The 52,328-nt window shown below is 43.5% G+C and carries 40 protein-coding genes; 27 read left to right on the forward strand and 13 right to left on the reverse strand.

What is annotated here, in order from left to right; all coding sequences use genetic code 11:
- Positions 1–188: 188 nt before the first annotated feature.
- The 13 genes from SWH54_16205 (at position 189) to SWH54_16265 (ending at position 14,426) form a co-directional block, all read left to right on the forward strand.
- Positions 189–983, forward strand: coding sequence for an ABC transporter permease (locus SWH54_16205; GenBank protein ID MDY6792807.1), 795 nt, complete (start codon positions 189–191; stop codon positions 981–983).
- Complete coding sequence (locus SWH54_16210) at positions 980–2,017, forward strand: ABC transporter ATP-binding protein (protein ID MDY6792808.1); 1,038 nt, start codon at positions 980–982, stop codon at positions 2,015–2,017. Before SWH54_16205 ends, SWH54_16210 begins: the two co-directional genes overlap by 4 nt.
- Before the next feature lie 586 nt (positions 2,018–2,603).
- Positions 2,604–2,966 (forward strand): RNA polymerase-binding protein DksA, encoded by a 363-nt coding sequence (gene dksA, locus SWH54_16215; protein ID MDY6792809.1) that lies wholly within the window; start codon positions 2,604–2,606, stop codon positions 2,964–2,966.
- Positions 2,967–2,971: 5 nt separating this feature from the next.
- Positions 2,972–3,823 (forward strand): PHP domain-containing protein, encoded by an 852-nt coding sequence (locus SWH54_16220; GenBank protein ID MDY6792810.1) that lies wholly within the window; start codon positions 2,972–2,974, stop codon positions 3,821–3,823.
- Between the two features lie 356 nt (positions 3,824–4,179).
- The gene (gene rnc / locus SWH54_16225; GenBank protein ID MDY6792811.1) at positions 4,180–4,878 is read left to right on the forward strand and encodes a ribonuclease III; all 699 of its coding nucleotides are present in this window, start codon (positions 4,180–4,182) and stop codon (positions 4,876–4,878) included.
- A gap of 54 nt (positions 4,879–4,932) precedes the next feature.
- Complete coding sequence (locus SWH54_16230) at positions 4,933–6,024, forward strand: radical SAM protein (protein MDY6792812.1); 1,092 nt, start codon at positions 4,933–4,935, stop codon at positions 6,022–6,024.
- A 105-nt stretch (positions 6,025–6,129) separates the two neighbouring features.
- Complete coding sequence (locus SWH54_16235) at positions 6,130–8,583, forward strand: PAS domain S-box protein (protein ID MDY6792813.1); 2,454 nt, start codon at positions 6,130–6,132, stop codon at positions 8,581–8,583.
- A gap of 110 nt (positions 8,584–8,693) precedes the next feature.
- Positions 8,694–9,332, forward strand: coding sequence for a response regulator transcription factor (locus SWH54_16240; protein MDY6792814.1), 639 nt, complete (start codon positions 8,694–8,696; stop codon positions 9,330–9,332).
- Between the two features lie 504 nt (positions 9,333–9,836).
- Positions 9,837–11,039 carry an ABC transporter substrate-binding protein gene (locus SWH54_16245; protein ID MDY6792815.1) on the forward strand — a complete coding sequence of 401 codons (1,203 nt, stop codon included), beginning with the start codon at positions 9,837–9,839 and terminating at the stop codon, positions 11,037–11,039.
- Positions 11,040–11,107: 68 nt separating this feature from the next.
- Positions 11,108–11,983: a branched-chain amino acid ABC transporter permease gene (locus SWH54_16250; GenBank protein ID MDY6792816.1), complete on the forward strand. Its 876-nt coding sequence runs from the start codon at positions 11,108–11,110 to the stop codon at positions 11,981–11,983.
- 19 nt (positions 11,984–12,002) lie between these two features.
- Positions 12,003–13,013, forward strand: a complete 1,011-nt coding sequence (locus tag SWH54_16255) for a branched-chain amino acid ABC transporter permease (protein ID MDY6792817.1) — start codon at positions 12,003–12,005, stop codon at positions 13,011–13,013.
- Positions 13,010–13,735, forward strand: coding sequence for an ABC transporter ATP-binding protein (locus tag SWH54_16260; protein ID MDY6792818.1), 726 nt, complete (start codon positions 13,010–13,012; stop codon positions 13,733–13,735). The genes SWH54_16255 and SWH54_16260 overlap by 4 nt, the downstream gene beginning before the upstream one ends.
- Complete coding sequence (locus SWH54_16265; protein ID MDY6792819.1) at positions 13,722–14,426, forward strand: ABC transporter ATP-binding protein; 705 nt, start codon at positions 13,722–13,724, stop codon at positions 14,424–14,426. The genes SWH54_16260 and SWH54_16265 overlap by 14 nt, the downstream gene beginning before the upstream one ends.
- Before the next feature lie 200 nt (positions 14,427–14,626).
- Here the strand turns inward: SWH54_16265 and SWH54_16270 are convergent, their stop codons facing one another.
- The gene (locus tag SWH54_16270; GenBank protein ID MDY6792820.1) at positions 14,627–17,032 is read right to left on the reverse strand and encodes a PBP1A family penicillin-binding protein; all 2,406 of its coding nucleotides are present in this window, start codon (positions 17,030–17,032) and stop codon (positions 14,627–14,629) included.
- A gap of 256 nt (positions 17,033–17,288) precedes the next feature.
- Here SWH54_16270 and hisI point away from each other — a divergent pair, with 256 nt between their 5' ends.
- The 9 genes from hisI to SWH54_16315 all read left to right on the forward strand — a co-directional run bounded on the left by hisI (position 17,289) and on the right by SWH54_16315 (position 29,467).
- Entirely contained in the window at positions 17,289–17,666 is a 378-nt protein-coding gene (gene hisI, locus SWH54_16275) for a phosphoribosyl-AMP cyclohydrolase (GenBank protein MDY6792821.1), read from the forward strand.
- Positions 17,663–18,538: an ATP phosphoribosyltransferase gene (gene hisG, locus SWH54_16280; protein ID MDY6792822.1), complete on the forward strand. Its 876-nt coding sequence runs from the start codon at positions 17,663–17,665 to the stop codon at positions 18,536–18,538. Before hisI ends, hisG begins: the two co-directional genes overlap by 4 nt.
- 20 nt (positions 18,539–18,558) lie before the next feature.
- Positions 18,559–19,704 carry a pyridoxal phosphate-dependent aminotransferase gene (locus tag SWH54_16285; GenBank protein ID MDY6792823.1) on the forward strand — a complete coding sequence of 382 codons (1,146 nt, stop codon included), beginning with the start codon at positions 18,559–18,561 and terminating at the stop codon, positions 19,702–19,704.
- On the forward strand, positions 19,685–20,266 hold the full coding sequence (gene yihA / locus SWH54_16290; protein ID MDY6792824.1) for a ribosome biogenesis GTP-binding protein YihA/YsxC: 582 nt from the start codon (positions 19,685–19,687) through the stop codon (positions 20,264–20,266). The genes SWH54_16285 and yihA overlap by 20 nt, the downstream gene beginning before the upstream one ends.
- A gap of 257 nt (positions 20,267–20,523) precedes the next feature.
- A complete protein-coding gene (locus SWH54_16295) occupies positions 20,524–20,946 on the forward strand; it encodes a DUF3617 family protein (protein ID MDY6792825.1) in 423 nt (140 codons plus the stop codon).
- A gap of 880 nt (positions 20,947–21,826) precedes the next feature.
- Entirely contained in the window at positions 21,827–23,887 is a 2,061-nt protein-coding gene (locus tag SWH54_16300; GenBank protein MDY6792826.1) for a serine protein kinase PrkA, read from the forward strand.
- Positions 23,888–24,073: 186 nt separating this feature from the next.
- A complete protein-coding gene (locus tag SWH54_16305) occupies positions 24,074–25,462 on the forward strand; it encodes a DUF444 family protein (GenBank protein ID MDY6792827.1) in 1,389 nt (462 codons plus the stop codon).
- A gap of 45 nt (positions 25,463–25,507) precedes the next feature.
- Positions 25,508–27,160, forward strand: coding sequence for a SpoVR family protein (locus tag SWH54_16310; GenBank protein ID MDY6792828.1), 1,653 nt, complete (start codon positions 25,508–25,510; stop codon positions 27,158–27,160).
- Positions 27,161–27,166: 6 nt separating this feature from the next.
- Positions 27,167–29,467, forward strand: a complete 2,301-nt coding sequence (locus SWH54_16315; GenBank protein ID MDY6792829.1) for a serine protein kinase PrkA — start codon at positions 27,167–27,169, stop codon at positions 29,465–29,467.
- Between the two features lie 728 nt (positions 29,468–30,195).
- On the opposite strand, the gene SWH54_16320 is transcribed toward SWH54_16315, so the two are convergent.
- On the reverse strand, positions 30,196–30,921 hold the full coding sequence (locus SWH54_16320; protein MDY6792830.1) for an SHOCT domain-containing protein: 726 nt from the start codon (positions 30,919–30,921) through the stop codon (positions 30,196–30,198).
- A gap of 403 nt (positions 30,922–31,324) precedes the next feature.
- On the opposite strand from SWH54_16320, the gene SWH54_16325 reads away from it, so the two are divergent.
- Positions 31,325–33,307, forward strand: coding sequence for a FlgO family outer membrane protein (locus tag SWH54_16325; GenBank protein MDY6792831.1), 1,983 nt, complete (start codon positions 31,325–31,327; stop codon positions 33,305–33,307).
- Positions 33,308–34,342: 1,035 nt separating this feature from the next.
- On the opposite strand, the gene rarD is transcribed toward SWH54_16325, so the two are convergent.
- The 8 genes from rarD to nadE all read right to left on the reverse strand — a co-directional run bounded on the left by rarD (position 34,343) and on the right by nadE (position 43,721).
- Positions 34,343–35,260: an EamA family transporter RarD gene (gene rarD, locus SWH54_16330; protein ID MDY6792832.1), complete on the reverse strand. Its 918-nt coding sequence runs from the start codon at positions 35,258–35,260 to the stop codon at positions 34,343–34,345.
- A 31-nt stretch (positions 35,261–35,291) separates the two neighbouring features.
- Positions 35,292–35,636 (reverse strand): cupin domain-containing protein, encoded by a 345-nt coding sequence (locus SWH54_16335; protein ID MDY6792833.1) that lies wholly within the window; start codon positions 35,634–35,636, stop codon positions 35,292–35,294.
- A gap of 155 nt (positions 35,637–35,791) precedes the next feature.
- Positions 35,792–36,679 carry an amidohydrolase family protein gene (locus tag SWH54_16340; protein ID MDY6792834.1) on the reverse strand — a complete coding sequence of 296 codons (888 nt, stop codon included), beginning with the start codon at positions 36,677–36,679 and terminating at the stop codon, positions 35,792–35,794.
- Between the two features lie 89 nt (positions 36,680–36,768).
- On the reverse strand, positions 36,769–37,947 hold the full coding sequence (gene serB, locus SWH54_16345; GenBank protein MDY6792835.1) for a phosphoserine phosphatase SerB: 1,179 nt from the start codon (positions 37,945–37,947) through the stop codon (positions 36,769–36,771).
- 570 nt (positions 37,948–38,517) lie between these two features.
- Positions 38,518–38,949, reverse strand: a complete 432-nt coding sequence (locus tag SWH54_16350) for a DUF3783 domain-containing protein (protein MDY6792836.1) — start codon at positions 38,947–38,949, stop codon at positions 38,518–38,520.
- A 67-nt stretch (positions 38,950–39,016) separates the two neighbouring features.
- Positions 39,017–39,730 (reverse strand): ribonuclease H-like domain-containing protein, encoded by a 714-nt coding sequence (locus tag SWH54_16355; GenBank protein MDY6792837.1) that lies wholly within the window; start codon positions 39,728–39,730, stop codon positions 39,017–39,019.
- Positions 39,731–39,819: 89 nt separating this feature from the next.
- The gene (locus SWH54_16360; protein MDY6792838.1) at positions 39,820–42,210 is read right to left on the reverse strand and encodes an AAA family ATPase; all 2,391 of its coding nucleotides are present in this window, start codon (positions 42,208–42,210) and stop codon (positions 39,820–39,822) included.
- A gap of 548 nt (positions 42,211–42,758) precedes the next feature.
- Positions 42,759–43,721: an NAD(+) synthase gene (gene nadE, locus SWH54_16365; protein ID MDY6792839.1), complete on the reverse strand. Its 963-nt coding sequence runs from the start codon at positions 43,719–43,721 to the stop codon at positions 42,759–42,761.
- A gap of 590 nt (positions 43,722–44,311) precedes the next feature.
- Here nadE and SWH54_16370 point away from each other — a divergent pair.
- The 3 genes from SWH54_16370 to SWH54_16380 all read left to right on the forward strand — a co-directional run bounded on the left by SWH54_16370 (position 44,312) and on the right by SWH54_16380 (position 47,728).
- Entirely contained in the window at positions 44,312–45,088 is a 777-nt protein-coding gene (locus SWH54_16370) for a helix-turn-helix domain-containing protein (GenBank protein ID MDY6792840.1), read from the forward strand.
- 136 nt (positions 45,089–45,224) lie between these two features.
- Positions 45,225–46,121 (forward strand): phosphate/phosphite/phosphonate ABC transporter substrate-binding protein, encoded by an 897-nt coding sequence (locus SWH54_16375; GenBank protein MDY6792841.1) that lies wholly within the window; start codon positions 45,225–45,227, stop codon positions 46,119–46,121.
- Between the two features lie 2 nt (positions 46,122–46,123).
- A complete protein-coding gene (locus tag SWH54_16380; GenBank protein MDY6792842.1) occupies positions 46,124–47,728 on the forward strand; it encodes a methyl-accepting chemotaxis protein in 1,605 nt (534 codons plus the stop codon).
- A 150-nt stretch (positions 47,729–47,878) separates the two neighbouring features.
- Here the strand turns inward: SWH54_16380 and SWH54_16385 are convergent, their stop codons facing one another.
- Positions 47,879–48,769, reverse strand: coding sequence for an MBL fold metallo-hydrolase (locus SWH54_16385; protein ID MDY6792843.1), 891 nt, complete (start codon positions 48,767–48,769; stop codon positions 47,879–47,881).
- Between the two features lie 156 nt (positions 48,770–48,925).
- The gene (locus SWH54_16390) at positions 48,926–50,080 is read right to left on the reverse strand and encodes an iron-containing alcohol dehydrogenase (protein ID MDY6792844.1); all 1,155 of its coding nucleotides are present in this window, start codon (positions 50,078–50,080) and stop codon (positions 48,926–48,928) included.
- 413 nt (positions 50,081–50,493) lie between these two features.
- Here SWH54_16390 and SWH54_16395 point away from each other — a divergent pair, with 413 nt between their 5' ends.
- Complete coding sequence (locus tag SWH54_16395) at positions 50,494–51,630, forward strand: iron-containing alcohol dehydrogenase (protein ID MDY6792845.1); 1,137 nt, start codon at positions 50,494–50,496, stop codon at positions 51,628–51,630.
- Positions 51,631–51,705: 75 nt separating this feature from the next.
- Here SWH54_16395 and SWH54_16400 read toward each other — a convergent pair whose 3' ends face one another.
- Positions 51,706–52,002 carry a hypothetical protein gene (locus SWH54_16400; protein MDY6792846.1) on the reverse strand — a complete coding sequence of 99 codons (297 nt, stop codon included), beginning with the start codon at positions 52,000–52,002 and terminating at the stop codon, positions 51,706–51,708.
- Positions 52,003–52,328: the final 326 nt, after the last annotated feature.

Raw genomic sequence — 52,328 nt, forward strand, 5'->3', positions numbered from 1 at the left:
TTGTAGTTATATCAAATTGTTGTCGCTTTTTCATATACTGCAAAAAGAATAAAAAGTCCACTACAAAATGCGCTTTTTTTATGTATTACGGATAGTTATATCCGTGGATGGACACTAACTAGTTGTCTCTGTGATCTCCGTGGCCTCGGTGGTAATTATGCTTTTTTATAAATTCATCACATTTTGTTATGATCATAAAAAAGAAAATTGATCCATTCTTCTGGATAGCTGTTTTTACTACTTCCACGGTGGTGGCGTTTATCCTTTTTCCCTTAATTGAAATGGTTATTCAACCGTCTTTTCACCATCTTAAGGAGGCGGCCCAAGATCCGGATGTACTTCGTTCAATCTGGTTGAGCATTTACACTGCAGGTACGGCAGCATTCATATCCTTTATTATCGGTACTCCCTTTGCCTACCTTCTCGCCAGAAAGGAATTTCCCGGGAAAAAACTGGTGGAAAGTATTGTGGATCTCCCCATAATGATCCCCCACCCGGTGGTTGGCATCGCCATTTTAGGGATCGCAGGGCAAAATCACTGGCTTGGACAAATTATCCAGCGAGTTGGAATACATATTATGGGAACGGTCACAGGAATTGTGACCGTACTTACTTTTGTGGGTCTGCCCTTTTATATCAACACGGTAAAGGCAGGATTTGAAGCAATCCCGGTACGATTGGAGAATGTGTCCAGAAGTCTCGGCGCCTCTCTCAGCGGAACATTTTTCCGTGTCACCTTTCCACTGGCGTGGCGCTCTATGCTGGTGGGAATTATTATGTGCTGCGCCAGGGCCATCAGCGAATTCGGGGCTGTGGTTATTGTGGCCTATCATCCGATGATTGCTCCGGTAATGATTTATGAACGCTTTACCGCATACGGCCTGAAATATTCCCAACCGGTGGCGGTATGGCTCATTGTGGTTTGCCTGGCGCTGTTTCTGCTGTTAAGAATTGTTTCTCTGCCAAAAGAGAGTAACGCATGATTAATATTGAGTCCCTGCGCATAGAACTGCCGGGTTTTACCTTGCAGGACATCAATCTTTCCATTGAAGATGGAGAGTTTTTTACCTTTCTGGGCCCCACCGGAGCTGGGAAGACCCTTGTTTTGGAAGCCATCGCCGGTATAGTGCCCATTACCGGTGGTCATATTTTGGTGAAAGGCAGGGACGTCACCCATCTTCCACCGGATCAGCGAGGCATCGGTATCGTATACCAGGATTATGCCCTGTTTCCCCATTTGTCGGTTTTGGAAAACATCACCTATGGCCTGCGTTATTATAAAGACAAACAACCCACATCCGGAAACAGAATTAAAACACTGATGGCGCAACTGGGGCTCAAACCCCTTGTTCAGCGCTCCATAAAGCATCTTAGCGGAGGCGAAAAACAGAGGGTGTCTCTGGCACGTGCCCTTGCAGTAAATCCTACCATTCTGTTATTAGATGAACCCCTTTCCGCGCTTGATCCTAATTTTCGGGAAGAAATTCGTGAGATATTAAAAGAGCTCCATGAAAGACTGGAAACCACTTTTTTAATGGTCACCCACGATTTTGCTGAAGCCATGTTTCTGGGTCAGCGGACAGCCATCATTAACCGGGGGAAAATAGAACAAATCGGACCTGTGGCTGAGGTTTTCAAAAGACCCGCAACTCCATTTGTCGCTGAATTTGTGGGCATGAAGAATGTTTTTCCCGCCAGTTTTAACGGTTCAAAGGCAATGGTGGATGGTCTTGAGCTTCAAATCGAAACCCTCCCGCCAGGCCCTAAAGGCTATGTGGCTATCAGGCCTGAAGATGTTTTAATAAAAAATGATATCCCTTTAAAAAAAGATCTGAACGTGTTCACCGGAAAGGTGTTGGATGTGACCAATCGCGGCCCGTATCACGAAATTTCCGCCCGCACAGGAAAGGTAGTCTTCAAGTCAATGCTCAGCAAAAGCGATCTTTTTGAAATGAATCTTCAGCAAACCAAACACATAAATATAGCAATCCGAGCATCTGATATACATCTTTTTTAAAGCAGTCATGGTAAAATGTTTGGTTCTTCTCCAATTTAGTTGGAGAAGAGGGCCAGGATTCCAGGGGTCAAGGGTTCAAGGGTCTGTTTTCTAATGTAATCCATGGTTGTTTTTCTTTAATACCTTTTAGCTATATTTGAGAGGATAGAAACAACCGATCTTCTTACCTGTTAAGTTAGCCCGTATCTTGCTTTTTTTAAAGAGCCGTTATCTAATATATCTATAGACGGCATTTGTATAATTTTCGTTTGACTTTCAACTCTCTGTAATTATTATGTATTTTAATCCGCCTGTTCTGCGGAGGATCACTCGAACCCTGGAATCCTGGAATCCTTGAACCCTCTGAAAAAACACTGACTCACTTGAAGATTATTCACTTGACTTGCCTTAATTAACTGCAACTAATCGGGAGATAATTCAAACGTATTTATAGGGTCTTGGCCGTTTGGTAAAAATCCCATCTTAAATTGCCATTTGATACACGAGGTCTTAAAAATTGATAAAAATACTATTTTTATGCTTTACATAGAATATGTGCTATGATAAATTTTTAAATTTTTTAAAACACACATCAAAAGGTATAATTATGAAAAAAAAAGATATCGAATATTTTAAAGAGTTTTTGACCGGCAGACTGGAAGAGCTTTTAAGCCATGCAGATGATACGGTTTCAGGAATGACCAGGCCAAAAGAAAACTTTCCCGATCCGACGGACCGCGCCGCCCTTGAATCCGACCGGAATTTCATGCTTCGGATAAGGGACCGGGAAAGCAAACTGATCAAAAAAATCAAGAAAGCCCTTGCCCGTATTGAAGACGGAACCTTTGGAATATGTGAGACTTGCGGTGAAGAGATTTCCCTTGAAAGGATGAAAGCCAGGCCGGTGACTTCTCAATGCATAGAATGCAAATCCAAAGAAGAGGCTCTTGAGAAAGCTCTCGGATTATAGCAGGCATGGAAGGAATAGACCTCCACGTTCATTCAACAGCATCTGATGGGACCTTTTCTCCGACCGAAATTCTCAAGCTGGCTCAAAAACTTAAGCTCAGGGCCATTGCGATAACCGATCATGATACCATTGATGGCTCAAAAGAAGCTTTACAGGTAGGCATACCGTCTTCAGTTAAGTTTCTGTCCGGTGTTGAAATAAGCGCTTCTTCCCCACCTTCCATCTCTTACGCCGGAAGTTTTCATATATTAGGATATTCCATTAGGCTTGATGACCCACAGTTAAACAAAACACTTGCTGTATTGCAGCAGGCCCGGAAAAATCGAAACCCACAGATTGTGGAACGGCTGAATCGCATGGGCTTTGAATTTTCCCTAGAGGACGTCGAAAGCGAAATTGGTGATGGTCAGCTAGGCAGACCCCATATTGCCAGATACATGTTAAAAAGAGGGTTTGTCAAAACGATTGATGAGGCATTTAATAAATATATCGCTCAAGGCAAGCCCGCATATGTAGATAAGTATCGTGTGGACTGCGAAAAGGCGATAGAAATGATTCTTAATGCCGGTGGAATTCCTGTTTTGGCCCACCCGATCCTCCTTGGCCTTGACAAAAATGAAACCCAAAATCTGTTTGTCCTGTTAAAGGACATGGGCCTTAAAGGAGTTGAAACCTATTATCCGGAAAATCCCCCTGAAATGAGCGCTTTTTACATCGAACTTGCTCAACGCTACGGCTTTCTTCAAACAGGCGGCACAGATTTTCACGGTTCCTTAAAACCCAACATCCAGATGGGATCCGGAAGGGGAGATTTTTTTGTACCGTACGACATTTATGAGAAACTGGTGAGTTCATAATATCTTAATGTTAAATGATGAGGGATCGGGGAGTCTCTTATCAACGGCCTTTTTGGTAAACCGATTGCGCTTTTATGGTTGTTAGAGCTTCGTCCGAAGAAGCGCCCATTTGCCCGTATCAGCCTTAACAAATAAGTACAGTACTCTGTACACGCCTCCGGTCTTTTGCGTTAAACCGATACATGCAGAGACGATCATTGCCGACGAGGGAACCTGTTTGCGGGGGCTGGTTCAGATCGAATCTCAGCGAGATTGCTACCGTGCGTCAGTTTCTTGAAATTATTGTTAAGACTGAGTAAAGATTGAAAAACTCCCCGACTCCTCTATTGGATAAACCAGGATCTCAAAAGGAAAAAATGGAAGAAATCGACCTTTCGGAAGTTGAACAAAAACTGCAGTATAAATTCAGTAATCCAAAGTTGCTTGAGGAAGCTTTACGGCACAGTTCATATGTTAATGAACAGCAGAACGCCGGTATGCGGGACAATGAATGTCTGGAATTTCTTGGCGATGCGGTTTTGAGCCTTGTTGCCGGACATACTCTGATGCTGCGCTACCCCGAACTAAAGGAAGGGGATCTCTCCAGAATGCGCGCAAATATTGTTAATGATTCCCAGTTGGCTGTTATTGCCCGCAATTTGAACCTTGGAAAGTATATGCAGCTCGGTAAAGGCGAAATTCATACAAAAGGCCGGGAGAAAAGCTCCATCCTGGCGAATGCCTTAGAGGCGGTTATCGCTGCGGTTTACCTTGATGGCGGTTTTGATGCGGCATTTCATACCATTGAAAATAATTTTTCGACATTGTTAAACTCAATTGACGCTTCAAACGCAAACCATGACTATAAAAGCAAGCTGCAGGAGATTGTTCAGGTAAGCAAAAAGATGGTGCCCTATTATGCCGTGATCAACGCAAGCGGTCCGGATCATGATAAAACTTTTACCGTACAACTTTCCGTTAAAGAACTGCAGACGGAAGGCGTCGGTAAAAGCATAAAGCTTGCCGAACAGGATGCTGCTAAAAAAGCCCTTAAGATCCTAAATCCCGATGCTTAATAGCATATATTGCATTCAGATTTGCATCGGTTTAAAGACGCTGAATTTAGATTTATGGAGAAAACTTTAACTGGCCGGGAACGATCATCCAGTACCCAGTATGCGGTATCCAGCAAAAACCCCTTCATCATTCCTGTTTTCCTTCCCAACATCGGGTGTCCCCATCAGTGTGCATTCTGTAACCAGAGCGCAATTACCAGCATAAAGCATAAAATTCCTTCTGCTGAAAAACTTCACCAAATCATCAATCGCTTTCTTAAATATAAGAGGAAAGACAGAGACTTGGTTCAAATTGCCTTTTTCGGTGGAAATTTTTTGGGGTTAACCACCTCACATATTGAAGCTTTGCTCCATGAGGCCGGTAAATTTGTCACTGCCGGCAGTGCAGACAGCCTTCGTTTTTCTACGCGCCCGGACACGATTAATAATAAATCCCTTGATATCTTAGCTTCGTTTCCTGTGTCCACCATTGAGCTCGGGGTCCAGTCTATGAATGATCATGTGCTTGCCATGTCAAAACGGGGGCACACATCTGCCGACACTAGAAAGGCGGTACAACTTCTTAAAGAACGAAATTATGAAATTGGGCTTCAGATGATGGTCGGGTTGCCCGGTGATGATGACAGCAACGCCCAACTTACCGCATGTCAGCTTGTGGACCTGTCTCCTGATTTTGTCAGGATTTATCCCACCGTGGTTCTGGCCGGCAGCCTCCTGGCCAAATGGTATCAAAATAAAAAATATACTCCCATTTCGCTTGACCCATGCATTACTCTGGTTAAAAAGCTGTATCTGCTGTTTCGTAAAAATAATATTAAGGTCATTCGCATGGGACTTCAGGCTTCAAAAGATCTGGAAAAAGGTTCGGAAATTCTAGCCGGTCCATATCATTCCGCCTTTGGCCACCTGGTTTATTCCCGTATTTTTCTTGATATGGCGATGTCCATCTTAAACCCAATCAAGAACATTGAAAACGAAATCAGTATAAAAGTTCATCCTCGATCCATCTCTAATATGAGAGGTTTAAAAAACAAAAATATCGAAACGCTTAAAGCAAAATATGACATCAAATCGATAAAAATAATTCCTGAACCGTCTCTGACAACAAACAGTCTGATGGTCAATGATTGTCTTAGACATTTTTAGCAGTACCGGCAAAATATCTTAATGATGAATGTAACGATATGAAACTGTTGCTCTTTTTATTAAGTAAAGTTGACAATAAGTTGACGATTTTATTTTTCTGAATCCATGAAACTACGTATCATTCTACTGGTGTTATCCTTACTTGCTTTTTTGTCTGCATCGACCGGAGGATATTTTTATTATTCTTCCATAAAAGAATCTGCGTTTAACGAGGCCAAACGACAGGCAAAATCCCGCCTTGAGATGATAAAAAAGAACCTGTCTTCGTTTCTTTCGGAAAACGTTAAACCGGTGAAAACCCTGGCAGGAATGCCCCATCTTCATCATGTGCTAAACTACATCAATACGGATTCCCTATCAAAAGCAAATACTGTTCTAGACCATTTTAAGAAAACATTGGATGTGGATGTCTGTTACCTGATGAACAGCAATGGACTGACTATTGCTTCCAGCAACCGTCATGACCCGGACAGCTTCGTTGGAAAAAATTTTGCTTTCCGGCCATACTTTAAACAGGCGATACAGGGAAAACCTGCGATCTATCTTGCCCTTGGCGTTACATCCGGAAAGCGGGGAGCATATTACAGCCATCCGATCTACGAAAACACACAAAGCGAACCTTTGGGAATCGTGGTCATCAAGGCCTCTATTGAACTGATCGAAAAAGAGATAGAGACCCCTTATAACGAAATAGTATTGGTCACCGACCCGCATGGGGTTATTTTTATATCGAATCGCAAAAAATGGCTGTACCAGTTAATATGGAAATTTTCTTCCGAAGAAATTCCTCAAATTGCCCAATCACGACAGTTTGGTAAAGGCCCCTGGAATTGGACCGGTCTGGAATCAAGGGGAGACTATATTGTCGATCGCAAAGGAAACAAGTATCTCATTCATCTATCGGGAATTAAAAATTATACCGGCTGGAATATTATTCATCTTAGCAGCCTTACAGCTATTTCAAAAGCAGTTGCAGATCCTTTCCTCAAGATAATAGGACCGATTGTCCTGACATTATGCATTTTAATCGGGATTTCGGTTTTCTTTCTCTTCAGGAAGGCAAGCATTGAAATCACTCAGCGTAAATCGGCCGAAAAAGCGTTGCGTGAAAGTGAAAAACGATATCGCTCTATCTATCACAACACACCTGCCATGCTCCATTCTATTGACATAACAGGGAGGTTGGTCAGTGTCAGTGACCATTGGATCGAAGCGCTTGGCTATAAGCGTAAAGAAGTCATCGGACAAAAACTTACCCGGTTTTTCACTGAAGCCTCACGCTTTCATGCGGAAAAAAATGTCTTTCCCCAATTTATCAAAACCGGATTTTGCAAAGATGTCCCCTATCAATTTGTCAGAAAAAACGGAAGCACCATAGACGTTCTTCTTTCCGCTATCGGAGATCGGGATGAAGATGGTAACATCATTCGATCCCTTGCTGTCTCGATTGATGTGACCGAACGAAAAAGAGCCGAGGAGGCTTTGAAGCGGGCAAAGGAAAAACTCGGCCAATACTCAAAAGACCTGGAACGGCAGGTCAGAAACAGGACCAGAGAGATTTCAAACATCCTTAAATACACCCCCGCCGTCGTGTATATAAAAGATCAACAAGGCAGATACGTTTTGGTAAATTCCCGGTATGAAGAATTATTTGAAGTGCAAAACGATGGGGTGAGAGGAAAAACGGATTATGAAATTCTGCCCGAAGAGGTGGCAGACCAGTTCCGAACCAACGATCTGAAAGCTCTGGAGGAAAAGCGTTCATTTCAGGTGGAGGAACACATTTCGCAAAATGAAGTGGTTCACACCTATCTATCCGTCAAATTTCCCGTTTATGATGAATCGGGGAGTGTTAGCGGCGTGTGCTCCATTTCAACAGACATGAGTGCGGTAAAAAAGGCCCAGGACCAGCTCAGACGACTTTCCGGCAGCATAATGACCAACCAGGAAAAGGAAAGATCTTTAATTGCACGTGAACTACATGATGAACTTGGTCAGGTGTTGACCGCTCTCCGTATGGATTCGGTGTGGATTCAAACACGCTTTAAAAAGACTGATCTTATAGCTGCTGAACGTGCCTTGACCATGTGCCACCTCATCGACAAAACCATTAATGACGTCAGAAGCATGGCCTTCCGCCTTCGTCCAGGCGTGCTTGACGATCTGGGACTGGTCGATGCGCTGGAGTGGTACACCACCGATTTTGAAAAGCGCACAGGGATTACTTGTGTTTTTGAACATATGAAGATTCCGGTTACCAATGATACCGTTGCCACCGCATCTTATCGAATTGCACAGGAAGCCTTAACCAACGTCGCGCGTCATTCTTTTGCCGAACGGGTGGATGTTGCTTTAAAGATTGAAAGAGGTATACTCACGCTGGCAGTGGTGGACAATGGTCACGGATTCAATGCCCTTGAATTGTCGGAGTCCGAATGTCTGGGAGTGGCCGGAATGCAGGAACGGGCCAGCCTGGCTGGAGGAATTTTGGAAGTTCACTCCCGCCAGGAAAAAGGCACCCGAGTCTATTTCAAAGTACCTCTCAATGACCGGAATTAAAAATAGGACATGCGTCCACAGGCACCGCATCGGTGAATGCATACAAGTCATTGATTTTGCAGCAATTTTATCGACATGAACCGTAAACGTTTACAACCTAGGAATATGCAATGATTAAAGTTTTACTGGCTGATGACCACAGCATTGTGAGGGCCGGACTTCGCCGAATTGTCGAAGAGAGCGGAGACATGGAGGTTATTGCTGAAGCGGCTGACGGCAGGGAAGCCATTGAGCAGGTCCATCACACATCCCCTGATGTGGCCATTATCGATATTTCCATGCCCGGTCTCGATGGTCTGGAAGTGATCAGCCAGCTTAAAATAAACTATCCTGATCTGCCTGTTCTTATATTAACCATGCACGAAGAAGGACAGTATGTGGTTCGGGCCATAGAAGCAGGCGCCATGGGGTATATTACCAAGCAGTCTGCTCCGGAACAGCTGGTAAAAGCCATACGAAAAGTTTTTTCCGGTTACCGTTACTTGACGGATGAAGGTACGGAAGCTCTGGCTCTCAGTGTGGCCAGGGGGGCCCATGGCCAGTCTCCCCTCGATTCGCTTTCCATGCGAGAGCTCCAGGTATTAAGACGTCTGGCCATGGGACATACCAACCGTGAAATAGCCAAAGCATACGGCATCAGCATTAAAACTGTGGACACTTACAGGTTCCGCTTATTGAAAAAGCTCAACCTGAGAAATAATGCCGAGCTTTCGCGTTTTGCCATACAGAACAACCTGATAGATACATGAGGGGTCGGGGAGTTTTTCAATCCCTACTCAGCTCGTCCGGAGAAGCGGCCATTTGCCCGTATCAGCCTTAACAAATAAGACCAGCACTCTGTACACGCCCCCTATCTTCTCAGTTAAATCCATACAGGCAGAGACGATCAATGCTGCCGTGGGGTTCTGTTCCTTGGGGCTGGTTCAAATCGAATCTCAGTCCGCCTAGGCGGACCGTACGCCAGTTTCTCGAAATGATTGTTAAGGCTGATACGGGCAAATGGGCGCTTCTCCGGACAAACCACTATCAATCATTAAAACTCAAACAGTTCACCAAAAAGGCCATTGATGAAAAACCCCCTAACCCCTCAGATACATAAGTCATAAGCCTAACCGTCTCTGTAAGGAAATTTCTTACAAAAAAATCAGAAATAGTCGGGTTGACACCGTTTCGACAGTCTGCTACTCATATCAATGATTATTTGGGGGTAATGTTATCTTGGATTATTAACACAATAAAAGGAGGGGAATCTGATGAAAAAGTCAAAAGTATTAATCGGCCTGTTGGTAGCGGCTGCCTTAGTTTTTACTTTGGGGGTATCCCAATCAATGGCTGCAGATACAATCAAGGTGGGAATTGTTTTGCCTCTCACCGGAAAACTGGCCAAGTTTGGTGAGATTGAAAACAAATCATTTCTCATGGCCCTTCAGGAGATCAACGCGGCAGGAGGGGTAAACGGCAAAAAAATCGAACTGATTATCGAAGACACCACCGGAAAACCGGATGTGGGGCGTTCTGCCGTTGAGAAGCTGATCACCCAGGACAAGGTAGTGATGTTAGGTGGCGGGTATTCCAGCTCAGTCACCTGGGCAACCATTGCCGTGGCCCAGCAAAACAAGGTGCCGTTTCTGGTCAACACAGGATCTGCCGATAAAATTACCGAGCAGGGATGGGAATACATCTTCCGACTGAATCCGCCGGTGAGTGAATATCCGGGTGCATTTGCATCATTTTTGCAAGCCGTGGCCACAGATGTAAAGACCGTTGCCATCCTTCATGAGAATTCTCTGTTTGGTCAGTCCGGTTCTAAAAAGTTTGTCAAGCAATGCGAAAAACTCGGCCTGGAAGTGGTAATGAAGGAAGGTTACGAAGCCGGCGCCATCGATTTCAAACCATTGCTGACGCAAGTCAAGTCCAAGAAGGCAGACCTGGTTTATATGATTTCTTATATTATGGACGCCTCTTTGCTTATGAGACAATCCAAGGAGCTCAACCTGAATCCCAAACTTTTCGTGGGTGGAGCAGCCGGATTTACCCTGCCTGAATTCAAGAAGAACGCGGGAAAAGCCTCGGAATTTGTTTATTCCGCCACTCTGTGGACACCGTCTGTCCCCTATCCCGGAGCCAAGGCCTATTATGACAAATTTGTTGAGAAATACAATGAACCCACCGAATATCACGGTGCTGAGGCCTATTCTGCCATGTATGTCATTGCAGACGCTCTAAAAAGAACAAAATCACTGACCCGCAAGGATGTGAGGAATGCCCTGGCAAACACCAACCTGATTACCTCCTTCGGCCCGGTCAAGTTTATCTCTTATGGTAAAAAGACCAATCAGAATAAACTCCCCACATTTCTAGTACAATGGGTAGACGGTAATCTTGAGACGGTATGGCCCAAAAAGGTTGCTACCAAGGGTTATGTGTATCCCACACCCAAATGGAGCAAGCGGTAACCGATAAAAGGGCGGGGCTTTCCCGCCCTTTTCGTTAACTGGTTGAGTTATAGTACAGGAGTGATTCTATGGAGGTTTTTCTGCAAACACTGGTGGCCGGGATTTTAAAAGGCGGCCTTTACGGTCTCATCGGTATTGGGATGAGCCTGATTATGGGAGTGATGGGCATTATTAACCTGGCTCACGGCCAGTTGATGATGGTGGCCATGTATGTGACCTTTGTGTTGTCCCATTATCTGGGTATAGATCCGTATATATCGCTTTTCGTCAGCATGCCCGCCCTGTTTTTTCTGGGGGTGGTCATTCAAAAATACACGCTAAATCCCCTCATGGAGGTGGAATCTATTTTACCGGAAAACCAGGTATTGATGACCGTGGGGATTGGGATGGTGCTGACCGAAATTGCCAGATTTATTTTTACTTCCGATTATAAATCGGTTCAAACCAGCTATTCCGATGCCACCTTCTTTCTGGGAGAGATCTCCTTCAGCGTGGCTCTTGTCATTGCCTTTTGTATCGCTATTGCATTTACCCTGTTTATGTTCTGGTTTTTGCTGAAAACGGATATCGGGAGATCGATTCGCGCCACTGCCCAGGATAAAGATGCGGCATTGCTGATGGGGGTGAATTCCAAACGCATTACGGTGATTACATTTGGCCTGGGTTCTGCGCTTGTGGCTGTCGCAGGTACGGTGTTGATGCCGGTTTATTATCTCTTTCCCGATATCGGCGGGCCCTTTACCCGAAAAGCGTTCGTCATCACCATCCTGGGTGGTTTAGGATCTACCGTGGGAGCGATTTTCGGCGGCTTAACCCTGGGGCTGGCAGAAGCCTTTGGCGCCACTTATATTGGCATGGCTTATGACGATATGATCGGTCTTTTAATTTTTATCCTGGTGCTGTTGTTTTTGCCCGGTGGTTTTAAGCGGTTGACCAAGATTTAACCATATTAAGAGGAAAAGCATGAAAAAATTTATGCCTTTGATTCTACTTATCATCCTGCTCATCTTTCCCCTGGTGGTGCAAAATGCATATTACCAGCATCTTTTTATCCTGGTATTTATATGGGTGGCGATCGGCTCAGGATGGAACGTAATTGCAGGTTTTACCGGCCAGGTATCTTTTGGCGATGCGGCTTTTTTCGGCACAGGGGCCTATACGGCAGGACTTCTGGCTCATCATTTTCATATTTCGGCCTGGTGGGGAATGGCCTTTGGGGGCCTCATGGCCATGGCCGTTGCTTTTCCTTTTGGATGGATCTGTTTTCGGCTAAGAGGTGCCTATTTTGCACTTGCCTCTCTGGCCTTAAATGAGGTGTGCCGGCATATTGCCACCATTGCAGAGCCATTAACGCAGGGCATGGTGGGTATTCTCATTATGCCGAGCTTTGTTTCCAAAATTCCCTATTATTATATTGCACTTGTTCTGGCTGTTGTATCGGTCTTATTTGTTCAGGTTGTGATGCGATCCAAATGGGGATATTATTTTCTTTCCATACGTGAAGACCAGGATGCAGCGGAGAGCCTGGGCATCAATACTCATCATTACAAAATGGTTTCTTTGAACATCGCGGCATTTCTTACCGGAATGGCAGGATCGCTGTTTATGAATTACATGGGCTTTATCGATCCTGAGGTGGTGTTCTCTCTCCACGACATTTCGATTATGGCGATTCTGGTGGGAATTGTGGGTGGTGTGGGAACCATTTACGGTCCGGCCGTGGGTGCCTTTGTGATGGTCGCTGTACATGAATTTTTCAGAACCGGTTTTTTCGGTTTTTTCAAAGGCATGGCCGCATTAACCGGCTCGGATTTTCTCGTAGTTGCAGCCAAGTATATCTCACAAGCCCATGTGTTGGGATTCGGTATCCTGGTTGTTCTGGTTATTTTATACCTGCCCAATGGCATTGTGGGTGATTGGAACAGAATTATCGGCAGATTTTTTTCCATTAAAAAGAAGGAGGCAGCCACTTGATTTTATTTGAAGTCAAGAATCTGACTAAACATTTTGGCGGTCTGGCAGCGGTTAATAATGTATCCTTTCAGGTTGAAAAGGGGGAAATTTTCGGCCTGATCGGTCCCAACGGTTCGGGGAAAACCACTATTTTCAACTGTATCAGCAGCTATTACCCGGTCACAGGTGGAGATATCTATTTTAAAGATCAGAATATTACCAGCTTGAAGACCAACAAAATATGCAAAATCGGCATCGGCAGAACATTTCAGGTGGTCAAACCGTTAGGCAGGTTATCGGTTCTGGACAATGTCATTGCCGCCGCATTTTCCAAAGTTAAAACCAAGCATGAGGCTCGTGATGTGGCAATGGAGACCCTGGAATTTTGCGGGCTGGCACACCGAAAAGAGATTATCGCTAAAAGCCTTCCCATCGGTGAACGAAAACGCCTTGAAATTGCCCGAGCCATGGCCACCCGGCCGGAACTGTTACTTCTGGATGAGACCGCAGCCGGCCTAAACCCCACGGAACTTGATGCCGCCATTGATTTAATCAAGAAGATCCGCGATAAAGGGGTCACCATTATTATTGTAGAACATATCATGAAGGTGATTATGACCATATCCGACCGCATCCATGCCATTAATTTCGGTCAGACCATTGCCGAAGGAATACCTAAAGAGGTGTCCAATAACAAGGCGGTCATTGAAGCTTATCTGGGGGAAGAATATGCTCACGGTTAATAATATCGACGTTTTTTATGGAGATTTGCAGGTTCTGTGGGATGTCTCATTCGAAATTCGGGAGGGCGAAATTCTGGTATTGATCGGTGCCAATGGCGCAGGAAAATCGACCACCATTAAGACGCTTTCTTCACTGCTTACTCCTGCAAAGGGAACCATTGAATTCAACGGTGCTCGACTTGATCATCACGATCCGTATGAAATCATTCAGCTTGGTATCGTGCATGTCCCGGAAGGAAGACGGCTTTTTCCCGAGATGAGTGTGGAAGAAAACCTGATCATGGGCTCCCTTTACGGGGAGGCGAAAGCAAAGCGATACCAAACCATGGAACATGTGTTTGAGCTTTTCCCCAGAATGAAAGAAAGAAGAAAACAGATGGCCGGAACCCTTTCAGGTGGGGAACAACAAATGGCCGCCATCGGAAGAGGCCTGATGTCTCTGCCAAAAATTATGATGTTTGATGAACCCTCCTTGGGCCTGGCTCCCATTCTGGTTCAGGAAATCTTTGCCATGATCAGAAGAATCAAAGATGAGGGAGTCACCATTTTGCTTGTTGAACAAAATGTAACCCAGACCCTTGCCATGTGCGACCGGGCCTATGTTATGGAAAACGGACGTATCGTCCTTGAAGGAAAAGGCAGCGAGCTCAGGGAAGACGAGCAGATTAGGGAGGCTTTTTTAGGGATTTAGGTTTTAAGTACAACAATATCGACCAGTTGTTATCGTTTTCAGCCAATACCTAGTTTTTTGCGTTGAAAGATGATTTTACGAATTTCGAGGTACGAGTTTCGTGTTTAAAAAAGAAGACCCGTAACATGATGTAGATTCCCAGCAGTTATCCTTTTTTTCGGATCCTGCTTTGAAATCAGATTGTCCGCATAGAGTTATAACTACATATCCATTTTATAAAACTGTTCCGGCTCGGTAATCGAATCAGGTTTTGGGGTATATTCGGTGGGAACAGTCCCTTCCTTAAAACATTCAAAAATGGTCTCTTCTGATTCAGTAATAGGCAACAGGCCTGTTTTTGCATCGATCTGGGAAAAAACAACCCCTTCAGGTACCTGAAAAATCCTCACCGCTTTTTTGTCAAGGATGCGTTTCATATAACCCAGCCAGATGGGACAGGCCGCCTTGGAACCGGTTTCATATACCCCCAGTGAGCTCTCCTCGTCAAATCCGACCCACACACCGGATATATAACGCGGTGTGTATCCTAAAAACCAGGCATCAAACAGGTCGTTGGTGGTCCCGGTCTTACCGGCAGTCGGTCTGCCCAAAGCTTTGGCCCTCCAGCCGGTTCCATGTTGAACCACACCTTCGAGAAGGTTGGTCATGATATAGGCCGTGGTTTTTTCTATGGCTTTTTCCTTGGTCGGGACAGATTCTTCCAGCACGTTTCCATCTCGATCAATAATTTTCGTAATAAACACCGGCTCAACCAGGTAGCCAAAATTGTTGAACACCGAATATGCGTTCACCAGTTCAAGCAGAGATACACCGGAAGAACCCAGGGCTATGGAAAGATCTCTGTTTAAATTGGAATTAATCCCGAGCTTTCTGGCGTAATCAATGGCGTAATCGATCCCGATGTCCTGCAGAATTTTGATGGTGACCACATTGCGGGATTTTGCCAGCGCTGTTCGAAACAGGGTGGGCCCGTAAAATTTTTTTCCATAATTTTTAGGCTTCCATTTTAAATCCTGTTCTTCATCTTTAAACACGATGGGAGAATCGATAATGGTGGTTGCCGGTGTATACCCCATATCGATTGCTGCGGCATAGATGATCGGTTTAAAGGCGGAACCGGGTTGGCGTCTTGATTGTATCGCCCGGTTAAACTGGGTTTCTCTGGCATCACGACCACCTATCATTGCCTTTACATGACCTGTTTCAGCCTCTAAAGACAAAAGGGCCCCTTCGGCTTTGGGAATCTGTTCCAGTGCGAGGCTCCACAACTCACTGCCTTCTTTTTTATCCTTTACTTTTACCAGTATCACATCGCCTTGTTTTAAAACCCGGCCGGGATGTTTCACCGCATTTTCGCGAAAAGGAACCTCCGGATCAGGCTTTCTGGCCCAACCCATATCTGAAATTTCAATCACCCCCCGGGTGTTGCCCATGCGAACGGTAGTGGTATTGTTTTTATCATCCACCTGGATGACCACACCTTTGAGTATCTTTCCTTTCTCAATGGGCGTTTCATCGATTTCGACCTGCAGTTCTTTGGAAAATGCTTCGATTTCCTCCTTAATCAGATGTTTCACCGGACCTCGATAGCCCTGGCGTTTATCAAGCGCTTTCAAACCTTTTTCGATCTCTTCCCGCGCAATTTTTTGCATCTCGATATTTACGCAGGTATAGATTTTGAGGCCTTCCCGGTACAAAATTTCAGGACCGTATTTTTTTTCGATATACCGCCTGACATGCTCGGTATAAAAAGGAACCTTTTCAATATACCAGTTCCGCCTCGGTTGAATATCAAGTTGCACATTAATGGCCCGGGTGGCTTGAATATTGGTAATATATCCCTCTGCGACCATACGGTTTAAAACGTAGATCTGACGCTGTTTTGCTCTTTCAGGAAATCTGAAGGGAGAATATCGACTGGGTGCCTGTGGCAGTCCAGCCAAAAGTGCACATTCGGCCAGGTTTAATTCTTTAGCGGATTTTGCAAAATAATTTTCCGATGCGGCCTCCACGCCGTAAGCCGCATGTCCCAGATATATCTGATTTAAATATAAATACAGAATCTCCTGTTTGGAAAAGGTTTTATCAATCCGATAGGCAAGTATGGCCTCCTTTATTTTCCTGGTATAGCTTCTTTCCGGTGTCAAAAAAAACGATTTGGTCACCTGCTGGGTAATGGTGCTACCTCCCTGTACAATTTCACCGGCCTCAAGATTTTTAATAAAGGCTCTAACAATGCTGAAAAAGTCAACCCCCTGGTGCTTGTAAAATCTTGCATCTTCCGAAGCAATGAAGGCCTCAATCAACATGGCTGGAATTTCCGATAAAGGAACGACCTCCCTGCGTTCATGATAAAACTCAGCAATTTTTCTGTTGTCGTCAGAATAAACCTCTGTTATTATTGAAGGATGATATTCGGTTAAAGAAGCAATTTTAGGAAGATCTTTGCTTAAATAAAGATAAATGATCACTGATGCAAGAACGCCGGACAAAATGATAAAAACGGCTGCCAACAGGGAATATTTAATAATTAACCTTACACTGATTCCTTCACTCGGTCTGGCGCGTTTTTTCAATATTTCAGTGGTACTTCTTCGTTGAGGCATGGTGGTCATACTCCCTTAAAATCATATTTTTTATTTTTGCCTGTCGTACCAAATTTTAAGCGATTAAGCAAGGTGCCGGTAAATTTAAAAATAAATTGACTTTATATACGTGTACGGGTAATTCAGTAAAGTTTTTAACAGTTTTCCCGGTCACGAATCGGCTTCACGGTTTAATAGGAGTTAAGGCTGTCAACCAGCCACCGCTGAAACCTGAAGCTTACCCGTTAACCTTTGATACTCTAAGGAATTATTTTTTATGATCAAACTTGATTTTAACAAAACCGGTGGCCTTCTGCCTGCCATTGTCCAGGACTATGAAACAGGTGAAGTGTTGATGCTGGCATATATAAATGAAAATGCATGGGAGGCGACTCTTTCCACTGGAAAAGCAACATATTTCAGTCGAAGCCGACAAAAACTGTGGATAAAGGGAGAATCTTCCGGAAACATGCAGATTGTGCAGGAAATCAGGATCGACTGTGATGATGACACGGTTCTTTTTAAAGTGCAACAGATCGGCGGCGCGGCCTGTCACAAAGGGTATAGAAGCTGTTTTTTTAAGAAAGTTGATCATGGCGTTGCCAAAGTAACTGAACAACGGGTCTTTGACCCGAAGGAGGTATATCATAAATGAAGGAAAAGTTAAAACTCGGGCTCCCCAAGGGAAGTCTTCAAAGTGCGACCATTGCGCTATTTAAGCGCTGCGGATGGAAAATTAACGTTAATGGAAGAAGTTATTTCCCGGAGATAAATGATGATACAATTGAATGCGCCATCTGCAGGGCACAGGAGATGTCACGCTATATTGAAAGCGGCACACTGGATGCCGGGCTGACCGGCAAGGACTGGATAGCTGAAAACAGTTCCGATGTGCATGTGGTGGAAGACCTGGTTTATTCCAAAGTAAGCGCAAGACCCGCCAGATGGGTTCTTGCCGTTCCATACGATTCAACGCTCAATACCCTTAAAGACCTGGAAGGGAAAAAGATTGCAACAGAACTGGTAGAATTTACCAAAAATTATTTTTCAGAGCGAAATATTCATGTCGATATTGAGTTTTCATGGGGAGCTACCGAGGCAAAAGTTGTATCAGGACTGGCGGATGCCATTGTAGAAGTGACAGAGACAGGAAGTACCATAAAGGCCCACGGCCTGCGTATTATACATGAACTGATGCAGACAAATACCCAGCTTATTGTCAACCACCTGGCATGGAAGGATCCGGACAAAAGGGAAAAAGTTGAGCAGATCGCTCTTTTGCTAAAAGGCGCCCTTCTGGGAGAAAAACTGGTGGGTCTGAAAATGAATGTCCCTGAAAAACAAATGGAAAAAGTGGTGGCCATGCTCCCCAGCTTAAATGCCCCCACCGTTGCCCATCTGTATCAAACAGACTGGTTTTCTGTTGAAACCGTTGTTCATTCGGACATTGTGAGGGATCTTATTCCCCAGTTGCTCAAAAACGGTGTTGAAGGTATCATTGAATACCCGCTTAATAAGGTGGTGTGACTTTATAAAAGGATAGAAAATTGATTGCAAAACGAATCGACCAAGTGACATCATTTATTGTCATGGATGTGCTGGAGAAAGCACACGAGATGGAACGCGAAGGAACCCATATTATTCATCTGGAAGTGGGTGAGCCGGATTTTGATACCCCGCAGTGCATTAAAGCCGCTGCATGCAGGGCGCTTGAAGAAGGCCACACCCACTACACCCACAGCCTCGGCCTGCTTGAGCTTAGAAATGCAATTTGCGAGTACTATTTTTCCACCTATAATGTTTCGCTAGATCCGGATCAAATTATTATCACCTCCGGCACTTCTCCTGCCATGTTCCTGTTGTTTTCGGTGCTGCTTGAAAAAAATGATCAGGTCATTATTCCAGATCCTCATTATGCCTGCTATCCCAATTTTATTCGATTCTTGGAAGGAGAAGTCGTTACGGTTGAAGTTTACCAGGAAGACGGTTTCCAGTACAGGCCTGAACAAATCCATAAAAAGATTTCAAACAAAACCAAGGCTATTTTAATAAACTCGCCCTCCAACCCAACGGGAAACCTTTTATCCGAAAGTCGAATGAAGGAAATCGCTGGATTTTCACCTTACATCATTTCAGATGAAATCTATCATGGCCTGGTCTATGAGGGGGTTGAGCATTCAATTTTGCAGTTTACGGAAAATGCCTTTGTACTAAACGGCTTTTCTAAACTGTATGCCATGACCGGACTGCGTCTCGGATACCTGATTGCGCCAAAATCCTTTATCCGCCCCATGCAAAAAATACAGCAAAACTTTTTTATTTCTGCCAATTCCATGGTCCAACAGGCGGGAATTGCCGCTCTTAAGGACGCAGGGGATGATGTGGAAAAAATGAGAAAGACGTATAATAAGCGAAGAAAGTATATGATTCACCGTTTAAAGGAAATGGGTCTTAAAATTACCGTAGAGCCGACCGGTGCCTTTTATGTCTTCGCCGATGCCCGCCATATATCCAACGATTCGTATAAGCTGGCCTTTGATATACTGGAAAAAGCCCATGTGGGTGTCACCCCGGGGATCGATTTCGGCAAAAACGGAGAAGGATACCTCAGGTTCTCCTATGCAAACTCAATGGAAAACATCACCGAAGGCATGGACAGGTTGGAGAAGTATCTTGATAATCAAATCTGCTGAATTTGTGACCAGCGCAGTTAGACCGTCTCAATATCCTCCGGCTGTTTTGCCGGAGGTCGCCTTTGCCGGGCGTTCCAATGTCGGCAAATCTTCCCTTATCAATACTCTGGTAAACAGAAAGCATCTGGTAAAAACCAGTGCGACACCCGGTCGAACCCAACTGATCAACTTTTTTAACATAAACGATAAACTTTCTTTTGTGGATATTCCGGGGTATGGATATGCAAAGGTTCCGGTGTCGGTTAAAAAAAAATGGGGCCCCATGATTGAAACCTATTTGACCACAAGAAAGACGCTTAAAGGTATAGTGCTGATCTTGGATATCCGTCGTATCCCCGGTCAACAAGAGATGAACATGCTTGACTGGCTCAATCATTACACTATTCCCTTCGTACTCGTATTAACCAAATCCGATAAGCTTTCAAAAATTAGGCAAAAAAAGCAGTTAACTCAAATCGCAAACACTCTTTCGACAGATAGAGACCATTTTGTTTTGTTTTCAGCAAAATCGCGACAGGGAAAAGACGAGGTTTGGGAAGCGGTGAATCAGTTGATATTATAGACTTTCTATAAAAATTGAGCTTATGGGTTTGTTTCGAACCGCAGAATGTCGAAGTAAGGTATTCTATCATTTTTAATATTTAAAAAGATAGAGCCCGGCGATTCCACACTTCATCATTGGTAATTCCCTGTTCGATATTCGATATTCAAATAGTTATATCTCGAATTTACAATATCTCTTTATTTAACCATCTGACGCTTATGCAAAGACTTTTTAACAGTTTATCATAATTGTTTAAAAACGAAAGGAGAGGTCCAATGTGCAAAAAAAGTTGTCTTATGTTTACCCTGTTGCTGGCTGTTTTCTTTATCTTTGTTTCTGTTTCATTTGCAGGCTCCCTTTTCAATGAAGGCCTGTGGAAAATTACCTCTAAGATGGAAATACCGGGAATGCCTGTGCCGATGCCTCCGATTACCTATACGCAGTGTTTAACGAAACAAAATCCCGTGCCCAGCCGGTCTGAAACCGGCCAGGAGTGTCGCACCAAAAACATCAAAACAAAAGGCAACACCGTGTCCTGGGAGATGGTTTGCGGCTCTCCGCAGGGCGAAGTGAAAAGCAGTGGTAAAATTACTTATAAAGGAAACCGGTTCGATGGAGTCGTTCTAATGGACATACCGGGACAGGGACAAATGAAAATGACCATGACCGGCGAGCGCATCGGAAAATGTAAAAAGTAAACAGCTGAATTTTCACCAACTGGAGGCATTCATATATAAGGCCCCTAAGCCGCGGGAAACTATTTGGATAACCAAAGGGTGCTTCTCAGTTACAATCAGTGACAAAATTCGAATGTGCTATCTGTCTCCCCATGTTGCCGGGAGACAGATAGGCGCGGGCTTGACGAAAAGTTCCGTTTGATAAAGATCTTGCCGTGGAATTGGGATGAAACGGATGTCATTGCCTATAAATGTCGATGGCAGAAGTAAACAGTCATAATATTCTCCTAATTCCGTCAATAATTTGTCGAAAAGTCCTGCCATAACTTCCATTCTATGTTTGACTGTACACTCTAAGATTTCATTAAAATTTAATGTAAACCTCTATTTTGGTGTTAAAACAAGCAGATCCCATTTTTCACCTAATTATTACACCCTGAATGGCATGTTTGTTGCTGTGATTCAAATTGTTACTTTTTTTTAAAAGAATATACTTTTGCACTATAAAGTGGTATAAGAAAAACAGCCTGAAAAAATTGATTGATGCAGTTTGTATGGAGACAATATGCTGCTGTGTTCAAATAATGCTTTCAGATGCCTTGGAATAATGGTTCGGACGGCCCACCTACTGACAGCGCGGCTGATTTCTTTATGCGCAGAAAATAGCCTGAAAAAAAAGGTTGTTGTCCCTCACTCTCACCATCACGCTCTTCCGCGGGTCGACCATATCGATAAAGCAATTGCTTCTTCACTTAAAAAAGATGACCCACTAGTAGAAACCTATATTGAATATATGGATTCAACCGGTAACGAGGAAAACAACCTTTTCAATTTATTGAAAAGACACATTCAAACAATCCGTATCTAAACGTGTATGACTTAGGCATGAACAGGAGGAAAAATGGCTAAATCGAAAAAAAATACACTTCAATATCACCTGACCGCTGTTAAGGAAGGCAAACGAAGTTTTGAAAACGCCTTTCAAAGTGTGACCCGGATGATTTTGGAAAGTGAAATTGAAAAGGTAGTGGTGAATGGCAAAACAACTTACGATTTCAGCATTTTTCGAACCGGGAAAAAACATATCATAGGAATGTATGATGAAATCAACAGTTTTGTCTCTTATGTGAAGGACGCTTCCGAAGGCGGGTCTTCCAGAGAAATGGCTTTCGTACTGGTCGGCGAACCGGGAAATGGGAAAACGTTTTTAGTGGAATTTTTAAGTGCCAAATACCGAAATTTTCTGGCAGAAGAAAAAAATCGCAGGTACACTTTTAGATTTCTAGATATGGACAAGATCGGTAATTATGGAAGAATCACCACCATTGAATCCCAAACCTACGAAGACCCTTTCATCTTGGCCATGAACCTTTTTGAAACCGTTGATGAAAATAAGACCTTTTTAGTCAAACAGATCGGATTCTCCGATAATGAAATTGAAAAACTCTACGATGACTACCGGCCCATGGGTGCCTGCAGCGGGTATATCTGGAACGATATCAGAAAATTTGCCGACGGCAACATTGATGAAATGCTTAAATTCGTCGAAATCATTCCGGTACCTTTAACTGAAAGCCTGGGCACCGTGACGGGGAAATACCCGGCCAAAGATAAAATCACCTCTTCGGCCGTCGATCTGCTGGGTGAAGAGTCCATTCAAAGACTGCTTCATATTTCAGATACCAACAACCCGTACCGTTTTGATTTGAGAAGGGGCGCTCTTTCCCGTGTTGCGGGCGGGGGTATTCATTTTTCCGATGAAATTTATAAAAACAAAAAAGATCTGGTTCAGGTTTATCTGGGGGTCATCCAAAACCGTGTCATTGAAATTGATGGCTATAAATGGCCCATAGATACCCTGATTATTGCCACCAGCAACAACTCAGAATTTCACCGATTTCTATCTGAAAAAGAAGAAGCGCCGATTATAGACCGATGCCGTATCTGCTATGTTTCTCACAACACAAATTATAAGCTGCAAAAAGATCTTACCGCATATGCCATAGGAAGTGAAACGCGGACCACATTGACACGGGATTATCTTCACCAGGACCCCAATTTAAATTATGCGGCATCGGCAGCCTCGGTGCTGACACGCCTCCCTCGATCGGAAAAGCTTACACCTGTTGAGACAATGAAACTGGCCGCAGGAGAAGTCGCCGGAGAAAAAAGCATCAAGACCTTGGCCGAAGTGATAGACACGCTAAACCAGGACCCTGAAATTATCAATCGTTTTGGTCAAAAGGGCCTGGGGCAAAGAAACCTTGGCAGAGCCATTCAGCTTTTAATTGAAAGCTCAGAGACAAATGAAGGCAAGTGTATGTTCGCATATGACGTTTTCAAAGCCCTGGACCGGGTGATTCTGGACTACGTCACCGAAGCGAACGACAGGGCAAAGTATCTGGAAGATCTTAAAACCGCCAAAGGCCTGTACCGTGAAAGAATTATGACCGAGATGTTCAATGCATATATGGACGAACCCCTGGCCATTAGAAAAGATGTGATGAACTATGTGAACATGATTATTGGTATTGATGCCGAAAACCTGGGACCGGACAAGATGTGGAAGTATAAAGACCCGCAGACAAAAGAGTTAAAGGCTTTAAAAATCGACGAGCGGTATATTAACAGTGTGGAAGAAAGGCTGGAGCTGAAGACAAAAGAACAGCGGGAAGCGTTCAGAACATCCATTAGAAAAATATATGGTCAGAAAATATCGGTTGATCCTGATTACGATTTCATGGACAACCTTGAGCTGGTTAAAGCGATTACCGATGTCCGGCTTAAATCCGATATTGCAGGTGCTGGAAGTCTTATAGGTGCACTTGCCAACCGTACCAACGAGGAAAACCAGAAGTTGTATGACCGCATGGTCGATACCATGCTTTCTAAACTTAACTATTGCAAGACATGTGCACAAAAAACGATTGAGTACTTCTGTACTCAGGAGGATGAAACATAGGCGCTTAATAAAGCCATATCTGTAATGTGTTGTCGATACCAGACAACACGTTGTTTTTAACATTGAAAGATGATGCTACGGGTTACGAGTTACGGGTTGCGAGTTGATTGTTTAAAAAGGAAAACCATCCTTGAAACATAACTCGCAACCCGCAACCCGCAACCCGCAACGCACAAACCGTAAATCATGAATCCAAAGCTTATCAATCTCTATCACAGACTCAAACAGGAAGGTCTTACCCCTGAGCGGGAAGAGAAAATTCTTGCTGAACTGCACTATGAAGGCACCCACCACCTTCCCGAAGATGTTCCAGCATCCGAAGGTGCAAATACTTTTTTTCAGGTGCCATACAGCATTTACCAATATAATGATCTGGACGTGTTACAGGCTTTCACCGCACTTCAAAGCAACTACAATATCAGCCTTCGATCCATTGACGAACTGCTGGAGCGCGATAGGCAAAGGGAAAAAGACGGGTTTCCCAAAAAGATCAATGTCGGACGGTTGATCAAACCCGGAAAGGGCGGCAAAGATAAGGTGGTGATTGTTCCCACCACCGTGGAGGAAAAATTTATCCATGACAGTTTAAGGGAAGTTACCGATGAAGCTGAGCCATCCGGCGGAACAGGCGATGGTGAGGAAGGCGAAGTGATTGGTGAGCAACCGGTCCGTGAAGAAGGTGCCTCAGGAGCAGGACCCGGTGAAGGAGAGAGCGGTCCTCACGAAATGGAATCGAGCGCTTACGACCTTGGCAGAATTCTCACCGAAAAGTTTGAGCTTCCCAACCTAAAAGATAAGGGCAAAAAACGCTCCCTTACCCGTTATACCCATGATCTGACTGATAAAAACCGAGGATTCGGGCAGTTTCTTGATAAGAAGGCCACATTGCGAAAAATCTTTGAAACCAATATTACCCTCGGGAATGTGCCCGATATCAACGATATCGACCCGACACGCTTTTTGATTTCACCCGAGAATAAGGTGTATCGAATTCTTTCCCGGGAAAAGGACTACGAGTCGCAAGCCATGGTTTTTTTCCTGAGAGACTACTCAGGTTCCATGGCAGGAAAACCAACGGAACTCGTGGTGGCCCAGCACGTTCTGATTTACAGCTGGCTTATGTATCAGTACGACATGCAGGTGGAAACCCGTTTTATTCTTCATGACACCGAAGCCAATGAAGTCAAAGATTTTTATACCTATTACAACTCCAAAGTCGCAGGCGGCACAAAAGTGGCTTCTGCCTACAGGCTGGTGAACGAGACCGTGGAAAAGGAAAACCTGGCCCAGGATTACAACATTTATGTGTTTCACGGCACAGATGGGGACGACTGGGACACGGAAGGCAAGGAAGCCATTCCGGAGCTGAAAAAAATGATGGTCTATGCCAATAGGATTGGAATTACCGTTGCCCGGCACTCATACGGTTCGAGCCAGACCACTGAAGTTGAAAGATACCTTAAAAATTCCAACCTCCTGATCGAAAAAAAAGATTTTCTCAGGCTCGACGCCATGACCGAAGATGCAGATGAACCCCGCCTGATTGAAGGAATAAAGAAGTTGATAGGTGAGTAAAAGCATACACGTCCACTGGACATGGCTTAACTACTTGAATAACCAATGGAACTCATTGACCAACACACTAAAAAAATCATGGAGGGATGCAAGGAGAGAGCCCTTAGTGCCGGTCTGCGATTTCAGCATGAAACCCTGGAATATATTGTAACCAACAGGGACCTGCTGGAACTGTCACCCAAAGTGATGATTCCTACCCTGTACGATTACTGGGTCCACGATGTTCAGGTGTTGCAGGGAAAAGGGAAATATGAACTTTACCCCAGCAACCCATACGAAACGGTCATTAATACCCGACCGGCCATCTCGTTTTATAATGACAACAACCCGGACTGGCTGAATGTAATGATTTTTTATCACGTTCTGGCCCATATAGATTTTTTTCAAAACAATCAATACTTTCGCCACACATGGGACTACGATTTTACCGGTCAGGCTTTATCGGATAAACGTTTAATCGCCAGACTGCGATCTGAAAAGGGAAGATGGGTCGACTACATTATTGAATTTAGCCGCAGTATTGACAACCTGGTTGGATTCCATGAAAAGCTCTCGGATTTAGATCGTTCTGTGATCGCTACACCTTCAAATATGCTGGATTACTATTTTGATGTATTCCTTCAAACAGTAATAAAAACGAAAGTTAATGAATATATTAAAGAAATTGAAAAGTACAACGCCTGTATAAAAAAATATGGGGATCAGGGTGAAAAACATTTCTTTTCAGAAATACGCGAAAAATACCCCGAATTCGATGCGATATACAAAAAAAGCCTTGAGGAGAAGTCCGAAAAAAAATTTGATTTGATTCAATATATAATCAAGCATTCCGAATTTTTAAAAAAGGATGAAAACAAATGGATCAAAGCGGTTATGGAAGTCGTTCGTAAGACATCCCTTTTCTTTCAGCCGCAAATCAGAACCAAAATCATGAACGAAGGATGGGCCAGTTACTGGCACGAAACCCTTTTCCTCAAAGATGACCGGATCAGGGGACATGAGGTGGATTTTGCCCGGGTCCATTCAGCAGTTACATCGCTGCCTCGAGTGGGATTGAATCCCTATGCGCTTGGAATGCGTCTTTTTTATTACATTGAGGAACTTGCGGATAAAGGAAAATATTCCATTGAATTTAAAAAACTTCTGGATGCGGATAAACGAGAGACGTTTGACGAAAATCTAAAAAAGGGAAAAGATTTTATTTTTAAAATTCGTGAAAACATGTGTGATTTTCTGTTGGTAAACACCTTTGTCGATCAGGATTTTATCACCGACAACAAACTTTTTGTTTCCGGCCGAAGGTTAAACCAGAATAAGGGAGTCTGGGAGTTTTACGTCAAAAGCAGGAAGGCCAGAGATTATCGTAAAATGCTCATGGGCACCCTTTACCATCCCCCGTATATTGAAATCGATCAGGAAAAAAGCAGCAATCATACGTTATATCTTTTGCATCATTTTGAACAAAAACCTCTGGTAAAGGAATTTATTTCCAACACCATGATGGGAATCGAATATCTCTGGGGCGGCCCCATCAAGCTTGAAACAAGCGAAATCATCCCTACACCACCGCAACCACCGGCCGGTTTTGTTCCGGGAGCTCCCGTCCCGGTAAAAGAAGAGCTAAAAAAACCGGAAATAAAGTGGCAGCGTGTGTTATACAGCATGGAAAACAGAAAGCTTTCCAAAAAGAATATATAAAACACCATGGACAATATTCAAAAAGCAATGCAGCATCTCAACAAGGGTATGGACAAATGGGACCAGCGCGCCCCGGTTCCCTTTACTGAATTTCTTAAAATACTTTCCGCCGGACCTCATGAAGTGGTTCGCAATGTCTTCCAGGTCTTTCACGACATGGTCAAGGCCTATATTATAGAGGGAGTGGATGAATATCCTGATGATCCCGAATCGATTCATTATGTGAACTACGATTGCAGCAAACTTTTTGCTGAAGGAGCAGACCACCCGTTTTTTGCCGACCGGCTTTTCGCCAACCGGCTCATCAGACTGGTTGAGGCCTTAAAACGCGGGGCACAGCAAAATAAGATCTATATCTTTGAAGGCCCTCCCGGCTGCGGCAAAAGTACATTTTTAAATAACCTTTTAAAAAAATTCGAAGAGTTTGCCAATACCCAGGAAGGATTGCGCTTTGAAACCGTCTGGCGGTTCGACCGTAAAATGATGGGTGGCTTTGCCGAAAATGAAGCGGCCCCTCTTTTGGATAAATTATCCCAACTGCTTGATATCCCTCCCTCTGAACGTGGTCCGACCCCTAAGCAACAAGATGCAATTTATTTTAATGAAGATTTTATAGAAATCCCCTGCCCCAGTCATGATAACCCCATATTAATGATACCCAAAGAACACCGCCGCGAGTTTATCGACGATCTGTTTAAAAATGATGAATTCAAATGGAAGCTTTCCACCGAAAAGGAATACGAATGGGTATTCAAGGATAGCCCATGCACCATTTGCAGTTCTTTATACGAAGCGCTTTTAAACAAATTTAAAAATCCTGAAAAAGTTTTTGAAACCATATTCGCCAGGCCCTATAAATTTAACCGGCGCCTGGGTGAAGGCATCAGTGTCTTCAATCCCGGTGACATGCCCATGAAGCAAAACATCATGAGCAATGCCATGCTCCAGAGACGAATAAACAGCATTTTAAGGGACAGCAACCAGGTTAAATATATTTTTTCACAATATGCCAAGACCAACAACGGGATTTATGCCCTTATGGATATTAAATCCCATAACAAAGAACGATTGATCGAATTGCACAACATTATCAGCGAAGGCATTCATAAGGTGGAAGATATCGAAGAAAACGTGAACTCACTCCTTCTGGCCGTTATGAATCCGGAAGATCAAAAAAATGTCCAGGCTTTCAAATCGTTTTCCGATCGCATTGAATACATTAATATTCCCTACGTCATGGATCTGAATACCGAGGTGGAAATTTATAGAAACATTTTCGGAAAACATATTGACGAAAGTTTTCTCCCCAGGGTGCTCCACAACTTTGCCAGGATTATTATTTCGTCCAGGTTAAATACCCGGTCCGAATCCCTGCTGGAATGGATCGGCAACCCTGAAAAATATCGTCTGTATTGCGATCAAAACCTTCAACTTCTCAAAATGGAAATCTATACCGGGCATATCCCCGACTGGCTGACCGAGGAAGATCGAAAACAATTGACGGCAAAACGCCGGCGCAAAATCATTGCCGAATCGGAAAAAGAGGGTATACATGGCATTTCCGGGCGTGATTCGATTAAAATATTCAATGAGCTTTACTCAATGTACGCCAAGGAAAACAAGCCCATTAACATGTCGATTATATGCAATTATTTTACCAAAATCCGTCAGGATCTCAGCAAAACCATACCCAAAGGTTTTTTAGACTCATTGCTCCGCATGTACGACTACACCATTTTGCAGGAAGTCAAAGAGTCTTTGTATTATTACAATGAAGAACAGATATCGAGGGAAATTCAAAATTATCTTTTTGCCGTTAATTTTGAAACAGGGGCTGTGGAAACCTGCACTTATACAGGAGAAAAACTGGAAATTACCGAAGATTTTCTAAAAAGTATTGAATCTCGTCTGGTGGGAATAAATGCGAATGAAAAAAAGCGCCTGGCTTTCAGAGAAGATACCCAGAAAGAGTACACCTCCAAAACATTGACCCAGGAAATCATGGTTGAGGGAAAACCGGTGACCGAGACAAAAATTTATCAATCTCTGCATGAAAGATATGTTTATAACCTTAAGGAAAAAGTTCTGGATCCGTTTCTGGAAAATGAGAACTTTCGGCGGGCAATAAAGGATTATGATGACGAAGGATTTAAAGCATACGACAAAAAGATCAAAAATGACGTGACCTATCTGGTCAATAACCTATGCACCAGTTATAATTATACCAAACCGGGTGCAAAGGAAGTGTGCATTTATGTAATTGACAATGATCTGGCAAAGAAATTTTCCAATCCGCAAAAAACCTAACTTTCTTATTCGTTCACTGCGTCCATCTGGGCTTTTAAACAATCGCAATATTCATCAAAAATAAAATACATACACTTGTTTCTCAAGCTGGATTTTTCATAAAATCTACAGTTGGTTTGCTCTGAATCACTGGCAGCCGTGCAAACAGACATCATTTCTTTTTTGCAGAAACTTACCACTGGGCCTTGCATTTCACTCACCCCCTTCATAAAATATTTATGCTTTGAAAAAGCAGTTTCAATATAAATCTTCCTGTTTTTATTATCGACACGTTTTAAAAAAACCTGAAGCGATTTTTTTAGGCGGTGCTGCAAAATAGCAAAAAAAATATTTTTTCTTTATTAAGGAATGCAGAAAGCATGCCAAAAAAATCAATATTAAAATAGTCTTTCATTCAATGGAGTTGGTGATGTTTTCAAAAAACAGAATCGGCTGAATAAGACAAAAAGCGCCAATTTTTTTAGCGCAGTACGTCAAATCCTTGGCTTGCTGTTCAAATTAGCGGCCATAAATAACCGAAAAGATATGTGGTAGAGGGAATTTCAAAACGGCATTTTTCGAAGCTCGCTTTGAAATATTTGAGGTGGTTTATAGCAAAATACAAAGGACGAGATGACCCGGCCAAAAAAGCCGGGTCCTGAGGACCCGGCCTTGGGTTTTCCTTTAAAAGGATGGTAATCTTTTTAACTCCAAAGACGTACCAAAGAAGTCAGAAATCCGCCTTCTGGCTACAGGCTTTCCAGCAATGCTGCTTTTTTCTTGTCATATTCTTCCTGGGTGATCAATCCCTTATCTAACAGCCTTTTTAATAACAGGATTTTTTCTTCCACACTGGTGGCCGTATCCGGTTTCTTTTGGTCTCGTCTGATAATTTCAGGCCCTGTCCTGCCTTTACTATTAAATACGATCCTTTCCGTGGTTCTCTTGTTTTTCCAGTAGAGCCACACATTGCCGTTGCGACTGGGCGTGGCATGCTCCGGAGGAGGACCGTAACAGATAAAAACGGCTTCCTTGCTCATCCCGTTTTGTATTATTCCTTTTTTAATCGCATTTATTTCATGTTGAGTCAGCCCTGCGGTTAATTCAGCAAAATTTTTGGTAGTAAACATCATACGTTTATAGTCTTCAATGGTTTTTCCGGGATGATAGTTTTTGGTGTAGAAAATTTTGTAATTTTTATTGTTGGTCGTCGTTTTAAAACTAATTATTTTTCTGCAATCATGGCCATAACAAAAATCTGTGACTTTAGACTTGCTGATCTCCGTCCCGGCAGGTATAAATGATCTTCCGCCTTTATAGTTAATACACTTCATGTTAAACCCACTCCATTTCCAAATGTTGTATGCAGTATACAGTTTTTGTTGCGAAATGGCTTTGTCTTTAGCATAGCAAAAAACGGCGGATAAAACTATCATGAGCATGATGGTTGGTGTAACTCTTAATAGGTATCGCATAATTTCCCCCTTAAGATTGCTGGTTTTCCATAAAATTTATATGTCAATTGATAAGCCGGGGCCACTCAAAATGGCTCTTTAACATGTTTAATTATTATCGCAATAGAAACAATCTGTCAATTCTTGATGGTGTGGCCATTCGAATTCACCCTTCTGATGAGCAAGATTAAGCCGAGAAAACTACCAATACCCCAATATCCATCATCAATCATCCCAAACTAACTTCCCCAATCATTGCAGAACCTGTTGGTCGGCCAAAGAATTTTTCGCTTCACCTTAGAGGTCAACCAGGAGCTTACATAACAGGTATTTCATGAATCCGGATAGTGATGATTTTATGAATTTGTATGAACCCCCATTTTATGATATCCAAGGGTAAATTAAATATGAGGAAAAATAAAAAATGAAAAAACAATCCCGATACCCAAAGCCCTGTATCACAACATTTAAACATAAGGAAATCATTACCCTTACTGCGTTTTGGCTCATATTCTTCTGCGGCCTGTCTTTTTCATATACTGCAGAGGCCGGTCAAAGTATTCCTCAGGCAATAAAAAAGTTTGCCAAAAATAAAAAACGCATGAGAATTGCGGTTCTTGATTTTGCCAATACCTCGGGCGAAAAGACCCGGTTTGACGGCTATATCGCAGATACAATTGTAAGCGAGTTAAGCAAGTATTCATTGACGCTCTTAGAAAGGAAGAGACTTAAAATGCTCTTAAAAGAGCATGCCCTTTCCCAATCCGGTGTAATTGATTCCAAAAAGGCCCTTAAGATGGGTATGCTGCTGCCTCTAGATGCGATTGTATCGGGTTCATATACTCATATGGGTCACAGTGTGGTTATAAACGGCAGGTTTATTCATGTTGGATCAGGTGAAATTTTGTATGCGTTTACTGCATCAATAAAAACTCAAATTGAAAAACAACCAAAAGATAAAGAGAAACCGACATGCGAGCCCATTTGGCAACCGGTGAATCAGTCATTGAAAAACTTGAAAGACAAGAAGGCGATCAATTATGCTGTTGATTGCGCCACAGGGATTCCCTTTGAAGGTGAATGCGGAAAGATTCATTACCAGGTGATGTCTACCTTTATCCGGTTCAATATATTTCCTCAAAAATATAATAAATTTTTAATTGACACCCTGATATCTATAAATGATCCCTCAAATGACGAACGAACGAGGGCGATCGCAAGGTTTTTATCAGCAGACAAAACGGTGGACAATGCAGAGTGGAAAGCCATGCTGACCGCTCTTAAGAAAATGAATGATTATGCCCTGCATATCCATCTTTCATCCATGTTAAACCATAAGTATGAGAAAAAGAGCAAAGTCAGAAAAAGGATCGATGAAATCATCAAGCTGACAAAAGCAAAAAAGATAGGCCGACCTTTGTCGTTTACCAAAGAAAAGATGTTTTTTTCCCTCCTTTCCGGTTTAAACGTATATCACCGGAAGAATATGGCCCATTGTGTATATATGTTTGAAAAATATCAAGCGCTGATTCCTCATAATGACAAATATAGTAAAAAAGCCGCCAAACTTTTAAACATAATTTATCTGGTGGACAATGACAGGGATATACAAAAAAAAGCACTGAAAAATTTAATACGTTTTTATCAAAATCGTGAAAAATCCGAACTGTTGGCCACCAGAATAACTGAGACCATACGCAGTATAGAATCGAAGATAGATGACCGGTATGAGCAAGATGAAAACAAAAAAAGAAATTATAAAAATGATCTCAAAACAATAAACAAGTCCCTACCGGATATGATATGTATGTCTGTTGCGGCAGCCAGGAAAAAAGGATTCCGCTCACAGGTAGAGGACCGTATCGAATACATACTAAAATATAATATCCCATGCGAACATGCCCCCTCTATCAGGGACCTTGAAAATGATATGCGATCCGGCGATTGGGACAGGAAGCTTAAGGCTATCGAACTCCTTTCGAAAATAGGAACCGCGGCAAAACCAGCCGAGCAGACCGTCATCAAATATCTTGGCCAGCAGGGTTTTGGTCGTAAAGGCGGCAGGCTGCGCCGTTTTTGCGCGGTTACCCTGGGAAACATAAAAACCACTGACCCCAAAGGGATTACCCTTTTAATCGAATCGTTTCCCGACTATAATAACGGCGTGTCCCATGAGGCCAAGGAAACCATTAAAAAGATAAATGTGGCGGCCCTGCCATATCTAATAAAAGGACTTGCGCACGAACACCACGCAGTCCGCTATGGGTGTGCGGAAGCACTGGGCAATCTCGGCCGTGAAGCTGAACAAGCGGTTGAAGAATTGAAGAAAATTGCCCAAAAAGATGACAACCCTTATGTACGCAAGCAGGCGAAAGGGGCTGTTCAAATGATAGAGAACAGTTTTTAGCTATCTGTTTAAATATTCGGCTGCTTTATCTGGCCTTTGTGTCTGCTTTTAAAATCATTTTTTCTTTGGTGTCCGATACTGTTTGCCGTAAACATATTCCGTTTTAAATGATAAAAAACTCAGAAGAAAGAACAAACGGAACATATTTATTAGAAACAAACAGTCGTTTTTCAATCCTAGCTCGGTTCGACCAGGGAATCGCCTATTACCCCGTTTCCAGACTTAACAATCTTTTCTATAAAGGAAGGTACGGCAGCTATCTCGCTTCAATTAGATTTGAGATAGCCCCAAGAAACAGAATCCCACGGCGGTGTTGATCGTCTCTGCCTGTATGGGTTTAACTAAGAAGATAGGGGGCGTTTAACATACCGATCTCATTTGTTAAGTCTGGAAACGGGGTAATAGGCGATTCCCTGGTCAAACTTTAGGTTTCATGTTTCGTTGTGCCCAGTCGGGCAAGAAAATTTGTGGAAACAGTATACAAGAAATGAAGCTAAGATGCCAAAATAGACTGCGCAAGAAAGTATAAAGGGTGTTTTCCGAACCAGACACGGCCCCTTTTGTCACTTACTTCCTTGCGCAACTTTTTGAAGTGGTTAAAAAACCACCAATGAAAGGAGGGAAGATGAAAAAAGATGTAAGCTGTGGGCGGCCCCTCTCCAAGGACCGCCCCTATGCGAAAAAAGCAGTGCGTTCTCCGACACACTGAAAATTAATCTAAAGCAAACTTTGTGCCAAACTATCAAGATTGATTGATAATCCAAAATAACAGGCAGTTAAGAAAATCTTACCTGGAAAGCAGAACCATTCTACCCTCTTTTTTTGTGAAAAATATTTCAGAAAAAATATGAAAAGTTTTTCACAAAGCAATGCCGACAGCGAATACCCTAGGACAACGTATTTTTAAAATAATACTGCCGTTGAAACCGGTCCGGGAATTAAAAATCTTTCTTGTGCCAACATAAACGGGTTTTGATTTTATCACTGGCTTGAGTGAAAGACATCTTGAGGGAACTTCCTGTTTTTTTGGGTAAATCAGGAGGGAACAAGATTGTTCCGTCTGTAATAACGTATAGAGTCCGTGGTGTATATGGCCAAAGCGGTCCAGATGAACACAAAGGTCCACACCTGAGCCATGGAAAACGGCTCATTAAATGCAAAAATCGCTAAAAGGAACATACCGCTTGGAGCGATATACTGCAGCAGCCCTACTGTGGAAAGTAGAATACGTCTTGCGCCCAATGTAAAAAAAAGCAGTGGAACAGCGGTAACCAAAGAGGCGCCCATCAACAGCAAATCCGTTCCATGGCTCACCCGAAATATAGATCCCATCCCCTTTACATCCAAGTATACCAGGTAAATTGTAGCGGGAAAGGAAAGCACCATAGTTTCAACGGTTAGCCCCACCACCGAACTCACCGCAACGACCTTACGGATCAAACCATAAAAGCCGAATGTTAAGGCCAGAGTGATAGAAATCCAGGGAAAAACACCATGGTGAACGGTAAGATATAAAACACCGACACCGGCCAATACCACCGCCAGAATTTGAGGTTGCCTCAAACGTTCCTTTAAAAATATGACTCCCAAAACAACGTTTACCAGCGGGTTGATATAATATCCGAGACTTGCCTGTATAAGATGGTCGTTATTAACCGCCCATATGTACAGTAACCAGTTGCAGCCCACCAAAACCCCCGTTGCCGAAAGAATAAGCAGCATGCGTCGATTTTTCACCATATCAGTGAACTCTTGCCAGCGACGCTGTAAAATGACTAAAGGCATCAGAAATACAAAAGACCACACAACCCGGTGCAATATGATTTCCAAAGCAGGTACCGCTCCAAGCGCTTTCCAATAAAAAGGGCTGAGACCCCATATTAAAAATGCAGAGGAGGCATAAAAGGTACCTAAAACCGGCTCGGTCCTTGATGATGAATGAGCAGGTGGCATACTATTTTAAGGCTCCGTATAGATCTTTGCTTTATATAAGCGCCGGACAAAACACATCATATATCAGCAAATCTTGTGACACATTAAAAATTTTATGTTTCTTGCCTTTTGGCACCCGTACAATGACTCCGGGTTCCAGTGAAAAACTCCCTGTCCCATCCACCCACATCACCGCTTTTCCCTGCAACAGATAGAGGATATCATCCTGCTCCTCATGGATATGTTGGGGGACTTCCTTTCCCGCTGGAACATTAACCAGCATACAGGTCACGTTCAACCCATGTTCTTTCTGCGAAATCAAAGGCTTGATCATAATTCCTTGTGCCGAAGGGTGGGGTATCCAGGAAATCTTTTCCGCTGATCGACAAATTTCCATTTGAATCCTCCTTTATTTTTAAAAGGGTTCTCTTTCTGCTTTTCCCGTTTTGCCTGCCTCTTTTACATTACGGATTCAGCCGACCTATTTTTGACGATTTACTATTTTTTCCGGTGTCCAATACTAGTTCAAGCTGTATCACCCCGGTTCCCGCCTTAGGCCGCATTGTCTCCAGATGATGCCTTGTCGGCAATCGCCAGCAATTCAGCAATATTCCCTCCGAAGACTTTGGCCTTGTCATTTGCGGCGTAACCTGCCCGGTCGAGCAATCCATCGATCAGCAGGATTTCCTCCCCCGGGTCGAACCATGGCCAGTCCGTACCGAACATAATGCGATCCGGGCCATGGACCCGCAGGAGTTGGATAAATTCAGTCTCTTTTAGGGTGTGGGCGGCGTTGGAGGTATCAAGGTAAAGATTATCTGCTGGCGGCAGGCAGCGGATGATCTTTTCAAACGGTGCGGTTAACCCACCCATGTGGGCCCCGACAAATGTGATCCCCGAAAACTTCCGTACCAACTGGTTGATTTGCACCGGATCAGTGGTATATCGCGGATCGGTACCGAAATAGGCGGCTGCCTTAAAAAAGGTATCGAGCACCACAAAGAAGTGATCACTGTGGTTTCGGTTGAAAGACTCGATCTGAGCAAACATCGTCATTGTATGAGGGGCATCCAGCATAAATCCCTGGGAAAAAGAACAAAGCTTGATGGCCCGAATACCGGCGGCGTGCAGGGTGGTCATTTCGGCCTGAAGATCTTTGCATTCCGGGTGCAGCGTTCCCGCCGTATGTAAATAACCACATCCAGCTGCGGTGGCCATGGCGGTACGGTTGACTGCTGAAACCCCATCCGCACTGGCGGTGGGCAGCATCAGTGCGGCATGAACCCCTGCTCGGTCCAAGGCGGTCTCCAGGACTGCAGTTCCGATTCTTTGGCTTGCCTCACCGGCTTGAAGGTGCAGCTGGGCGACCATCTCAGGTTTGGCGGAAACATTTTCAATCACCTTTGGCGTAAAAAGATGTACATGTGCATCTATAATCATAAATAAATATCATCCGGCGTGTATGTCGCGCCTCAAAATACTCAGTCCACTTATAAACGAATGCTTCAGAAATTCCTACATCGCTTGGGTTATTCTTTATTATCCGTATCCGGTATGCCCAAAAAATAGAGCAACCCGGAAATATTGTCGCTGGTGATCACACCGTCACTGAAATCCTTTAAGATTTCTTTGGGATTGAAACCGATGGCTAAACCGGCATTACTGAACATAAAGCGGTCGTTTGAGCCATCGCCAACGGCAACGATCTGATCGGCGTCAATGCCCTCAATATCGGCGATTTGTTTCAGTAACTCGCCTTTTTTTTCCGCATCAATGATTTCTCCTTTTATTTTCCCTGTAACAACACCGTTTTCTATTTCAAGCTCATTGGCAAAAACGTAGTCCAGGTTAAGGAGCTTTTTAAGGTAGTCGGTAAAGAAACTAAACCCTCCTGAAATTACAGCGATCTTATATCCCATAAATCTAAGGGTTGAAATCAATTCCTCCGCCCCTGGTGTAAGTTTGATTGTGTTGCTCAACAATTCAAGCTTTTTTACAGGCAGTCCTTTTAGCAGTTTGACTCTCTCCTTCAAAGACTCTTGAAAATCCATGGCGCCGTTCATTGCCCTGTTGGTAATTTCTTTAACAACCTGATCCACACCGGCGGTCTTGGCCAGTTCATCAATCACTTCCTGCTGGATAATGGTACTGTCACAATCAAAAACAATGACACGCTTGGGCCTGGAAAAGACATTGTCGTTCCGCAGGGAAAAATCGAGTCCCAGTTCTTCGGTATGTCTGTACAATATCTTGCGAAGGGACTGGGTATGGGGTAAATCGCAAGTGTCAATGGTCATGTCTATGGCGATGTATTCACCACGGGCAATCATCTTGATCTGTTCTATGTTGATTGAGTTTTCAGATAGAATGCCTGAAATGGAAGCGACAATTCCTGGGCGATCACGGCCCATAAAGGTTAGTACCATTAACTTCTTGTTGGACTTACGGCGTCCGGCCACATATTTTTCGGTACGCAAGCCCAAATCAAAATGGGTGCTCACAGATTCAAGAGCCTGAACCATATCTTCATAGCTATATTTAGAAGTAACCAAATCCACCACCAGAAACATGGAAAAATGGCCCCTGACCGCTCGCGCATCAGCGTCCACGATATTGATGTTCAAATCGGCCAGAACGTTCGTCAATGAATGGACCAGGCCGGGTTTGTCTTTTCCCACCGCAGATATAACATAAAGAGAGCTCATCATTAATCCTTTAATATCATATAGTTATAAATTATTATACAAAATTAGAAGCGGTTATACCACATTTCACTTTAAAAGCAAATATTTCGAACGTCGCTGAAGCCCGGCTAACAAAAGCGAAGTAACAGTGCGGAAAGCAATAAGGAATTCATCCCGGCGGGAATAATAATTTTATATCAAAATATATTAAAGTGGTATTATAACCCCACAACGCAATTTGCCAGCTTTATTTAGCAACAGCCTCTTTTTGTGTCATGCGATATTGTTGCGAGTTGCGGGTTATAAAGGAAGGATTGTTTCCTATTAACAACTCGCAACACGCAACTCGTAACCCGCAACACTTACGGGATAGGCAAACAAATAAGTTAAAAAACACGTATGATGACTATCGATAAATGTCGTTGTCGGGGTAAACGCTGATTGATTTTTCTTCGCCAACGTTCCTGCCCTGAAAAAAAGGCGTCAACGGAAAAGGGTAAAATATTAAGCTCTTCTATCCCAGCTTGATTCTTTGTCACCAAAGCGAACTTATTGTTTGTCTCTACGTAAACTTTACCACCCAATATCTTTTTTTCAGTTTTTCCCTTTATTTTTCATGGCCTTATTCTCTGTCTGCAGTTCGTTGAGGAGATGTCCCAGAGGCCAATTTTGTGAAACAGGGGTCAGGGTGGCCCAAATTTGACTGGCAAACCCTGCCTCCCGATAGGCCGTCAGTAGACGATGCAACTCATTTTGGGTCAATCCGGACATGATCACAGCTCTCGGCATGTCTGAGGCGCCCGCAAATCCGGCTTTACTTTCATCGGTCAGCATATCACCGACGCTTTCTTCAAGATCATTTGAGGAAGCAAAAACGACCCGGGTATCTGATAGGCCGACCTGATCAACCAGGTTGAGAAAATCATTCCATGCTTCTTCAGGATAGCCGCAAACCAGCAATCCTTTGGGTCCGTACATGCGCTTATTCGATTTCCCTACCTTGGTAAACTGCTCTTTGTGCTTCAAGTTTTTATCTTACCTTTCCGTCCAGCTGGTTGTTGTTTTTCCTTTTATTCGTTTCTTATGAATGCCTTTATCGCCTCTTTGCAGCTTGGTCAACCCACCTATAGAATTTGCTCTTTGGTATGGGTGTATCCATCCATGACTGGTCAGGCCCTGGATCCTGGATAACTTCCTCGACCGGCTTGAGACGTGACAGGGGCTTTGAACTGACATATCCTTTGGCCGTCACCCATCGAACCTGTCGGGCTTTTTGTATGGCTCGGATGATGAGGTTGGTCATCTGACAATCACCAAGGCAGTAGTCCATTACTTTCTGCCAATTTCCTGCACGCCATTCCTTTGGTGCGTCTGCACCGTCCATGAGTTTTTGTTGTGAAATACCCATCGCTTGTGCCACATTCCCCAGGCTGACGGGAAAACCGGCCTGGTTGAAGAACTGAAACATGGGATCGTAACTCTTCAACGCGATACGGGCAGCGAGGGCCATATCATCGGCCTGATGTCCGATCCATTTCAGGTCGAAACCCAAGCCGTTCCACGCGCAGACCATGAATCCCTTCCGCTGCATCTCGTCAAGATACTCCAAAAGTTCATGTGCCCGCTTCGGCGTCAAATTTAACACCGGGCGACCTTCCTCATCCTCGGAATACCACACCCGCTCTTCTCCGGCATGGATTGCCGTTGCTGCCACCGAAATATGAAACGGCGCATACGTCTCCATGTCCTCATGTTGGCCCAGCTTGAAGACATCCGAAATTTCTATGTCAAAACTCAGCAAATTCATACTTCACTCTGGTTTTGTATAAGTGTTGAGATGGGATATTTAGTTAAGATCAGTCTGTTCTTTGTTTGCCATCTATTTGCGTTCGTTTCCTATTTTGCCCACTTTTTAATTTCATACGTTCGTTCCAGGTATCTTAATAGCTTATCCTGGACTTTCTTAAACACGGTCTTTTCAGCATAATTTCCCTGTTTATCCGGTTTCCCGGCCGGTATACCGGTTAATATCTCGATTCCTTCCTCAACAGTTGCCACCTGGTAGATGTGAAATTTCTTCTTTTTTACCGCATCAATCACTTCTTTTTTAAGCATGAGATTCTTTACATTGGCAACAGGAATGATCACCCCTTGTTTGCCGGTAAGTCCTTTGGTATTGCAAACGTCAAAAAATCCTTCGATCTTTTCATTCACACCGCCGATGGCTTGAATCATTCCCTTCTGGTTAACCGAACCGGTAACGGCAATCCCCTGATGGATGGGAATATCCGACAAACTGGAAAGAATGGCATACAGTTCGGTGGAAGATGCGCTGTCACCGTCAATACCCCCATAACTCTGCTCGAAGGTGATGCTGATGGAAAGACTCAAAGGATAATTCTGGGCAAAAGTCCGACCTAAAAAACCCGAAAGGATCAACATCCCTTTATCATGGGTTTTCCCGCTTAGCTTGGATTCCCGCTCAATATTAATAATACCCGCCTTGCCCATATAGGTTTCTGCGGTTATCCTTGATGGGCGACCAAATGCATTTTCCCCGATTTGGTACACAGCCAGGGCGTTCACCTGCCCCACGATATCATTTTTTACATCAATGAGTATGGTCTCATCTTTATAAGACTCATGAACCTTTTCTTCATACAGATTGTGTCTGAATTTATGTTCATTAAGGACTTTCTCCACATATTTTTCTGAAATAGTCCGGGCATTCTTTCCCCTCGCCCAATAGTCGGCCTCCTTTAATATTCCATGAATCTTTCCAAATCTTAAGGAAAGCTTATCTTTATGTGAAATTTGCTTTTCTCCGTATTCCACAATAGCAGCCACGCCTTTGGGCGATAGCGGAAGCAGGTTTTCTTCTGCACAGGTGCGGGCAACAAATTGGGCATATTGTTGGACCGTATTGTCGTTTCGTTCAACCTCATAATCAAAATCCGCCCGGACCTTAAAGATTTTATTGAATTTGGAATCGTGGTTTTGCAGCTTCTCAAACAGGTGATAGCTGCCGATTAATATGACTTTCACCTCCAAGGATATAGGCTCGGGACGGAGAGAAGAGGCACCCATTCCCATCCCCGATGCCAAATCTTCGATGAAAAGAAGCTTGTTCTGCAGTGCTCTTTTCAAGGCTTCCCACACATACGGGTTCATGAGGACGGACTCAATTTCCATGATCAGATAGCCACCGTTGGCCTTTAGCAGAGAACCGGCCTGAACCATGGTATAGTCGGTCATCAGGGTTCCCATATAGGCTCTTTTCTCAATGTGGCCGAAAACGTTATTATAGGTGGGGTTTGCTTCAAAAATAACCGGAGCGCCTTTTTGTTGTTTGTGATCGACCAGAACGTTGATCCGATATTCTTGAAAAGTGGGTTTGGAAGACTTTGAGAACAAACTTTCCCCTTTGTCCTTTTTGGAGTTGATAAAATCATTCACATTTTCCACAATATCTTCCTGAACCTCATTTAAATAATTTAAAATATCATGGCTGTCTTTGTAGCGATTTCTTAATATATCCATGTGGTTTTTCACCACAAACAGTGCCATTTCCTCCATTAATTTACTAATTTGTTTTCGCAGGTTATGGTTCAGCTTGTTGTTTTCCCTCAGAGTGGATTCGATCTCTGTTTGCAGTGAATGAATGTTTTTATTTATTTCAGTCCGCTTCTCCTCGGACAGTGCCTGAAAGGCCTCGGGCGACATCGGCTTTCCATCCACCAGCGGGATCGTTTGAAAGCCTGTTTGGGTTTTATTAATCATTAAATATTTTTCTGCCGCTGATTGATCCAGCTGTTGAAATAGTTGCTGTTGTTTTTTTGAATATTTTTCTTTGATTTCAGCGGTCTTTTCCTGGAATGACTCGTCTGTAAAGGCCTTCGGAAGCTCCACTTTGAGGTCATTAATCAACCGGTCGATCTGCTTTTTAAATAGATTCGCTTTGCCCGAGGGAACCGAAATTGTTTTGGGGCAAAATTCGTCTTTAAAATTATTCACCATGCACCAGTCATCCGGCGTCGGGCGCTTTTTAGCGTGCTGATTGACGATGTACTTGATAATGGTTGATTTCCCGGTACCTTCAACTCCCGAAACAAAGACATTATAACCCGGACTGTTCATGTTTAAGCCAAATTCAATGGCGCGAACCGCCCTCTCCTGCCCGATCACACCATCTAAGGGTGAAACCTGTCCCGTGTTTTTAAACTTAAATTGCGCCGGATTACATATTGACCTGAGTTTGGACGGGGGAAGTTCATACTCTTTTACCATGTGACTATCTCCTTTTGAGGCAATGACCATCAAGATGATGCCATGCTGATTTCACCATTTAACACGTTTTGTCCCATTCAAATCCTTGTTTTTTATTCCTCTTCCGCTAATCTCCTATAAAGATTACAGCTCGCATAAGAGTTCAGATTGGATCTTTCGTTAAGGAATCGCATACCTTCCTATTATAAATATTGCTAAATAATCCGGTAAAGCAAAGGGATTATGCCTGAAAGACTATGGCAGAAATCGGCAAGAACGTAAAGAACATATTCAACAAAACCAGCTTTTAATTGACAGAAAAGCTGTGGGCAAAGCACCGCATGATTCCGGTAAAGATGCTTTATATAGTGTCAGTTTCCGGACGTGGTTGAGCAATGAAAATATGCTTTTGGGTTATCTGAATCAGATTATAGACTTTTGAGAAAAAGAAATTGCTACCATAAGACTTTCATGAGTCAAATGCAAAGCTGAACTTTCTATTCCTCTTCTTTTCTGGTTACCGTATCAACAAATTTATCAATTTTGCGATACCTCGGTAGTCGTTTTTTCTATAACGCATGGGGGACTGCTCGCAAATGTGCAGTGGCACGATTTTTTGAGGCAAAATCCTTAAAGACTCTTTCAACGGCATCTTCAGAAATTTCCAGCACATTAGCCACATCAGTTATGGGTATATCGTGCTCCCATGCATAAAGGAGATAATCCAGCTTGGCAAATGGAATTCTGAAAAAAAACTCCTGATCGCTCACAGGAAGACTAAACGTATCCGGACTGGGTTGACGATTAATAATTTCCGGAGTGACTTCGAGATAGTCGGCCAATTGATATATTTGATTTTTGTAAAGATGGGTGAGTGGTTCAATATCAGTGCCCCCATCACCGTATTTGCAGAAATCTCCTAATATAAACTCTGTACGGTTGGTGGTTCCCACAACCAGAAGATTCCGTCGTTCCGCTTCAGCATAAAGATGCAACATTCGAGCTCTGATTTTTATATTTGCAAATGAGGTAATCGTACGAAATTCATCCAAATTCAACCGCTTTTTCTTTATTTCTCCATCAGGCATTTGAACTTGAAGATTATAAAAATTAAAGCTATCTCGTTCCAGCAGATCAATCGGAAGCGCTATATTGTACTTATAACCAGGTTTATACTCTGGAATCAGTTTCTGCATAAACTCGTCCCGCCATTTATAATGAGCCACGCTATCCACCGTGGGTGTAATGTTAATCTGACGATGTTCTATACCCAAAGCCTGGGCATGTTTTATGGCATATTCACTGCTGATTGGATTGGTCTCCGTTTCAGGCAGAACAAGTCCCACCACTCTTTCTTTTCCTATCGCATGCACTGCAACCGCTGCGATACAGGCGGAATCAATGCCACCACTCAATCCAACGATGACTCCTTTTCTACGAAATACAACGTTCATCTGCTCCACTATAAACTTTGAAAGTGTCTCTAATTGTTGCGCAGGATCAATTTTTAAAACATCAAGGTTGAAAATCATCGGAAACCTCCTGGCTGAATTTTGAAGGTATGCTTATGAGGTTAAAAGATTATGGCAGAAATCATAAAAGACGTAAAGAATATATTCATTAAAGCGGATTTTTATAGTGGTTGTCAAAAAAACGTTCCGCTATCGAATCGTTTTTTTCTACAACCACTTATACCGCAATTCTATATTTCGGAACATATTTATGGCAAGCGGTTTAATCACTGGATTGGAAGTAAGAAAGGTAAAGCATGATGGCTGTGTCGGAACTTCCCATATCAAATATTTCCTTTCACCGATCAATATTGTTTCCTTCTTTTTGCTAAAGCGTGAAACCTAAAAAAGCAGGTTAAAAATCCCACCCGTATCCAATATTGTCAAAATATTGACTACCAATGCTTTTAATCCGGCGAGACCGACACCAACGTTGAACGATATAACTAATTGATTTCAAAATATTTAAATTTGTTTGGGCCTATTGAAATCTTCGTTGGCATAAAAATTGCGATTCTACAAAAAACAATAAAGACAAATTTTTTTCAACAATATCGTTTTTTGTCTAAAGTTTTTTTTTGACTTCCCGATAGGCTTATTAGAGGTCAACCATGATAGCAGAAGAAAAAACTATGTCTGTGCCTCAAGCAGCGTCCCTTTGCGGGGTTACACGAACAACGGTAAATCATTGGATAAAAACTAAAAAGCTGCATGCAGACAGATCAGGGAGAAACTACTCGGTTCCGGTCAAGGACTTGTTCCTTTTCCTCAAATCAACCGAAAGGACGATTCCTTTTGAGCTGGAAAGTGACCATTGGGTCCCGGTGTTTAAAACCTATCGACGATGCTGGGACTATTGGAAGGGCACAGGTCATGGCGATGGATGCAATGACTGTGTGGTCTTGAAGAATCAATTGAAAGTCTGTTTCACCGCAAAAAATAGCATCAGAGTACATTGCTCTACCAGTTGTAATGAATGTTCTTATTATCAGGACATTTGCCTTCCGAGGATTCAATTTATTCATCAATTCGAATTACCCGCAGCCGTTTGCCAAGGGCTTTTCTTCTGGGGTGTGAACAGAAAATGGTCAAAGATCTGCCAGATGCCGCTGAAGCACTTCCCAGGAACCGGCATTGAGCGTATCATTGATCAGGATTCCTTAGAGGCGGTTATTTCCCTTATAAAGAAACTTAGAGTTGAAGAACATGTTCAACCGATAAATAGAGTTTATTTTAAAAAAGGAATTAAAGATAAGTTGGAGGTTATCCTTTCTTTTTTTCCTTTAAATGAGCCTCGGGGAACATTCCTCATGCTGGCTGAACCTCAGGGTTTAATCACAAAATATGAACAATTTAAATTAGGGCAAAACACAGCAAAGGAGGTGTAAAGATCTTTCTTGATATTGACCGGGTTTTAGAAGAAATCGCGGCCCGGGAAAAAGCAGTGTGATTGAATGGATAGAGAATGGGATTCTATTTAAGAAACCTTTAATCGTTCACTTATAACAAACAGGAGACTGTAAAATGAAAAAATGGGTAAAGGGTTTAAGTATTGTGGTTATGTCGGTGTTCTTTTGTATTTCTTTTTGTGCTTATGCAACAGCCAATCATAAAATCGGCGTGCTTGCAAAACGGGGCGCTCCCAAATGTATGAAGCAATGGGGCGCGACTGCTGCATATCTGACGGAAAAATTGGGAACAAAGTTCACTATTATTCCCCTTAAATTTGTCGCCATCGAACCGGCGATAAAATCCGGGAAAATTGATTTTCTGTTGGCCAATTCTGCTTTTTTCGTTGAGATGGAAAAGAAATACAGTATTTCTCCCATTGCCACCCTGATTAATTCCAGGAAAGGAAAAGCCTTAGATAAGTTTGGTGGTGTTATTTTTACGCTAAAGGACAGCCCCGTACAGGAGCTTTCCGGGGTTAAGGGAAAGAAGTTTATGTGCGTCAAGCGTTCATCTTTTGGCGGGGCACACATGGCCTGGCGCCTTCTTATGGAAAACGGTATTGACCCGGAAAAGGACTGCGCTGCTTTTTTGGAAGGGAAAAAGCATGACAATGTCGTACTGGCAGTTAAAAATAATACAGTTGATGTTGGAACAGTAAGGAGCGACACCCTTGAGAGGATGGAGGATGAAGGAAAAATCAAGGTGAGCGATTTTAGGATTGTTCATCAGGTCCAGGACGATTTTCCCTTTGTTCACAGCACGTCTTTATACCCGGAGTGGCCCATGGCCGCCTGCGCAAATACAGATAAAGGATTGGCACAAAAGGTGGCTGGCGCTCTGACCGGTATACAGCAAGACTCGGTCGCTGCCAAATCTGCCAAGATTGTGGGATGGTCCAAGCCTGCTGATTATACAGAGGTGACGGAATGTCTCAAGGCAATCAAGTATGGCGTTTTTGGAGGAAATTAATCATGCCGAAAAAATTAGGAATTACCATCAAATTTATCTCGATTATTTCTGTAGCAACACTCATATTGCTGACCATCATTGCTTTTACAATGGTCATTACTGCCGGAAATTCCCAATCTGTACAGGCCGAAGCTTTCATCAGCCTGCTAAAGTCTGAGCAGGGCCATGAAGAAAAATTGCTACGAAATGCGCTTTTACAAAAAGGAGAATCGGTTACCACCTTACTGGCCCACAACGGAGCCGGGTTGATTATCGGCTATGATTTCGATACCCTTGGCCAATTGGCCAAGCACGGAGCCAAAGATGCGGATGTCACATTTGTAACCTTTTTGGATGCTAACGGAAAACCCATTACAAAAAGGGAGAATCACGACAAAGACATCAAAACCATCAAAAAAAAAGTTGTGTTTGAAAATGAAACCGTTGGTTTTGTGGAAATCGGTTTGAATTTTGCTTCAGTTGAAAAGAATATGGCTGCAGTGTCGCGCCGTATTGAAAAATTGATGCAGGAAACGGAAAAGGCAAAGACCGAAGCCGTTAAGTCCATCGAGTATCGAATGGCCATTTTTACAGCTGTGGGGCTCGTGCTTCTTTGCGGGATCATCTACTGGACGCTGGCCCGGATCATAATCAAACCGGTAAACCGTATCGTTGAGGGGCTAAATATCGGTGCGAACCAGGTGGCATTTAGTTCAGAGCAGATATCATCTTATAGCCAGTCACAGGCTGAGGGTTCTTCGGAGCAGGCTTCATCCATAGAAGAAACCTCTTCCTCACTGGAAGAGATATCCTCCATGACCAAACAGAATGCGGACAATGCCAACCAGGCGGATAACCTGATGAACGACGCCAATCAGTCCGTCGGCCAGGCCAACAATGCCATGGACCAGCTGACCACCTCCATGAAAGATATTTCCAAAGCGAGTGAAGAGACATCAAAGATCATCAAGACCATTGATGAGATTGCCTTTCAGACCAACCTGCTGGCATTGAATGCGGCAGTGGAAGCGGCCAGAGCCGGTGAAGCAGGTGCCGGATTTGCGGTGGTGGCTGAAGAAGTACGCAATCTTGCCATGCGCAGTGCCGATGCGGCCAAGGACACCGCTGAACTGATCGAAGGCACGGTCAAGAAGGTAAATACCGGTTCGGAACTGGTCGATAAGGCCAACGATATTTTCAGCCAAGTGGCACAGAGTGCCTCCAAGGTGGGCGAACTGGTCGGCGAAATTGCCGCCGCTTCCACCGAGCAGGCCCAGGGGATCGAACAGGTCAATGTGGCGGTCACTGAAATGGATAAGGTGGTGCAGGCGAATGCAGCCGGTGCGGAAGAAACCGCATCCGCGTCTGAAGAGATGAACGCCAAGGCAGAAGAAATGAAGGGGTTTGTGGGAAACCTGGTGACACTTGTTACCGGAAGCTCAAACGGAAAAAGATCTTATACAGATTCAGCTAAACCAGCAAAAAAGGTTCCGAGTGGAAAAAAGGCAAAGGTTGCTCAACCGGTTTCTGAAGCAGGCAAAGCGTTAAAAAAGATGGTGGCTCACCAGGCAAACGAAGTGAGTCCGCAGCAGGTCATCCCCCTGGATGATGATTTTAAGGACTTTTAGTTTGGGCTCACCGCCCATAGAAGAGTCGAGACTTCCGGGATGCCCCTGATAATATAGCAGTCACACAGACAGGGCCGCATATTATTAGGGGCATTTCACTACCACGGAATGTCCCTAACCTTTAACTCAAGCTGTTTACAATATATCCCCTCAGGAAAAATCTTTAGCAGTCATTTTGCGGCCGACACCGCTTTTGATAAACCGGTTGCCATATACTTCTGCAAAGATTTTTTGCGCCTCCCCACCCGAGCAATGCGACGGAGCCACATGTCTGACACCCAACTCCTTGAGCCGTAAGGCTTTCCTGCGAATACTTGAGGCACTATCCATCAAAAGATGAAATCCTCCAACCACCAGAAGGACATCTTTACTCGTTATCATTTTCGCACGTTCCACCATCTCAATCACGCCCGGGTGTGCGCATCCGGTGATAATGATCGACCCTTTATTGGTGAGAATGACAAGGGAATGTTCATTTCTTATAAAGTTTTTCAGTTCACCGGTGGACAGACAATTTTTTGATATGATACGTGGCTGACGGACTTCAGTAAGATTCGCGCCGGTTTTTTTCACCGCCTTTTTAAAGCCTGAAGGAAAAGACTTTACCAGGGAAACATTGATTTTATTACGGATGCCAAGCAATTTCATGGTTCCGCCGATATGATCCGGATGATAGTGCGAGATAACCAGTTCGTCAATACGATGCGGGTCGATTTTCAGCTCGGACAGGTTGGACATCAAAAGATTGTCGTACCGGCCGGCGTCAAAGAGAATGGTCTTATCCAGACCTTCCACCAGACAGGAAAATCCCCAATCTTTTTGCAACCCTTTTCTATAGGGAACATTATCATAGACCACGGTCAGTTTTATGTTACCGATATCCGCCTTTTTTGTACTTTGCATTAGCTGGACAACCACGCCCGCATCCAGTTCCTGATTTGAACATCCGGATACGAAGCTCGGGAAAAGGGAGCAGGTGGCCGTACCCAATAAAAGCCGCCCTCCCTTTTTAATCGCCTCACGACGAGTAATTGGTTTCATGTTACACCTCCAATGACACATATGATAAAAATTTAAGTCGAAAGAACACGAACCCCTATCATGTCAACTCGCCCCAACCGTGACTACCCCTTAAGACCTTCCTGCGCCTTGGGGAATCTTATAATGTAATGGCATACCATCTCTTCCAGCAAAATACTACAAAGCTTGCTGCAAAATATCGTAAAGCTCATTTTCTGTCAATCGTACTGGATTCCCCTGCATGCTGCTTGCTCTTTGAGATTTTTTAATGATATCCGAAAAATCTTTTTCATCTATACCATATTCCGACAAAGGAGTCATTTTTAATTGGTTACAAAGGTTGTGAGTCCATCTTATACCGTCCGACGCCACGGCCTGGGGATTACCGATTATGATTCGGGCTATTTCGTCATAACGTGCCAGCGCTGGGGATGTCGGTAAACGATTTCTCAGTGCCGAAATGTTCGCTGAAATGACATATGGCAGAAGTCTTCCGCAAACAGCACCGTGGGGCGATGTAAACATTCCACCGAGAGGCCCGGCAATTCCATGCACTGCTCCCAGCTTGGCGTTCGCTAGCGCAAGCCCACCACATAGACTTGCGAGACACATGTCTTCTCTGGCTTTGATATCGCTGCCATCCCTGTAAGCTCGCTCCAAAGCTCCGGCAGCTCGCCGTAAACCTTCGCGGCAGATTCCATCCGTTAGGGGGGTTGCATCCGTGGATACGAAAGCTTCAAGAACCTGGGTATAAGCGTCTAAACCGGTATGTGCGGTTATTGATGGGGGCATTGAATAGGTGAGTTCAGGATCAATTATGGCTATTAGCGGTAACATCGAAGGACTACGCATGCTTACTTTGACTTTGTGTTCCGAGGACATCAATACCGAATTGCGTGTAACTTCAGCTCCGGTTCCAGCTGTAGTAGGAATAGCAATATAGGGAACTGATGGATTTACTAATTTATTACCCTTGCCAATTACTTCAAGATATTCAAACAGTTCTCCCTCATTAGTCAAAAGTGCGGCAATGACTTTTCCGGTATCTAAAACACTCCCACCACCAATACCAACCACACATCTACAACCTGCTTCCCGAGCTCTGTTCACTCCTGCATTGACCTTGTCAACTGTAGGTTCAGTATCTACCTGGATCGTTATAAAATCTATTTTTTCTCCTTCCAGTTGTTTGGTAACCGGTTCAGCCCGAATAAGATTTTTGCCGGTAATCACACATATATTTTGATTGCATGTTGGAATAGCTGATAAAATTTCATTCACTTTTCCAGCACCAAAAATGATTCGGTCTACAGTTGCAAACTCGAATTTCATAATTACCCTCTATTGCCTCGCAAAGAAGATCAACTGTGCACATCTATTTAAAATCAGGCATACCCTTAGTATAGAATATTTTCAGGCTAACCAATAGCGCAAAGGAGATGTGTCACAAGACTGAAAGATTATGTCAGAGATCATAATAAACGTAAAGAATATATTTATTAAAGCAAGTTTTTTAATAGCTGGAGTAGATGTAGCAAGGCAAATCATAATGCCTATATCGATATTATAGAAGGTGTCAGGTTAAACGGCTCAGGAAACCCCAACATGCCAACTTATAAACTGAGTGCCCCCAACCTTGGTCCCACCCCTGATTTTATTAAAAACACTCGACAACCGGTTAATTTTGGTCTAAGGCAAAAGCTAAAAAGGATATTTATAAAGGACTCATAAAGGAGATCATATCTATGCTGTTTCATATGCCGGCAAGACTCTATTTTGGGTCAGGGGAAATTGTAAATGTTAAATTAATCGTTGATGAATATTTAAAAGCGGATAATCCCGTGCTTGTCACCGATAAAGGAGTTGTGGCATGCGGCTTGCTGGAAAAGGTGGTGTCACCGTTTCCCGGGATCAAAATATTTGATGAAATTGAGGCAAACCCGAAATCCGATACCATTAACAAAATCGCCGGAGAAATACGTGAAATAGGTCCTGATTTGATCATTGGACTGGGAGGCGGAAGTCCCCTTGATGCAGGGAAAGCGTTGGCCCTGCTTGCAGTAAATGATGGCAACATTGAGGCCTATGAAGGAAAACAAAAGTACAACAATGATCCCCTCCCATTTCTGGCCATCCCCACCACCTGTGGCACCGGTAGTGAGGTCACCTGGGTCTCGGTGATTACGGATGTGAATAGAAAATTTAAAATGAGTATCAAGGGACCTGAAATGTATCCTGCCGCCTCCATTGTGGATCCGGATTTGATTAAAACTCTGCCGCCATCCATGATTGCCTCCACAGGTCTGGATGCGTTGACTCATGCGGTTGAAGCCTTTCTGTCAAAACCAGCCACAGTTATTACCGACACCCATGCCATCCAAGCGGTTAAATTGATCCTGGGGTCCATTGAAGACGCATACTTGGATATTGAAAACAATCACACCGATCGTGAAAACCTTATGCTTGGCTCAACCATTGCCGGATTTGCCTTTGGCAACTCTGATGTAACAGCGGTTCACTGTATTTCCGAATCCATCGGGGCGCTGTATGATATTCCACATGGGGTGGCCAACTCAATTTTTTTACCCCATGTCCTGGCCTACAATCTACCCGATTGCTTGGAAAAAATGGCAGCACTGGCAAGGCAGGCCGGTATTACCCAAACGGATGACATAAAAGCGTCAAGGGCTTTTATCCAATTGATAGTGGATTTGTCCAACCGACTGAAGATTCCTTTGTTTAAAGATTTAAAGATTGGAAAAGAACAGTTTGAAAAGATTGCAAGCATGTCGTTGGAAAATAATTCCACGCCTTCAAATCCAAGAGTGCTTGGGAAGAAGGATTACCTTAACATACTGGTTAACGCATATGAAAATAAATAAAATGATGGAGTGCGGCTGTGGATTTTAACCCCTGCATGAAGCACCAGTTGATACGTAAATCCGAAAATATTCCTTTCATTTGGAGTCAGCGGTGCCCTTCAGCATACCGCAGCCCTGGCTGATGCCCATTTTATCATTGCCGTCAATAAAAATCCCAATGCCACCATGATGAAGATGCCAGACGTTGCCATTGTTGCTGATGCAAATCAGGTCTGCCTTGGCATCATCAAAGCCATAAAAGAAAAAATCAGGGATTGAGCCTTTTCCCCGGCATAAATGACTATCACAATAAAAACAGCCTCCTCTCCACTTATGATCCCCGCTATTTCCGATCCCCCTCAACAAAACTTCTGAGAATCTGAATATTTTCACCTATGTCATGTGATCTGACTTTATAGTGGTTGTCAAAAAAACGTTTTGTTATCGAAACGGTTTTTTCTACAACCACTTATACCGCAATTCCATATTTCGGTACATATTTATGGCAAGCGGTATAAATACCAACACCCTCCTGTCAGGGTTAAAGATGAGCACCCAAATACATTTGTTATCGTGCACCAAAAAATATTGATGTATAACTAATTACAGAGCTAAACCCCCAGCTAAGCTGGGGAGAATGGCAAAAGCTATGCTGAGTATTTAAAAAATGCTCCTTTTGGATTAAAGGTAACAGCGCTGATTCTGTGACCAAAATCCAA

Source organism: Thermodesulfobacteriota bacterium, from assembly GCA_034189135.1.
Classification (GTDB): Bacteria; Desulfobacterota; Desulfobacteria; order Desulfobacterales; family JAUWMJ01; genus JAUWMJ01.

Excerpts from the sequence above, each read along its gene's own strand:
- SWH54_16325 (MDY6792831.1), top strand. The coding sequence starts at position 31,325 with ATGAAAAAACAATCCCGATACCCAAAGCCCTGTATCACAACATTTAAA.
- SWH54_16210 (MDY6792808.1), top strand. The coding sequence starts at position 980 with ATGATTAATATTGAGTCCCTGCGCATAGAACTGCCGGGTTTTACCTTG.
- SWH54_16340 (MDY6792834.1), bottom strand. The coding sequence starts at position 36,679 with ATGATTATAGATGCACATGTACATCTTTTTACGCCAAAGGTGATTGAA.
- SWH54_16305 (MDY6792827.1), top strand. The coding sequence starts at position 24,074 with ATGAATCCAAAGCTTATCAATCTCTATCACAGACTCAAACAGGAAGGT.
- SWH54_16310 (MDY6792828.1), top strand. The coding sequence starts at position 25,508 with ATGGAACTCATTGACCAACACACTAAAAAAATCATGGAGGGATGCAAG.
- SWH54_16315 (MDY6792829.1), top strand. The coding sequence starts at position 27,167 with ATGGACAATATTCAAAAAGCAATGCAGCATCTCAACAAGGGTATGGAC.
- SWH54_16380 (MDY6792842.1), top strand. The coding sequence starts at position 46,124 with ATGCCGAAAAAATTAGGAATTACCATCAAATTTATCTCGATTATTTCT.
- SWH54_16385 (MDY6792843.1), bottom strand. The coding sequence starts at position 48,769 with ATGAAACCAATTACTCGTCGTGAGGCGATTAAAAAGGGAGGGCGGCTT.
- rarD (MDY6792832.1), bottom strand. The coding sequence starts at position 35,260 with ATGCCACCTGCTCATTCATCATCAAGGACCGAGCCGGTTTTAGGTACC.
- SWH54_16360 (MDY6792838.1), bottom strand. The coding sequence starts at position 42,210 with ATGGTAAAAGAGTATGAACTTCCCCCGTCCAAACTCAGGTCAATATGT.
- serB (MDY6792835.1), bottom strand. The coding sequence starts at position 37,947 with ATGATGAGCTCTCTTTATGTTATATCTGCGGTGGGAAAAGACAAACCC.
- SWH54_16245 (MDY6792815.1), top strand. The coding sequence starts at position 9,837 with ATGAAAAAGTCAAAAGTATTAATCGGCCTGTTGGTAGCGGCTGCCTTA.
- nadE (MDY6792839.1), bottom strand. The coding sequence starts at position 43,721 with ATGATTTTCAACCTTGATGTTTTAAAAATTGATCCTGCGCAACAATTA.
- SWH54_16355 (MDY6792837.1), bottom strand. The coding sequence starts at position 39,730 with ATGAATTTGCTGAGTTTTGACATAGAAATTTCGGATGTCTTCAAGCTG.
- SWH54_16395 (MDY6792845.1), top strand. The coding sequence starts at position 50,494 with ATGCTGTTTCATATGCCGGCAAGACTCTATTTTGGGTCAGGGGAAATT.
- SWH54_16270 (MDY6792820.1), bottom strand. The coding sequence starts at position 17,032 with ATGCCTCAACGAAGAAGTACCACTGAAATATTGAAAAAACGCGCCAGA.
- SWH54_16235 (MDY6792813.1), top strand. The coding sequence starts at position 6,130 with ATGAAACTACGTATCATTCTACTGGTGTTATCCTTACTTGCTTTTTTG.
- SWH54_16265 (MDY6792819.1), top strand. The coding sequence starts at position 13,722 with ATGCTCACGGTTAATAATATCGACGTTTTTTATGGAGATTTGCAGGTT.
- SWH54_16230 (MDY6792812.1), top strand. The coding sequence starts at position 4,933 with ATGGAGAAAACTTTAACTGGCCGGGAACGATCATCCAGTACCCAGTAT.
- SWH54_16300 (MDY6792826.1), top strand. The coding sequence starts at position 21,827 with ATGGCTAAATCGAAAAAAAATACACTTCAATATCACCTGACCGCTGTT.
- SWH54_16335 (MDY6792833.1), bottom strand. The coding sequence starts at position 35,636 with ATGGAAATTTGTCGATCAGCGGAAAAGATTTCCTGGATACCCCACCCT.
- SWH54_16375 (MDY6792841.1), top strand. The coding sequence starts at position 45,225 with ATGAAAAAATGGGTAAAGGGTTTAAGTATTGTGGTTATGTCGGTGTTC.
- SWH54_16240 (MDY6792814.1), top strand. The coding sequence starts at position 8,694 with ATGATTAAAGTTTTACTGGCTGATGACCACAGCATTGTGAGGGCCGGA.
- SWH54_16390 (MDY6792844.1), bottom strand. The coding sequence starts at position 50,080 with ATGAAATTCGAGTTTGCAACTGTAGACCGAATCATTTTTGGTGCTGGA.
- SWH54_16320 (MDY6792830.1), bottom strand. The coding sequence starts at position 30,921 with ATGCGATACCTATTAAGAGTTACACCAACCATCATGCTCATGATAGTT.
- SWH54_16220 (MDY6792810.1), top strand. The coding sequence starts at position 2,972 with ATGGAAGGAATAGACCTCCACGTTCATTCAACAGCATCTGATGGGACC.
- SWH54_16255 (MDY6792817.1), top strand. The coding sequence starts at position 12,003 with ATGAAAAAATTTATGCCTTTGATTCTACTTATCATCCTGCTCATCTTT.
- SWH54_16250 (MDY6792816.1), top strand. The coding sequence starts at position 11,108 with ATGGAGGTTTTTCTGCAAACACTGGTGGCCGGGATTTTAAAAGGCGGC.
- hisI (MDY6792821.1), top strand. The coding sequence starts at position 17,289 with ATGATCAAACTTGATTTTAACAAAACCGGTGGCCTTCTGCCTGCCATT.
- hisG (MDY6792822.1), top strand. The coding sequence starts at position 17,663 with ATGAAGGAAAAGTTAAAACTCGGGCTCCCCAAGGGAAGTCTTCAAAGT.
- rnc (MDY6792811.1), top strand. The coding sequence starts at position 4,180 with ATGGAAGAAATCGACCTTTCGGAAGTTGAACAAAAACTGCAGTATAAA.
- SWH54_16205 (MDY6792807.1), top strand. The coding sequence starts at position 189 with ATGATCATAAAAAAGAAAATTGATCCATTCTTCTGGATAGCTGTTTTT.
- SWH54_16370 (MDY6792840.1), top strand. The coding sequence starts at position 44,312 with ATGATAGCAGAAGAAAAAACTATGTCTGTGCCTCAAGCAGCGTCCCTT.
- dksA (MDY6792809.1), top strand. The coding sequence starts at position 2,604 with ATGAAAAAAAAAGATATCGAATATTTTAAAGAGTTTTTGACCGGCAGA.
- SWH54_16295 (MDY6792825.1), top strand. The coding sequence starts at position 20,524 with ATGTGCAAAAAAAGTTGTCTTATGTTTACCCTGTTGCTGGCTGTTTTC.